Below are 55,549 nucleotides of genomic sequence, written 5' to 3' on the forward strand. Positions count from 1 at the left end.
CCCTCCACGCCGAGCTCGGCCTCGGTCCAGGCGGCGAGCCGCTCGCTCGCCCCCTCGGGCAGGGCGGTCACAGCTCGTCGGCCTCGCTCGGGCGCAGCGTCGCGGTCACGCCGACGCGGGCAGCGGCGGCCCGGATCGCTGTGCTGACGGCCTCGGCATCGGCGGTGGCCGGCAGCGCGATCTCGGCGACCAGCAGGTAGAGCTCGCCGGCGAGCCTCGTGGTCAGGTCGGTGATGTTGCCGCCGGCCCGCGCGACCTCGCCGACGACCTCGGAGACGATGCCGGGACGGTCGCCGCCGTGCACGGTCAGGACGTACGCCGACGCGGCGGCCGCCGCCTCGGGCTCGTCGGTGACCGGGCGGACCGAGACGTCCAAGGACCCTTCGCTCGCCAGGTCGGCCAGCGCGGCCTCGATCTCGGCGGCCCCGACCGACCCGCGGCAGAGCAGCATCATCGCGAAGTGCCCCCGCAGCAGGGTCATCGTCGAGTCCTCGACGTTGAGACCCAGCCCGGCCAGGCCCCCCGTGGTCGCGGCGATGATGCCCGGCCGGTCGTGGCCCAGCACGGTGACGGCGTACAGGTCGGTGCTCACGGGCCCATCCTGTCAGGGGCGCACGGCCAGCTGCAGGTTTCCCAAGGGATGCAGCCGAACCTGCACTCCCCGTGCGTTACAACCATGGGGAGGCGCGGGTTTCCCTGCATCCCTTGGGAAACCTGCACGGCCTCGCTGAGCGTCAGACCATCGACCAGGCGATCCCGTCGAGGATGTCGGTCTCGGCGACGGTGAGGTGCGTCAGCGGCGTACGTCGCAGGATGCGCGAGAGGACCAGCGCCCCCGCGTCGATCACGTCGGCGCGACCCGGGTGCATCCAGCCGAGCGCGAGCCGCTCGGCCACGGTCATCGCGACCAGCTCGTCGACCACGCGCTGGACGTCGGCGATCGGCAGCACGCTGCCGTGGATCGCCGCGCGGTCGTACGCCGGCAGCCCCAGCGCCCCGGCGGCGATGGTGGTGATGGTGCCGGCGACCCCGACGATGCTCGCGGCCGAGGCCGGCGCGACCGGGCACGCGTCGAGGGCGGCGTCGATGTCGCCGATGCACGCCTCGACCTCCGCGGCACCGGGCGGGTCGCCTCCCAGGCGCCGCTCGTGCAGCCGCACCGAGCCGATGTTCATCGAGTGGGCGAGGCGCGGACCTCCCGCGACGGAGCCGAGGATCAGCTCGGTCGAGCCGCCGCCGATGTCGATCACCATCACCGGCTCGGTGACCGTCCCCAGGCCGCGCAGCGCGCCCGCGAACGCCAGCCGCGCCTCCTCCTCGCCGGGGAGCACCTCGGGCTCGATCCCCAGCCGCTCGCGCACCCCGTCGACGAACACCGCCGCGTTGGACGCGTCACGGGTCGCGGACGTCGCGCAGAAGCGGATCCACTCCACGCCGTGGAGCCGGATCAGGTCGGCGTACTCCTCGATCGCGGCGAAGACCCGCGCCAGCGCCTCAGGAGCGAGCTCGCCCGTCGCGTCGACACCCTGGCCGAGGCGCACCATCCGCGACTCGCGGACCGCGACCTCGGGCAGCGTGCCGATGAGCAGCTTGATGGTGTTGGTGCCGCAGTCGATCGCGGCCACCGGACGGCTCACTCCGTCGGGACGCACGGGCCCTTCTTCCACCACTCGCCGAGCAGCTCGACGACCTCGTCGCCGAGCGGGTTGACCCCGGGACCGGCGGCGAGCGAGTGGGCGACGAGGACGTGCAGGCACTTCACGCGGTCAGGCATGCCGCCCGCGGAGATGCCGTCGATCTCGGGGACGTCGTGGCCGTGCGCGGCGCCGACCTCGGCACGGTCGGCGAGGTAGGCCTCGTGCGCGGCGCGGTAGGCGGCCGCGAGCTCGGGGTCGGTGCCGAGCCGGTCCTGCATCTCCTTCATCAGGCCGGAGGCCTCGAGGGTGCCGAGCGCGGAGCTGACCCGCGGGCAGGTCAGGTAGTAGGTCGTCGGGAAGGGCGTGCCGTTGGGCAGCCGCGGCTCGGTCACCACCACATCGGGGTTGCCGCACGGGCAGCGGTGGCCGAGCGCGTGGACGCCGCGCGAGGGGCGCCCGAGCTGGGCCTCCACGGCAGCCGCGTCGTCGGCCGAGAACGGGCCGGCGAAGTCGGTCACTGGGTCTTGCCTCTCTTGGACGGGTCGATCGTGTCGGCCGGCGCCGTCACCTTGGTGGGCGGGTTGCCGGCGATCTGCATCGACTCCCACGCGGTGGCGTACCAGGTGGGGCGAGCAGGGTGCTTGACGCTCGCGGGGTCCGAGAGCCTCGAGCTGCCGTCGAGCGGACGGCCGTTGTCGACCACGACGTACGGCGTCTCGCCGCGCATGACGTAGCCGCGGAGCTTGGCCTGCTGCTCGACGTACGCCGGGTCCTTCCAACGCTCGATCTCGCGCTGCTTCTCGGCGTTGTCGGCGTTGCTGGCCGCGATCTGGCTGGTCAGGTGGTCGATGTCGCCGCGCTGCTGGAGGTAGGCCCGCAGCGAGGAGGCGTACGACATCGCGAGGACGGCCAGGACCGCGACGAGCACCACGGCGCGACTGGTGATGCGGGTGCGCTGCTTCTCGGCGGCCGCCGCCTTGGCGCGGGCCTGGAGCTCGCCACGCTGCCGGACGCGTCGGGCCGCCGCCTCGGCCGACCGCGCCGCCGCCGCAGGGCTGGTGCGTCCCGTGGAGGGGCGTCCCGGCTTGCGGGTGCTGCGGCGCGGGTCGGCCATGGCGTTCGCTCCCGGATCAGCCCTGGTAGCGCGGGAAGGAGGACGCGCCGGCGTACACCGCGGCGTCGCCGAGCTCGTCCTCGATGCGCAGCAGCTGGTTGTACTTCGCCACCCGCTCGGACCGGGCCGGGGCACCGGTCTTGATCTGGCCACAGTTGGTCGCGACCGCGAGGTCGGCGATCGTGGTGTCCTCGGTCTCGCCGGAGCGGTGGCTCATCATGTTGCGCATGCCGCTGCGGTGCGCGAGCTCGACGGCGTCCAGGGTCTCGGTGAGCGAGCCGATCTGGTTGACCTTGACCAGCATCGCGTTGGCCTGGCCACCGGCGATGCCCTTGCGCAGGCGCTCGACGTTGGTGACGAACAGGTCGTCGCCGACCAGCTGGGTCTTGGTGCCGAGCTCGTCGGTGATCTTCTTCCAGCCGTCCCAGTCCTCCTCGTCGAGGGGGTCCTCGATGGAGACGATCGGGTAGCTCGCGACGAGGTCGGCGTAGTAGGCGATCATCTCGTCGGCCGACTTCTGCTGGCCCTCGAAGGTGTAGGAGCCGTTCTCGCAGAACTCGGTGGCGGCGACATCAAGAGCCAGGACGACGTCGGTGCCGAGGCGGTAGCCGGCCTTGGCGATGGCCTCGGAGATGAGGTCGAGCGCGGCGCGGTTGGACTCGAGGTCCGGCGCGAACCCGCCCTCGTCGCCGACGGCCGTGGCCAGGCCCTTCTCCTTCAGCACGCCCTTGAGCGTGTGGTAGACCTCGGCGCCGATGCGCAGGGCCTCGCGGAAGCTCGGAGCGCCGATCGGGGCGATCATGAACTCCTGGATGTCCACGTTGGTGTCGGCGTGCGCGCCACCGTTGAGGATGTTCATCATCGGGACCGGCAGCACGTGGGCGTTCGGGCCGCCGACGTAGCGGTAGAGCGGAAGGTCCGCGGAGTCCGCGGCCGCGCGGGCGACGGCGAGCGAGACGCCGAGGATCGCGTTCGCGCCGACCTTGGCCTTGTTCGGGGTGGCGTCCAGGTCGAGCATCGTCTGGTCGATCAGGCGCTGGTCGGTGGCGTCGAGGCCCTCGAGGGCCGGGCCGAGCGTGGAGATGACGGCCTCGACGGCCTGCTGCACACCCTTGCCGAGGTAGCGGTCGCCGCCGTCGCGCAGCTCGACCGCCTCGAAGGCGCCGGTGGAGGCGCCGCTGGGCACCATCGCCCGGGCGAAGGAACCGTCGTCGAGAAGGACCTCGACCTCAACGGTGGGGTTGCCACGAGAATCAAGGATCTCGCGGGCTCCGACGGCTTCGATCGCTGCCACGTGAACTGCTCCTGAGGGGGACGAGAAGGACTGTCGTCGCTGAGCCTAGACGGCGTGCAGGACCACGCCGGGCAGCACCCACGGAGCGGCGTACGTCGATGTGGGTCAGCCGACACCGACCGCGACACCGAAGACGGCCGCGAAGAGTCGGGCACACCGCTCGCTCATCGCCTCGGCGCTCACGCCGGGGTGGTCCAGCCACCAGGTGACCAGCGAGTCGAAGACGCTGCTCCAGACCCGGACCATCGCCGAGACGTCGTCGGCGTCGTCGTCGCCGGCGAGGTGCATGAGCTCGGAGACGCCGTCGACGGCAAGGGTCTGGACCTTGTCGAGGTACGGCGCCAGCACCTCCCCCGTCGCGCCGGCGGCCGCCAGCGTCGGGTCGTTGACCAGACGCCACATCCACGGCCGGTCGGCGAGGAGCACGAACATGCCGTCGAGCGTCACCAGGGCGCGCGCGAACCCGACCTCGCCGAGCGCGGCGGTGCGCTCGATCTCCTCGACGATCACCTCGGCGGCGTAGGTGAGGGCTGCGGAGAGCAGGCCCTCGCGCGAGCCGAAGTAGTTGTAGATCAGCGGCTTGGAGATGCCGGCACGCTCGGCGATCTCGGCGACCGAGGCGAGCGCGGCACCGCGCTCTGCGAATACCTCGCCGGCGACGAGCAGGATCTGCGCCTCACGATCAGCGCGTGCGACGCCCTTGGTGCCGGTGCGACCGCTCCCCTTCGCCATGCCCATGGAGAAGACCCTACAACCGATATGACTTCGTGGTAACTTACTCGAAAGTCACTTCGCTCGTGAGGACGGCCATGCACGACCTGCTCGACCCCTGGCACAACCCGATCACCTACGCCGTGCCGTTCTTCCTGCTCAGCATCGCGCTCGAGCTCGCGGCGCTGAAGTGGCTCGACCACGACGACAACGCCGTCGGCGCCACCGCGACGGGCTACGAGCGTCGCGACGCCCGCACGAGCATCTCGATGGGCCTGATCTCGCTGGTGTTCACCACGCTGTTCAAGGTCGGCAGCTTCGTGGCCTACGTCTGGGCCTTCGAGCAGCTCGCCCCGTGGCACCTGCCCACCGACGCCTGGTGGTACTGGCCGGCCGTCGTCATCGCACTCGACCTCTGCTTCTACCTCAGCCACCGGTTCGTGCACCGCGTCAACGTCGGCTGGGCGGCGCACCAGGCGCACCACTCGAGCGAGTACATGAACTACGGGACCGCGCTGCGCCAGAAGTGGAACCCCTGGTTCGAGTTCTTCTTCTTCGCCCCGCTCCCCCTGCTCGGGTTCGCACCCTGGACGCTCTACCTCGCGTTCTCCTTCAACCTGATCTACCAGTTCTTCACGCACACCGAGCAGATCCACAAGCTGTGGCGACCGATCGAGCTGATCTTCAACACGCCCTCGCACCACCGCGTCCACCACGGCTCCGACGCGATCTACCTCGACAAGAACTACGCCGGGATCCTGATCATCTGGGACCGCATGTTCGGCACGTTCCAGGAGGAGCTCCAGCGTCCGACGTACGGCCTGACCAAGCCCAAGAACACCTACAACGTCCTCACGCTGCAGTACGGCGACTACGCCCAGATCGTCCGCGACGTGCGCGGCGCGACGAGCTGGCGGGACAAGGCGGGCTACCTGTTCGGTCCTCCGGGATGGGAGCCGAGCCGTCGCAGCGGATACAGTGCTGAGAGCGAGATGCTGCTCGACCGCTGAGTCCCCTCGGGGAACACCTCGGCCGAGCCGCCCGCCGTATGTGCGCGGCTGAGTGTTTCAGCCGCTTCGAACTGGCGTTGCCACCGGCTGACGACACTCACGAGAGCGACAAGACCCTGACTACCGAGACGACCGACACTGCCACCGAGCAGACCACGAGCCCCACCTTCCGCGACCTCGGCGTGATGCCGCAGATCTGCGACGCGCTCGAGCGCAAGGGCATCGTCCACCCCTTCGCCATCCAGGAGATGACCCTCTCGGTCGCCCTCCTCGGCACCGACCTGATCGGCCAGGCCCGCACGGGCACCGGCAAGACCCTGGCCTTCGGCATCCCGGTCATCCAGCGCTCCGTCGCGCCGACCGACCCCGACTACAGCGAGATCCCGCAGGGCAAGCCGCAGGCGCTCATCGTCGCCCCGACCCGCGAGCTCGCGCTCCAGGTCTTCAGCGACATCACCCTCGCCTCGGCCGACCGCGGCCTGCGCACCCTGGCCATCTACGGCGGCGTCGGCTACGAGCCGCAGATCGAGGCCCTCGAGACCGGTGTCGACATCGTCGTCGGTACGCCGGGCCGCCTGATCGACCTGGCCAACCGCAAGGTCCTCGACCTCTCCCACGTGCACGCGCTGGTCCTCGACGAGGCCGACGAGATGCTCGACCTGGGCTTCCTGCCCGACGTCGAGAAGCTGCTTCGGCTCACCCCCGAGACCCGCCAGACGATGCTGTTCTCGGCCACCATGCCGGCCGCCATCGTCGCGCTGGCGCGCATGCACATGCGCCACCCGATGAACATCCGCGCGGAGTCGTCGTACGAGAACGCGACGGTGCCCGCCACCGCCCAGTTCATCTACCTCGCCCACGACCTCGACAAGCCCGAGATCATCGGCCGCATCCTGCAGGCCGAGGACGTCGACAAGATGGTCATCTTCACCCGCACCAAGCGCCAGTCGCAGCGGGTCGCCGACGACCTCACCGAGCGCGGCTTCGACGCCAGCCCGCTGCACGGCGACATGGCCCAGGTGGCGCGCGAGAAGGCGCTGACCCGGTTCCGCGAGGGCAAGGTCCGCGTCCTGGTCGCCACCGACGTCGCCGCCCGCGGCATCGACGTCGCCGGCGTCTCGCACGTCATCAACTACACCTGCCCCGAGGACGACAAGACCTACGTCCACCGGATCGGCCGCACCGGCCGCGCGGGTGCCTCCGGCATCGCCATCACGCTGGTCGACGCGACCGACGTGCACCGCTGGAAGATGATCAACAAGACCCTCGACCTGCCGTTCGACGAGCCGCTCGAGACCTACTCCACCTCCCCGCACCTGTTCCACGACCAGGGCATCCCCGAGGGCACCAAGGGCCGGATCAAGGCTGCGGCCCCGGTCGAGCGCAAGCCTCGTGAGGACCGCGGCGGCTCCCGCTCCGGCGGCGAGCGCTCCGGCGGCGAGCGCACCGCGCCCTCGCGCAACCGCGACCGCAACCGGACCCGGACCCGCAGCGGCCAGTCGACCCAGGGCGACGCCCCGGCGGCCACGGCCTCCTCCACCCCGTCGGAGGGCTCCTCCGAGGGCGGCTCGACCTCCGGCAACCGCCGCCGGCGTCGCCGTCGCTCGGGCGGCTCGGGTGGCGCCAGCGCCACCTCCGCACCCAGCGAGAGCTGACGCTCCCGGCGTACGACGCACTCAGCGGCCCCGTTCGACCTCACGGTCGGGCGGGGCCGCTGGCGTTGGCGTACGCCGGTCAGGCGACGACGACGACCGTGGTGCCGATGGGCGCGAACTTCCACAGGTCGATCGCGTCGACGGTGTCCTGGCGGATGCAGCCGTGCGACTGCGGGGTGCCGAGCTGCGCCTTGGTCTGGAGCGGCTGGCCACCCTTCTGCGGGATGGTGTGGAAGCCGATCGCAGCACCCGTCGGGCCGTGCGTGAAGCGGACGAAGTACTGCATGGTGCCGGAGTCGTCGACGCCGACCGCCCACCGCGAGCGCGAGTAGACCTGGAAGGTGCCCGGCTGCAGGTTGTCGGTGACGCTGCCGGAGACGAAGTAGCTGCGGCGTACGGCGCCGTTGTGGTTGACCAGCCAGACGGTCTGCTCGCCCTGGCTGAAGACGATCCGGCGGCCGGAGCCCGAGTTGGGCGGCAGCGGACCGGGCTTCGACGCCTTCGAGGCGGTCGTCCGGGGCGCCTGCCTGGTCGCGGGAGCGCTCGTCGACGGCGCTGCGGGCGCGGTGGTCGTGGTGCTCGCGGTCGGCTTCGACGTCACGGGGTTGAGCGCATGGTTGGCGGCGGCTGCGGCGGAGCCGGGGTGGCCCTGCGCGTGCAGCCCGAAACCGCCGACGACGGCGATCACGGTCACGACCGCAGCGACCGTGGCCAGGATGATCCGGCCGTAGCGCGGCTTGACCGCCCGGTGGCGACCAGCCGACGATCGAGGGGCCTCGACGCGGTTGCCTGCCTCCGGACGGAGCGCACGCTTGCCCGTCGTCATCGCTTCTTCTTGGCCCGCTTGATCAGGTTGGCAGCGACCTCGCGATAGGCGATCGCGCCCTTGCTGGTGCGGCTCGTCGCGAGGATCGACCGGCCCGCGGCCGGTGCCTCGGCGAACTTGATGGTCTTGGGGATCGGCGGCTCGATCACGTCGAGGTTGTAGGTCTCGCTGATGGTGTCCAGCACCGCGCGGGCATGGTTGGTGCGGCCGTCGTACAGCGTCGGCAGCACGCCCCAGACCTCGAGGTCGCGGTTGGTGAAGCGGCGTACGTCGTGGACCGTGTCGAGCAGCTGGCCGACGCCTCGGTGGCTGAGGGTCTCGCACTGCAGCGGGACGAGCACGCCGGTGGCCGCGGTCAGCGCGGCGACGGTGAGCACGCCGAGCGAGGGCGGGCAGTCGAGCAGGACCCAGTCGTAGTGGGTGCCGGAGGCGGCGAGGTCCTCGATGACACCGCGCAGGACCTGCTCGCGACCGGTGCGCATCAGCAGGTCGGCCTCGGCACGGGCGAGCTCGATCGTGGCGGGCAGCAGGTCGACGCCGTCGTCGGTCGTGAGGATGACGTCGAGCGGGTTCGTGCCCTTGGTCAGCACCTGGTGGACCGAGAGCTCGAGGTCCTCGGGGTCGATGCCGAGGGAGAACGTCAGGCAGGCCTGCGGGTCCAGGTCGACCAGCAGCACCGACTGGCCGGCCTCGGCCAGCGCGGCACCGATCGAGGCGACGCTCGTCGTCTTCGCCACGCCACCCTTCTGGTTGGCGACGGCGAGGACGGTGCAGGGACTGGACATCAGGACACATCATGCCGGACTCACCCCACATCGGCGCGCATCCGCGTGCTTGACTTCGAGCATGTCGACCAGCCTCATCACCGGCGCGACCGCCGGCATCGGCCACGAGTTCGCCGTCCAGCTCGCGAAGCGTGGCGACGACCTCGTCCTCGTGGCCCGCGACGAGGCCCGCCTGGAGGCGGTCGCGGCCGACCTGCGGTCGTCGTACGGCGTCGCGGTGGAGACCCTCGCCGCCGACCTCACCGACCTCGGCGCACTGGGCCGGGTCGAGGCCCGCCTGGCCGATGTGGCGAGGCCGATCGACCTGCTGGTGAACAACGCCGGCTTCGGTCTCAAGGAGCGTTTCCTCGACAACCCGATCGACGTCGAGCAGGCCCAGCAGGACGTGCTGGTCCGCGCGGTGCTGCGGCTCACCCACGCGGCCCTCGGCGGCATGGTCGCCCGCGGCAGCGGCGGCGTCATCAACGTCTCGTCCGTCGCAGCCTTCCTCCCCCGCGGCACCTACTCGGCCGCGAAGGCATGGGTGAACAGCTTCTCGGCCTGGGCGCACGCGGAGTACGCACCGGCCGGCGTCACCGTGATGGCGCTGTGCCCCGGTTTCGTGCGCACGGAGTTCCACGAGCGCCTCGGCGTCGACCGGGACTCCTCAGCGCCCCAGCAGCTGTGGCTCGACGCCGACTTCCTGGTCGCCTCGGCGCTCTCCGACTTCGCCAAGGGCAAGGCGATGTCGATCCCGTCCAAGCGTTACAAGGCGATCGTCGCTGGGTCGCGGGTGGTGCCGCGCTCCGCCCTCCAGCGGTTGCAGGGCCTCGGCCGGAAGTAGCGTTGCGGGTTGCGCGTTCCGGGCCACCTCGACATCGCAACGGACGCCGGCCCGCCGAGGCGGAGCGGCTGATCGCTCTCGGCGCCACGAAGGTAGTCAGACCGTCCCGGGGTCGGTGTCGGCGGCTTGCGCGGAGCCCGGGTCGGTCTGGGCGTCGAGAGGCATCCCCTGTCGTGGCTGGTCGGTGCCTGGGTGGTCGCGCGCCGCAGTGGCGACCTCTGTCGCGGGAGGTCGGTCGGCGTGGTCGCGGTAGGTGGTCCCTGTTGACGGTTCGGCGCCTACGCCGCGGGGGTGCTCCCTGCGGTTGGCGCCGCGGAGTTTTCGAATCAGTCGTCAGACAGTCGTTAGGTGGAATCGGGCACGCATGTGGTGCGTGGCGGACTCCACTTAGGGCCGTCGGTGGAACTTCCAGGCTCCGGTCGGCATGACTTCATGAGCCATCCGCGGGTCGTGGGCGACGTGGTGATGATGGCTGCAGAGCAGGACGCCGTCGGCGAGGTCGGTCTTCCCGCCGCGGGACCAGGGCTCTGAATGATGTGCCTCGCACCAGGTCGCGGGGATCGAGCAGCCCTCCGCGCGGCACTGCTTGTCGCGCAGGCGCACCGCCTTGCGCTGGGCCGAGTTGAACAACCGCTGGGCCCGGCCGAGGTCGAGGATCTCGCTCTTGCCGCCGAGGACGACGGGGATGATCTTGGCGGTGCAGGCGAGTCGCCGGGCCTCGTCGGCGGTGATGCGGAGGTCGCCGTCGAGGGAGCCGATGACGCCGGCGGTGGCGAGGTCGCGTCGCAGGTCGTCGAGGCTGATCGTCACCATGACGGTGGTGGCGTCGCCGCCGTGATCGGGCAACTTCTTCGGGTCAAGGTGCTCGAGCAGAGCGCAGAACGCCCGGCCGAGTCGGTTGCTCCGGGGGAAGCGTTCGCCGGTCGAGACCCTGGGCGAGGAGAACGAGTCGAGGTACGTCTCGAGGCGTGCGGCGACCGCATCGGGAACCTGACCGATGATGCGGGTGAAGCAGCTAGCACCCGGCGATCGGGCTAGCCCTGTCCCTCGACGAACGCCCGCACGGAGTCGGCCACCAGCTGGACAGCGATGGCCGAGAGCAGCAGGCCGGCGATGCGGGTGATCAGCAGGACTCCCCCGTCCCGCAGGACACGGGCGATCGGCAGCGAGAAGCGCATCGCGAGCCAGATCGTCAGGTGCACGCCGACGACGCCGGCCAGCACCGCCGTACCGTCGGCGAAGCCGTGGACCTCGTGGACGAACAGCATGGTGGCGACGATGGCGCCGGGGCCGGCCAGCAGCGGGGTGCCGAGCGGGACCAGGGCGACGTTGACGTCACCGGACTGCTCGGGCGCCTGCTCCTTGCCGGTCAGCAGCTCGAGCGCGACCAGGAGCAGCAGCAGGCCACCGGCACCCTGGAGCGCAGGGAGCGAGATACCGAGGTAGTCGAGGATCTGCTGGCCGAACAGCGCGAACACGCTGATCACCAGGAAGGAGACGGTCACCGCCTGCCAGGCGGCCTTGCGGACCGTCTCGGCCGAGCGGCCCGCGGTCAGCGAGAGGAAGATCGGGACGGTGCCGACGGGGTCCATGATCACGAAGAGCGTCACGAAGACCTCGGTCATCAGCACCACGTCGATCACGCGCAGATCCTACGGCTCAGCACGCTCGCAACCTGCATTCATCCGGCATGATCACCACGGCGGCGGAGGTCCTCCGAACGGCAGCGTGACCAGCTGGGGGCCGCTCGCCGAGATGTCGCGGAGGATCCAGTCGTCGCGCAGCAGCAGGATCGCCGAGGCCGGTCGCAGCACCAACCACAGCCACCGACCCTCCGCCTCGCCCGCCAGCACCGATCGGTCCAGCTCACCGTCGGCGGCGCTGGTCGAGACCGACCACAGGCCGACCGGACGCGCCCCGAGCCGGACCTTGACCAGGGAGGTGCCGACGCCGACCTCCCCGCCGGGGTCGACGGACTCCCACGGCTGCCGGACCAGGCCTGCGGCCCGTGCGCCCAGCCCGGTCCCCGGCTCCTCGCTGACCACCAGCACGTCGACCGGCCCGTCCAGCACGCTCGTGCCGGACACGCAGGTCAACGTCGCCCGCGCGCCGCCGGAACCCGCGACGACCGCGAAGTCCGTCACGGTCCAGCCGGGTCCCAAGGGCCAGGGGAGGTACGTCGGGAACGAGCCCGCGCGCTCGAGGTGCCCCGCGAAGCCGTCGTACGTCGCCGCCGGCGGCCGCCACAACGGGACGACCTCACCGTGCTCGGGGCAGGCCCACTGGTCGGCCTCGATCTCCGCGATCGGCACCGGGCAGCGCGGGCACCCCGCCCGTGCCTCCGAACCGCCCGCCGTCATGGGCCAACCGTGCTGCTCGAGCCCCGAGCCGTCAAGAGAGGTGCTCGGGAGATCCGGCCCCCGCTCACGCGTTCCAGCGGAGCACGACGGCGGTGTCGCGCTCGAACCCGAGCACCGAGACGGTCGCGGTGTCGAGCTTGAGCAGCCGGCCCTCGGAGACGGGCAGGTCGAGCCACCTGGCGGCGAGGGCGCGCAGGCTGTGGCCGTGCGCGAAGACGAGGGTGCGACCCTCGACGGCACGAGCACGTGCGACCACCCGGTCCAGACGCAGGGTCATCGACGCGGCGGTGTCACCGCCCGGGCACGGATGGGTCCACACCGTCCAGCCCGGTGCGGCCTCGCGGATCTGGGGCGTGGTGAGCCCCTCGTAGGCGCCGTACCTCCACTCGACGAGGTCCTCGTCGATCTCCGCGTCGGGAAACCCGGCCAGGAAGGCCGTCCTGCGGGCACGGGCCAACGGGCTGGTCAGCACCTGCGCGAACGCGACGGCGGCGAGCCGCGGCGCGAGTTCGGCGGCCATCGCCTCGCCCTCGGGGAGCAGCGGCAGGTCGGTCGACGAGGTGTGCCGCCCGTTCGAGCTCCACTCGGTCGCGCCGTGCCGCACCAGCCACAGCTCGCGCTCCCCGTCGCCATGATCGTTCCCGCCATCCATGGGTCCAGCGTGTCAGGATCTCCCCATGGGTCACCAGAGGCGTCTCTCCATCGCGGCCATCACCCTCGCGCTGCTCGCCCCGCTCGCCGGGTGCGGCAAGTCCGAGGACGCAGCGAAGGACCCGGCGTCCGACCCGACCTCGAGCGCCACCGCCACGAGCAGCAGCACGTCGGGTACCTACCCGACGCTCGCCGCGACCGACTACAGCTATCGGCTGCAGGTGTTCTGCTACTGCTCGTTGGTGGGGCCGGTGGACGTCACGGTCAGGGCCGGGAAGGTCGTCTCGGCGCGGATCGCGAGCGGTCCGTCGAAGGGCAAGCCCGCGCCGGCGTCGTACACCCACCTCACGATCAACGAGATCATCGCCAAGGCCAACGAGGCCAACAACCACGCCAAGGTGATCTGGCCCCAGGGCGCAACGGTGCCGCAGCGGGTCACCGTCAGTCCGGTCACCCACACCGCCGACGCCCAGATCACCTACGTGATCAAGAGGTACGTCAGCGCGGGATGAGCGCCCAGACGTCGAGGTCGAGCAGCACGCCGGCGGCGTACTTCCCGTCCTCGCCCTTCAGGGTCATCGACTCGTCGCGGCCCTTGGTCGCGACGAGCCTCAACCGCAGCGCGCCGACGGAGTCGGAGATCTCCGCCTTGTCCAGGACCTCGGACCAGGCGTAGACCGTGTCACCGGCGAAGGCCGGGGAGACGTGCGATCCGGCGTTGATCGCCGCGATCAGCTGGGCGTTGGCCAGGCCGTTGAAGGACAGCGCGCGAGCCATCGAGATCACGTGGCCGCCGTAGATCAGGCAGTTGCCGTCCGGACGCGCCTCGGTGTTGAAGTGCACCTTGGCGGTGTTCTGCCACAGGCGGGTGGCCATCTTGTGCTCGGAGTCGCTGAACGTGACGCCGTCGACGTGGTCGATCTTCTCGCCGACCACGTAGTCGTCGTAGCGGTGCGGCTCGCCCGCCGCGGTGAAGTCGTACGCCGAGAAGTCGAGACCGTCCGGGATGACGAGCTCCGTCGCGGCGACCGCCGGGGCGAGCTCGGGCAGGACGGTCTCCGGCGCGTCGAGCGTGGTGTCGCGCTTGTGCACCATCACCCAGCGGCACCAGTCGAGGGCGACCTCACCGCGCTGGTTGGTGGCGGTGGAGCGGACGTAGACGACGCCGCTCTTGCCGTTGGAGTTCTGCTTGAGGCCGATGACCTCGGACCTCGTGGAGAGCGTGTCGCCCGGCACGACCGGCTGGTGGAAGCGGCACTCGGCATAGCCGAGGTTGGCCACCGCGTTGAGCGAGATGTCCGGGACGGTCTTGCCGAAGGCGATGTGGAAGGCGATCAGCTCCTCGACGGGGTGCTGCTCGAGGCCCACCGAGGCGGCGAAGGCCGCGGAGCTCGGAACCGCGAAGCGCGTCGGGTACAGCGAGCCGTACAGCGCGCGGTCACCCTCGGTGACGGTGCGCGGCGTCGCGTGCTCGATCACCTGGCCGACGGTGAAGTCCTCGAAGAAGTTGCCCGGGTTCGTCTTGCTCACGGTCCTGCATTCTGCCGACCGGCGGCGTCCTCGCCGAAACCGGCCGTCGTTGATGAGACGGCGCGGGTCAGCTCTGGTCGAGCTTCTTGCCGAGGTTGGCGAGCGCGGCGCGCAGGCGCTCGTCGTCACGATCGACCGTCGGCACGAGCACCTCGGTGACGACGTCGATGAGGTCGACCAGGCGCTGGTTCAGCTCGCGGTTCTCCTCGACGGCGGCCTCCAGGACGGCGATCCGCCGCTCCAGCGCCGCCTCACCGCCGAATCCCCTGCGTCGCGCTCGCAGCGCAGCGGCCCGCTCCCGGATGCTGCTCCCCCGGTCCTCGAAGTTCGCGTTCATCGGTCCCACCTCACTACCAATCGACAGATCTCAGGGTTCTCATCGCCCAGTCGCGCGAGCCCACGGGAGACGACGCTCTGCACGACGGTGCCGCCGTACGACTCGATCTCCCGGACGGCCCGCGCCGGAGGCACGAACGTACGGCGATGCTTCCCGAAGGCGAACCGGTCGTAGCGCGATGCCGGCGTACGGAACTCGACGTACGTCTCGCCGCCCCGGCGCTGCGCCATCGAGGCGAACCGCCAGAAGTTGGAGCGCGCGTTCGGGTCGAGGGCGTCGAGCAGGCCGCGGGCGTAGATGTCGCAGACCTCCTCGCGGTGGGCGTACGTCGCCCCCGCCAGCAGCATGCCGTGCAGGTCCTCGAGGTTCAGCCGGCGCACGGCGAACCGCTTCGCGCCGCGGGCGAGACGTGCACGCGTCTGCTCCAGCGCCCGCGTGGTGAAGTCGAACGCCTCGACGCGGTGGCCCTGCTCGGCGAAGAAGCGGGCGTCGCGCCCGGTGCCGGCGCCCACGTCGAGCAGGTGCGTCGCACCGCGCGGGGCCAGCCGCTCCTGGACCCACTCAGCGAAGGTGGACGGGCCCTCGGGCACCTCGCGTGAGCGCGGGCTCTTGTAGAAGTCCTCCCAGAGGCGTGCCCGGCGACGTTGTGCCCGGAACCAGGAGCTCATCCGCTGCACGTCGCGCGGGTCGTGGTCGAAGTGGAAGGCGGGGTCCGGCGTACGCCAGCCAGGACCGTAGGTGAAGGCCAGCACGTCCTCCGGGCGTGCGGGAGCGACGATCTCGCGACCCTCGAGCGTCACGGTGCCGAACGGCAGCAGCGCGGCTCGGTCCAGGGGGCCGGTCAGGGAGCCGGTCACGTGGAACCGGTCGCCGACGAAGAACGAGCCGAACACGTCGATGCCGACACGTCGGTCGCCGCCGGTCTCGACCCAGACCTTGAAGTTCGCCCCGGACAGCCGGACCACGCGCCAGCCCAGGGCTCGCATCCGCTTGATCGCGGCGGAACACTCGCGGATGACGTCGAAGGGGTGCTCGTGGCGCGAGAGGTAGGCCAGGTCGGCGTCGGAGTCGTGCCCGATCAGGTGCCCGTCGCGCACCGCTCCCAACAGGCAGCCGTACATCAGGTACGCGTCGAGACCGCACTCCTCGACGAGGTCGTGCAGCACCCGGTGGAGCGCGTCCACGACCTCCTCACGGGCGGAGTCGGCGGTGTTGCTGAAGTCGCGCTGCATCCGGCCGCCCTTGTCGACGGCGAGGGCGTTCCCTGCCTGGTCGACCACGGCCGTCCGCGCAGCGCTGTCGGTGAAGGCGACCTCCTGGCGGTGCAGCACCTCGCCGGTGCTGTGCTCGACCAGGCACACCTCCGCCGTACCGGTGAGGTACGGGACCAGCGCCTTGGGCCACGGCACCTTGATCCCGCGTCCGGCGGGCGTGCCCTCGCGGGCGGGGTTGAACGACCAGACCCGCTGACCGTCCAGCAACACGTCCACCGTGACGGACGTGGCCCCGGCCAGAACCATCCCCGAGGCGCTCACATCGGTTTCGCGCGTCAATCCGTCTCCTCGTGCGTGCTGAGCGCCCAGAGTAGAGCCCACCCGGAGCGCATGCACCAAAAGCCGAACACGGTACCGATGAGGCAGCCGTCACATCGACGCGCGCGATCCTCTCGAGAACACACCAGTTATGGCGGACTCGTTTAATGTGTACAACCGGTGTCGCCGCCAGAGTGCGAGGCCAGAATGTGCCGTGACTGCCCCTGTCGCGGCTGGAGGGACACGGGAGAGGCATGCGTTTCCTGCTGAGAACGTTGATGGTGTTCATCGTCCTTGTGGCGACCTGGTCGGCGGTTCCGCACGCTGATGCCTACGGTGACTTCGCCGCGAGGCCCGACAGCATGGGCAGCAAGCCCGGCGCGACCCACACGGTCAACGTGCTGGCGAACGACACCTGCTCGGGCATCCGGCCGTGTCCGGCCGCCCGCGTGAAGATGAACCTGGTGACGCCGCTCCCGCGGAACATCACCGCGTCCGTCACGTCCGCCAAGCAGATCACCATCAAGGTGGGCTCCCACCGCAAGCTCGGTGCCGTCCGCGTGCGCTACCGCCTGACCCAGAACGGACGTTCCGTCGTCGCGTCGATCTGGGTCCACGTCTGGGCCCCTCGCTGGGCGCCCGCGCACATGAGCACCGGCATCGGCCCCAACTTCAACAACCCGACCGGTGGCCGCACGGCGCGCCGCGCGGTCGTGCGCCACGTCGTCAAGGCGATCGACAGCGTTCCCGGCTACCGCGTCGACTCGCGCGCGCAGTGCCCCAAGGTGCGGGCCCTGTGGCCGAACGAGATCAAGGTCAGCCTCTACTCCCTCGCCGACCGGAACTTCGCCGACGCCCTGATCCGCGCCGACCGTCGCTGCGTCAGCGTCCAGCTGCTGATGAACGACCACCTCAACGCGCACACCTCGAAGTCCTGGGGCAGCCTGCTGCACGCCCTCGGCAACAACCGCAGCGCGCGCAGCTGGACCTACCGCTGCCGCTCCGGCTGCCGTACCGGCCGAGGTGTCGAGCACGCGAAGTTCTACCTGTTCTCGCAGGTCGGCACCACGAAGAACGTCGTGATGGCCGGCTCCTCGAACATGACGAGCAACGCCACCGGCGTCCAGTGGAACGACCTGTTCACCACCCACTCGACCGCGCTCTACAGCGACTTCAGAAGCGTCTTCGAGGAGATGGCTCCGGACAAGAAGGTCTTCCACCCCTTCCGCCTGTTCAACACCGGTCCCTACCAGGCCGCGTTCTGGCCCCAGCCGGGCGCCAAGGCCGACACCGACCAGGTCATGAAGTGGCTGCGGAGCATCTCCTGCAGCGGCGCGACCGGCGGCGCCGGCATCAACGGCCACTCGGTCATCTACATCAACATCCACGCCTGGCACTCCGAGCGGGGCGCGTGGCTGGCGCAGGAGGTCAAGAACCTCTACAACCACGGTTGCTACGTCCGGATCCTCTACAGCTTCATGGGCCACGGCATCTTCAACTACCTGAAGTCCGGCACCGGGTCGCGGATGGTCGTGCGCCGCACGATCTTCCCGCACGACCCGCCGCGCTACGACGCCGACGGCATCGCGATGGCCTCGCTCTACTCGCACATGAAGAACTTCAACGTCTCGGGCAACGTCGCCGGCGACAGCTCGGCCTGGGTCACCTGGACCGGGTCGAACAACTTCACCGGTCTCGGCCTGCACTCCGACGAGGTCGTCCTCCGGATCGCCTCGCGGCGCGTCTACAACGCCTACGTCGCGCACTGGAAGTTCATCTCCCAGACCCGCTCCTCGCCGATCTGGGCTCACTACGACGAGCCGCAGGGCGGCGGTCGTGCCCCGGAGGACCCGGCTCGCATGATGACCCGCAGCCAGCTGCAGAGCCTGACGCCGGTCCAGCGGATGATGCTCGACGACGAGCTGCCGGGCCTCTCCACCGCCGGCCAGGACATGGACTGACCGGGCTACCGGAACCCGCCTGAAGCGCCAGGCCCCGCCGACCAGCTGGTCGGCGGGGCCTGGCGCTTTCTCAAGGCTTGGCGGGGCTCGGCGTACGCCGGTCAGCCGTCGAGCTTGTTGGTCAGCTCACGGACGTCGTGCATCAGGTCGGCGATCAGCGTCGACGCCACCTCGAGCATCTCGGCATCGGTCACCTCGCTGGGAACGCGGCGGCGCACGCGGGGGTCCGCGGGCCGCAGGACGTCCAGGTCGCCCACGACGCGGTAGCCGGCGGACTCGATCAGCTCGACGGCCCGCAGGCTGCGCGCGTCGCACTGGTCGGCAAGGTCGTCGGGCAGCCCGAAGCGGTCGCCCTGCTGCCCGGCGAGGTGCTTCTCGGCCAGGAAGCCGCGGATCCACTCGCCACGGTCGACCGCCCGCCGCTTGAACTCGTCGAGCTTGGGCGTCACCCGGCGCAGCAGCTCGACCTGGGCGGCCCCCAACGAGGCGTTGGCCGTCTGCTCGGAGATCGTGAGGCCGTCACCGGCCCCGATCACCTCGGCGAAGTTGAGCCAGTGCTGCTGCGGCTGCGACCCGGCACGCGGCACGGGAAGGATGTGGACGTTGCTCGCCGGCACCAGGCCCGCCCAGCGCTCCAGCACGCCACCGAGGTCCCAGGTCTGCCAGCTGAACTCGGAGCCCTTCTCCCGGGTCGCGGCCTGCTCGAGCGTGAGCGTCGAGCCGTTCTTGACCAGCTCCTGCCACCCTGCCGCGAGCATCCCGGACGCCTCGCGCGCCGTCACGATCAGCTCGACCTCGGCGGGCGCCAGGCGCTCGATCAACGACCGGGCCTGCTCGTGGGACGCGCCGCAGAAGAACTCGTGGCTGATCAGCGCCGTCGGGCGCGAGTCCCGAGCGATCTCCTCGCACATCCTCGAGAGGGCACCGACGGCGGCGGCGGGCCGCCGCGACATGTCTGCACCCGTGCACTCCAGCGCGGCCCACAGGTGGTCGCGGCGGGTACGTCCCGGCAGCCAGATCCCGCGCCGCTCCAGAGCACGGCGGTTGTCCCACAGGATCCGCTGGAGGTACGTCGTACCGGTCTTGGGCAGACCGATGTGGAGCAGAACGCGTTGAGTCACGTCGGCACCCTCTCAGGGTGATCGGGGCGGATCAGATCTTGTAGTCCTTGAGGAGGCTGCGCCCGATGATCATCTTCTGGATGTCCGAGGTGCCCTCGCCGATGAGCATGAACTTGACCTCGCGCATCAGGCGCTCGATCTCGTACTCCTTGGAGTAGCCGTAGCCACCGTGGATCCGGAAGGAGTCCTCGACGACCTCGTTGGCGTACTCGGAGGCGAGCATCTTGGCCATGCCGGCCTCGACGTCCATGCGCTTGCCGGTGTCCTTGAGGCGGGCCGCGCGGACCATCATCGTGTGGATGGTCTCGACCTTGGTCGCCATCTCGGCGATGCGGAACAGGATCGCCTGGTGCTCGGCGATGACCTTGCCGAAGGTCTTGCGCTGCTGGGCGTAGGCGACACCGAGCTCGAAGCCGCGCCAGGCCAGGCCGCAGGCACGGGCCGCGACGTTGACGCGACCGACCTCGACGCCGTCCATCATCTGGAAGAAGCCCTTGCCGGGCTCGCCGCCGAGGATCTGGTCGGCGGCGATCTTGTGGTCCTCGAGGATGAGCTCGGTCGTCTCGACGCCCTTGTAGCCCATCTTGTCGATCTTGCCGGGGACGGTGACGCCCTGGGCGGTCTCGCCGAAGCCGGCCTCCTTCTCGACGAGGAAGGTGGTCATGTTCTTGTAGACCGAGTCGGCACCCTCGTCGGTCTTGGTCAGCAGGGCGACCAGCGTCGAGGAGGCGCCGTTGGTCAGCCACATCTTCTGGCCGGTGATGGAGTAGGACCCGTCCTCGAGCTTGGTGCCCTTGGTCGAGATCGCCGCGACGTCGGAGCCGAGGCCCGGCTCGGACATCGAGAACGCGCCGCGGACCTCGCCGGTCGCCATCCGCGGGAGGTACTTGGCCTTCTGCTCCTCGGTGCCGTGCTGCATCAGCAGGTAGGCCACGATGAAGTGGGTGTTGATGACGCCGGAGACGCTCATCCAGCCGCGGGCGATCTCCTCGACCACCAGGGCGTAGGTCAGGATCGACTCGCCGAGGCCGCCGAACTCCTCGGGGATGGTCAGGCCGAAGACGCCGAGCTCCTTGAGCCCGTCGACGATCTCCTGCGGGTAGGTGTCGGAGTGCTCGAGCTCTTGCGCGACCGGGATGATCTGCTCGTTCACGAACTGGCGAACGGCCTTGAGGATCTCAGTCTGGTCGTCGGTCAGACCCTCGGTCTGGCAGAGGCGGGGCATTGCGTTCCTTCCGGCGTACGGCATCGTCGGAGCGGATTCTAGCGGCGTACGACGCCCCTTCCCCCCTCGCGGCCCACGGTGGAGACCGAAGGGCAACGCGCCGCGCCGGGGACCGTGATTCGGCGCACGACCACGTACCGTGGGTAGACACGAGACTCATGTGACCAAAGAGAATGGATTGACGATGTCGAGCCAGGTGCAGCCGCCCCGCACCCACCACGCCACCGGAACCCGGGTTGCGATCATCCTGCTCGCGCTGGTCGTGGCCAGCGGAGTGTTCGTCGCGACCCATTGGTCACACCATTCCTCCCCTCGGGGAGGCGCGACGACGAGCGCTGCCGAGAGCACGACCGTCCGGGTCGGCTCGTTCAACATGCTCGGCTACAGCCACACCACGGCCGGCGGGCGCACCCGCTTCGCCGACGGCATCCAGCGCACGGTCTGGGCCACCAAGATCATCGCCAACAACAACCTCCAGGTCATCGGCCTGCAGGAGTTCCAGGCGCCGCAGTACCGCAAGTTCGTGAGCATCGAGGGCTCGACGTTCGGCATCTACCCCGCCATGACCATGGGCAAGGGCCCGGTCCAGAACTCGATCGTGTGGCGCACCGACCAGTGGGAGCTCGTCGAGAAGCACACGATGAAGGTCCCCTACTTCCACGGCAACCTCATGCCGATGCCCTACGTCCTGCTGCGCAACCGCACCACGGGCCAGGAGATGTGGCTCTACAACTCGCACAACCCGGCCGACGTACGCGGTGACGCCACGCAGTACCGCGCGCGAGCCGTCGCGCTCGAGATCGACCTGATGCACCGCCTGCGGACCGCCTACCCGACCATCCCGGTGCTCAACGTCGGCGACAAGAACGACCGCTCGCCGTACATCTGCCCGATGATGGCCAACGCGCAGATGCACCCCTCGTCCGGCGGCGCCATCGTCGACGGCCAGTGCCTCCCCAAGCGTCCGATGTACGCCGACTGGGTGACCGGCAACGACCTGGTCTCCTTCGCCAACCACCACGCGCTCTTCACGCCGCTGGTCCAGAAGACCACCGACCACCACGTCCTGTACGCCGACGCGACGCTCTCGTCCTCGGTGACACCGGACCAGGAGCACGTCGTGCTGATCAACATCGAGGGCCTGCGCGGGCCGGCGATCCACTCACGGATCACCCCGATGCCCACCCTCAAGTCGATGATGCGCGGCGGCGTCGCCACCGGGGACGCCCGCACCGCCTACGAGAGCGTCAACCCGGTCGCGAACACCGTCAGCATGCTCACCGCCCGCACCGCGAGCAAGCGGTACGGCGGGACCGGCGTCGCGACCACCAGCGGAACCGTCGCGAAGGCGGCGGGGACCTACGTGCCGAGCGCCTTCGACGTCGTGCACGACGCCGGCCTGCGCACGGGGTTCTGGACCTCCAACCGCGCCGTGTGGCGCGTGGTCACCGCGAGCTGGAACGGAACGGGCGGGGCCGCGGACACCAACGGCGTCGACAACGGACGCAACAAGATCAGCGCGCAGGCGCTGACGACCACCGACCGCGCCGCGATGAACGGGCTGTCCAACGACCTGAAGAGCCACGGGACCGTGCTCTCGGTGGCGGTCCTGAGCGCACCCGCCAAGGTGGCACGCCGCTTCGGCTACGCCTCGGACGCCTACCGCCGGTCGCTCGTCGCCCTCGACGGGTACCTCGCGCAGCTGCTGCGCACGATCCACGCCGATCCCAGGCTCGACGGGCACACCACGGTCGTGATCACCTCCGACCACGGTGCGACCTCGGCGACCGCGGCCGTCGCCGCCAACCCGCACGCCTACCGCATCCCGATCATCGCCTGGGGCGCATCGGTCGCCGGCGGCAAGAGCCTCTACCCGCTCAACCCACAGCTGGCCGACCCGCACTCGCTGCGCGTCGGCTACGCCCACGGCGGTACGCCGCGCCAGCCGGCCCGCATCGGCTTCCTGGCCAACTACGCGACCGGCCTGCTCGACCTGGGCCCGGTCGGGACGCTGGATGCCCGGCAGTCGCTGCGCACGGCCGGCTGATCGCCGGGTGGTCGTCGGGTGACCCCCCCGCCGCACGGCTGGGTAACAATAGGCGTGACCGATCCCACCTCCAGCGAAAAGAGCGGGCCTGCATGTCCCTGCACCGAGGCAGCGCCGAGCGCTGGAAGCAGGTCGCGACGGCGATCGCCGCGGTCGCCGTGCTCGCCTTCGTGGTGTTCGTCCTGACGCATGCCGGCAGCCTCGGCCAGCGGCGGGTGGACGATCCTGCCGCAGGACCAGCGGCCTCCCCGAGCCACCCGGCACCGGCCACCGTCGTACCGACCTCACAGGACCCCAACATCACCCGCCTGGACCACCAGCGGCTGGAGAAGCTGCGGGTGCTGGCCCAGCAGGCCAACCAACGCCAGCGCCAGCGGCAGGCCCGCAACACCCCGTTCGTGGTCTCCTCGCTCAACGTGCTCGGCGCGAGCCACACCAGCGGCCCCGGCAGCAAGCCGAACTACCGCACCGGCAGCGCGCGGATCCTCGGCCTGGCCCGCGTGCTGCTCCTCAAGCACGTCAGCGTGGTCGGCCTGCAGGAGTTCCAGGCACCGCAGGACCACACCTTCCAGCGGGCCGTCGGTGCGGCGTACGCCGTCTATCCCGGAATGACCATGGGGGCGCGGACGAGCGAGAACTCGATCGCCTGGCGCAAGGCCGACTGGAAGGTCGTCAGCGCCCACACCATCTCGATCCCGTACTTCTACGGCCACGCCCGCCAGATGCCCTACGTGCAGCTGCAGAGCACCTACTCCGGCAAGAAGGTGTGGTTCGCGAACTTCCACAACCCCGCCGACGTCCGCGGCAACGCGGCCCGCTGGCGGCACCGCGCGCTGCAGATCGAGGCCTCCTTGGTGCGCCGGCTCCACGCCGACGGCTCCCCGGTGATCCTCACCGGCGACATGAACGACCGCGAGGCGTTCGCCTGCCCGTTCACCGCCGCGAGCGGGATGCACTCCGCTGACGCCGTCTACAGCGCGGGCGGGCGCTGCTACACCCACCGCGGCATGGACATCGACTGGATCATGGGCACCCCCGACGTCGGCTTCACCGGCTACCTGTCGGACTACGGCCCGCACCGGGCGCGGCTGACCGACCACCCGATGGTCACGGCGACGGTCACGCTCACCGCGTCCTGACCGGCGAGCGGCGGGCCGGCATCGGACGGGCCAGCCTCAGAGGGGGCTGCCGATGTCCTTGCGGTAGCGCGCGATCAGCTCGTCGAGATCGCCGGTGTCACGCTGCGCGATCGGGATCACCAGCTCCATCATGATGTCGCAGAGCTCGGCCAGCCGGAGATTGACCTGGCGGCACTCCTGGACCTCGGCCTCCAGCTCCTCGATCCGCTTGCGGACCTGTGCCATCGGGTTCCAGCTCATCGCGCTCCTCGCTTCCATGAGATCGTCAGTCGGGCGACTGCCTCGACGTCCGGGGTCGCCTCGTCCTGCGGCACCCCGGCCTGGGCCTCGGTGAGTCGCTCGACCTTCTGCACGACACCACCGGCGTCACGCACGGCGGCCTCGATCCGCCCCAGGTGGGCCCGTCCGAGCGCGCGGCTCCGGGAGTACGCCGTCGGCGCCAGCTGGACCTGCAGGTGCAACCGCCCACCGTCGCGGGTGAGCACGCGCGCCAGGCGCAGCAGGCTTGCCAGCGCCGTCTTGTCGATCGTGCCGACCAGGTGGTGCGCGAGGACGACCCGCGGGCCCGGCAGCCGAGCCAGGTCGGCAGCAGCGACGTACACCGAGCGGAGGTCGTCGAGGTTGACCCACTCGAACCGGACGCGCTCGGGGTTCTTGGCCTTCGCCGCAACCCGCTGCGCACGGGAGAGGTCGGGCACGAAGTAGTCCAGGCCGACGGCCCGGTGGCCCTGCCGGCCGAGCCAGTTGACGTCCTGGCCGATGCCGCAGCCGATGTCGATGAAGGTCGACGCGTCGGGCTCAGCGGCCTCGACCGCCCGGACGAACTCGCTCGGACCGCGCCGTGGAGCGGGCTCCTGCCGGGAGCGGCGGCGCTCGTGGCGGGTGTCCAGGCCGACGCGGAGACCGCGGAACCAGCCCTCCAGGCGGCGCGTCGCGGAGCGGGGCGTCTCGAACTTGTACGCCGGGTCGGGGATGCGCCAGGTGGGGCCGTACATCGCCTCGAGCATGCGGGCGGGCTCGGCCGGGACCGGGAACTGCTCCCCCGCCATCGTCGCCACGGACCTCGGGTAGATCCAGTCCAGCTCGAACCGGTGGCCGACCTCGCCCATGAGGTAGAGCCGGCCGTCGCGCATGAAGCCCCCGAAGACGTCCAGGCCACGGCTCGCCCCGTCGCTCTCGGTGACCACGATCTTGAAGGCGATGCCGCTGTAGCGGCGTACGGTCAGGCCCATCGCCTGGAGGCGGCGCTGGATCTCGAAAGACTCGACGACCACCTGCCACGGCTCGGACTTGCGGCTGACGTAGCCGAGGTCGGCGTCGGAGTCGTGGCCGATGAAGTCCTGGTCGCGGACCGCGCCGAGGAGCGTGCCGTAGGCCAGGAAGCCCTCCACCCCGGCGGCGTCGAGGGCGTCGAGCACGATGTGCATGGCGCGCAGGACCGGCGCCGAGTGCTCGGGAGCGCGCTCGCCGAAGAGGCGCGAGAGCCGCATGCTCTTGTCCAGGCCCATCAGCTCGCCGTTGCGGTCGGCGACGACGATGCGCTCGCCCGAGTCGCCGAAGCGTACGTCGGCGCGCGAGATCTCCTCGCCGGTGGCGGGGTCGACCAGGCTCACGGTCGTCTCGCCGACGAGGAAGCGGCGCAGGACCTCGGGCCAGGCGAAGAAGAGCGCCCGGCGGACCGCGGTCGTGTCGCGGCGCAGCCAGAAGGAGAAGATCCGTCGCCCGTCGAAGCAGACGTCGAGCGGGAAGTCGCCCGTGCCGGACAGCGTCAGACCGGTCTCATCGACCTGGAACGAGGTCACCTTCCCGGATGGTCGGGTGGAACTCGGCACGCCGTCACACTAGCCCATCGCGTCGCACCGGACGTGGCGGCGGTGGCGTCCGTGGCGAGCGCGGCGCGACCGCGATCGTGTGCGCAACGCACTAGGCTCGTCGGGTGAGCGTCACCCCGTCCCGCGTCTTCGTCGCACGATTGGTGGGCCTCCCGATCTTCGACCCGCAGGGCGACCAGGTGGGAAAGGTCCGCGACATCGTGGTCACGATGCTCTCCGACAGCTCCCAGCCGCGCGTCCTGGGCATGGTCGCGGAGGTGTTCGGGCGGCGGCGGATCTTCGTCCCGATGACCCGCGTCACCAACGTCGACAGCGGGCAGGTCTACACGACCGGCCTGCTCAACATGCGCCGCTTCGAACAGCGCGCCACCGAGACCCTCGTCATCGGGCAGATGCTCGACCGCAGCGTGACGATCGTGTCCAACGGCGTCACCGGCACGGTGTACGACGTCGCCATGGAGCCCGCCCGCAACCGCGACTGGGTCCTCAGCCGGGTCGCCGTCCAGGAGCCCAGCAAGGGCTTCCGCCGCCGCGGGCAGACCCATGTCGTGGCCTGGAGCGACGTACGCGGGCTGAGCCGGCGCGACGCAGAGCAGGGCGCGACCCACCTCGTGGCCGCGCTCAACGAGATGCGACCGGCCGACGCGGCCAGCGTCCTGCACGACCTGCCGCCGGAGCGTCGTGCGGCGGTCGCGATGGCGCTCGACGACGAGCGGCTGGCCGACGTGCTGGAGGAGCTGCCCGACGAGGACCAGGTCCAGATCGTCCGGCTGCTCGACAGCGAGCGCGCCGCCGACGTCCTCGAGGAGATGTCGCCCGACGACGCGGCCGACCTCGTCGCCGACCTGCCGCTGGCCACCCAGGAGGTGCTGCTCCAGCTGATGGAGCCCGATGAGGCCAAGGACGTACGCCGCCTCATGCAGTACCGCGAGAACACCGCCGGCGCCATGATGACGCCGGAGCCGGTGATCCTCGGGCCGGACGCCACGATCGCCGACGCGCTCGCCCACGTCCGCAACCCCGAGCTGACCCCGTCGCTGGCCGCGATGGTCTACGTCTGCCGCCCGCCCCTGGAGACGCCCACCGGGCGGCTGCTGGGCGTGGCGCACATCCAGCGCCTCCTGCGCGAGCAGCCCTCGACCCTGGCCGCGGCCGCGCTCGACGACTCGCTCGAGCCGCTGAAGCCCGAGGCCAGCATCGACTCGGTCGCCGCGCACCTCGCGACGTACAACATGGTCGCCGCGCCCGTCGTCGACGAGGAGGGCCGCCTGCTCGGCGCCGTCACGGTCGACGACCTCCTCGACCACCTCCTGCCCACCAACTGGCGCGACCACGGTTCCTCGGGCATGCGGAGGATCCGTGGCTGACGCGCGGCGCGGGGAGCGCCTGGACACTCCCCTGGTCCAGCGGCGCGCCCTCGTACGCCGCCCGACGCTCCGCGCCGACGCCTTCGGCGTGTTCGCCGAGAAGTTCGCCCGCTTCATGGGCACCGCACGGTTCCTGATCTGGATGACGGTGTTCGTCGTCGTCTGGGTCGTCTGGAACCTCGCCGCCCCCGGCGACCTGCGCTTCGACGACTACCCGTTCATCTTCCTGACCCTGATCCTCAGCCTGCAGGCGTCGTACGCCGCACCGCTGATCCTGCTGGCCCAGAACCGTCAGGAGTCCCGCGACCGGGTCATCGCCGAGCAGGACCGCCAGGCCGACGCCCGCGCGCACGCCGACATGGAGTTCCTCGCCCGCGAGGTCGCCTCCCTGCGGATGGCCGTCGGCGAGGTCGCCACCCGCGACTTCCTGCGCTCCGAGCTGCGCTCGCTGCTCTCCGAGATCGAGAAGAGCACGGCGCCGGCGGAGGATCCCGCCCACGACTGACGGCGGGGACGAGCGGCCGCGGAGGGCCACCTAGACTGTTGCCTCGTGAGTAGCTCGCAGGTGACCGTCGACCAGGTGATGACCGCTCTTGCGGGCGTCAACGACCCCGAGATCAAGCGTCCGATCACCGAGCTGGGGATGGTGGACGCCGTCGAGATCGACGGCTCGTCGGTCACGGTCAAGGCGCTGCTGACCGTCGCCGGCTGCCCGCTGAAGGACACCATCACCCGCGACGTGACGGCTGCCGTCCAGGCCCTCGACGGCGTCACCGGCGTCTCGGTCGAGCTCGGCGTGATGAGCTCGGAGCAGCGTGGCGAGCTGCACGCGAACCTCCGCGGGGGCCAGGCCGAGCGCGAGATCCCCTTCTCCCAGCCCGGCAACCTCACCAAGGTCTACGCCATCGCCTCCGGCAAGGGCGGGGTCGGCAAGTCCTCGGTCACCGTGAACCTGGCGATCGCCCTGGCCGCGTCCGGCCGCAAGGTCGGCATCGTCGACGCCGACATCTACGGCCACTCCGTCCCGGCCATGCTCGGCGTCGCCGACTCCCGACCCACCCAGGTCGACGACCTGATCATGCCGGTCCCGACGCCGTCCGGCGTCTCGGTGATCTCCATCGGCATGCTCAAGCCCAACCGCGAGCAGGTCGTCGCGTGGCGCGGACCGATGCTCGACCGCGCCCTCGTCCAGATGCTCGCGGACGTCTACTGGGGCGACCTCGACGTGCTCCTGCTCGACCTGCCGCCCGGCACGGGCGACATCGCCATCTCCCTCGGCCAGCACCTGCCCGGAGCCGAGGTGGTGGTGGTCACCACGCCGCAGGAGGCCGCAGCCGAGGTCGCCGAGCGCGCCGGCACGATGGCCTCGATGATGCACCAGCGCGTCGTCGGCGTCGTGGAGAACATGAGCTTCCTGCCGTGCTCGCACTGCGCCGAGGAGGGCAAGGAGCACCGCCTGGAGATCTTCGGGTCGGGCGGTGGCGACCGCGTGGCCGAGACCCTCTCGGCCCGCTTCGGTTACGACGTCCCGCTGCTCGGCCGGATCCCGATCGACACCTCGCTGCGCGAGGGTGGCGACGCCGGCAAGCCGATCGTCGAGGCCGACCCGACCGCGCCCGGCGCGACCGCGCTGCGCGGCATCGCCGACCGTCTGGACGGCCGCGGACGCGGCCTGGCCGGCATGCAGCTCGGTCTCACGCCCAGCAACAAGTTCTGATCCCGGTCGGGCACGGGCATGTTCGGCATCGGCTTCCCCGAGCTGCTGATGATCGCGTTCGTCGCGGTCCTCGTGCTCGGGCCCGACAAGCTGCCGGGCGTGGCCAAGCAGGCCGGTCAGCTGGTCCGGCAGCTCAAGAAGTTCGCCGACAACGCGCGTGACGAGCTCCGCAGCGAGCTCGGCCCGGAGTTCTCCGACCTCGAGCTGCGTGACCTCGACCCGCGGACCATCGTGCGCAAGCACATCGCCGAGGCACTGGCCGAGGACGAGGTCGCCGCGCGGGTGGCCGCCGCGACGCTGCCCGACGGCCAGCTCCCGCCGTACGACGACGAATCGACGTAGTCGCGATCAGCGGCGGGACTGGGCCGCCGCGATCGCGTCGAAGGACACCAGGACCGTACGCCGCTGCTCGCCGGTGACGACCTCGCAGAAGTCGAGGCCGACGCGACGGATCGTGCCGTCGTGCTGAGCGCCATCGACGAGGCGGACCACGCAGCGCTCGCCGGACTCGGCGACCCGGCGCAGGGCCGAGCCGAAGCCGATCCGGGTCAGTGGTGACCAGGCGACCTCCGGGATCGCGCGCACGCTGACGCCCTCGACGGTCTGGACCGCCGGCGTACGGATCAGCCAGTCCTGGTCGCCGGCGGCCAGCAGCACCCAGCCCTCCGAGACGCGCTGCAGCGTGCCGGCGACCGGCCCCACGCCGGTGATGGTCACGGTCAGCTCGCTGTCGAGCGTCGCCATCAGTCGGCCGGCGAGCGAGACCTGCTGGTACTCCGCCCGGCTCCGGTCGGCGACCTCGGCGTCGCGGTCGGCGGCATACAGGGCGCTGGCCTGCTGCTCGAGCTCGTCGAACAGTGCGAAGAGGTCCTCGTCCCAAGACATTCCGCCACCCTCTCAAATATCCACAGGCGGCGGCCAAACGGTTGCCGACTGGTTTGAACACGCTCAGACTGTGACAAACACATGCAAACACAAAGATTCATCCTCGGGAGCTCACCATGTCGACCACGGCCAGCGAGAGCGACGGTCTCCGCCTCACCGTCCCCGTCACAGCCACCCAGGGCACGCTCGCGCTCGCGCTGCTGCCCCGCAGCTCGCCCCCGCAGCCGCGGGGCGAGCGAGGCAGCAGCTCGGCCGTGGTGCTGCCGCTCGACCGCAGGCTGCGGCGCACCATCGACCAGTGGACGCGGCGCTACGTCCAGGCAGTCCTGGAGATCGTCGGCGGTGACCGGCCGGCCACGCAGGTGCTGCGCTGGACGGCCCCGGAGATCTACGACGACATCCGTCGCCGCGCGTGGCTCGTGGGCCAGGCCGGCGACCACCGTCCCGGCCTGGCACGGGTCCAGCCCGTCCGGCCGCGGGTGCAGAGCGTGCATTCCTGCTTCCTCAGCTCCACGACGGTCGAGTGCGGCGTGCACGTGCGCTACGGCGAGCGCAGCCGCGCCGTCGCCGCCCGCTTCGAGCGCGTCGAGGAGCACTGGGTCTGCACGGCGCTCGACTTCGCCTGAGCGCCGCCGCAGCCCGGCCACACCTGCTGGCCAAGGTGTGACGCCCGTCACTAGGGTCGCCTGGATCGGTCCGCACCCGCGGGCCCGGCTCAGGAGGCTCCCCCTTGTCCCCTTGGAACGCGTCACCCTGGAAACGCGCGGTGCGCTGCGCAGCGACCGCGATGGCCCTGGCAGGTGGCCTGACGCTCGCGCCGGTCGGCGCGCCGGCCGCGCACGCCGACGGCCCCGGCACCGGCTCCCCCTGGGTCGTCTCGGTCGGCGACTCCTACATCTCGGGCGAGGCAGGGCGTTGGGCCGGCTCCTCCAACTCCGACAGCACCCGCGCGGACGCGCTCGGCTCGACGGCGTACGACGACAACGCCTCCAACACGGGTGAGCAGATCCCCCGCTGCCACCGCTCCAAGAGCGCCGAGATCTACATCGGTGGCGGCGTGAGCGGCATGAACCTGGCCTGCTCCGGTGCCCAGACGTCCTCCTTCACCGACGGCAGCGGCAACTGGAAGCCGGGCCTCGACTTCGCCACCAGCGGCACCAACCAGGGCCAGGCCGCGATGCTGCAGACCTTCGCCGCTGCCCACAACGTGAAGATGGTGGCCGTCTCCATCGGCGGCAACGACTTCAACTTCGCCTCGGTCGTGCAGTCATGTGTCACCGACTTCCTCGGCTCGCCGAGCTGGTGGAAGGACTACTGCAACGACGACAGCAGCGTGACGGCGAACTTCACCAGCTCCAACGTCGCCACCATCAAGAGCAGGATCGCGACGGCGCTGACCAACGTCCGCACGGCCATGCGCAACGCCGGGTACGCCGACACCGCGTGGTCGATGCTCGTGCAGACCTACCCGTCGCCGATCCCGAACGGCAGCGGGTTCCGCTACAGCGAGAGCGGCTACACCCGGCAGAGCACGGGCGGCTGCGGCTTCTGGAACAACGACGCCACCTGGGCCAACGGCACCGCGCTGCCCACCATCAACAACACCGTGACCGGCGCGATCAGCCAGGCGGGCATCACCAACGCCAAGGTCCTCAACCTGTCCTCCGCACTCAACGGCCGACGCCTCTGCGAGACCGGCGTCGGCCTCTACGAGGAGATGGGCGTTCCGAGCTGGCAGAGCCCCGGTGCGGTCGACAAGACCGAGTGGGTCAACCAGATCCGCACGGCCTCGACCTGCTGCTCGAGCAGCCCCTACTACATCCAGGAGTCGATCCACCCCAACTACTGGGGACAGCTGGCGATCCGCAGCTGCGTGCGCCAGGCCTACAACGGCGGCGCGGTCCGATCCGGCACCTGCGTGCGCAGCGGCAACGGCCTCGTCAACGGCGAGCCGGTGATGGCGCTGCAGTGAGCGAAGGCCGCCTCACGGGCGTACGCCGGGCCGCGGCCCGGCGTACGCCCCGAGGTCGATGCCTCAGCCGTTGACGCGCGTGGTGAGCCCCGTGGGGGCACCCGGCGCGCCGTGGCAGCGCTTGTACTTCTTGCCCGAGCCGCAGGGGCACAGGGAGTTGCGACCGACGTCGGAGTACTCGTCGTCGGCCTGGGCCGCGGCACCCGCGGTGACGGCCTGCTCGCCGGACTCGTCGGGCGCGGAGTAGCTCAGGTTCGGCTGGACCGGCCGGGGGTCGAGGCCCTTGGCGGTGACCTTCGGCAGGGCGGCCCGCGCATCCGCGGCGACCTCGTCGACGTTGATCACGCCGGCACCTGCGTCGATGCCCGTGGGCGGCTCGGCGAAGGCACCCTCGTGCATCGGACCCGCGTGGGCCGAGCCGTCGGCGTGGTAGTGGACCTCCTCCGGCTCCTCCTCGACCTGGACCTCCAGGTTGAACAGGAAACCGACGGTCTCCTCCTTGATGCCGTCCATCATCGCGTTGAACATGTCGAAGCCCTCGCGCTGGTACTCGACCAGCGGGTCACGCTGGGAGTACGCGCGCAGGTAGATGCCCTCGCGCAGGTAGTCCATCTCGTAGAGGTGCTCGCGCCACTTGCGGTCGAGCACGGAGAGCACGACGCGACGCTCGAGCTCGCGCATGATCTCCTCGCCGAGGTCCTCCTCGCGACGGTCGTACGCCGCCTGCGCGTCGGCCGTGAGCGCGGCGATCAGGTCGTCCTTGTGCAGGTTCGACTTGGCGCCGGCCTCCTCCACGAGGTTCTGCCAGCGGATCTCGACCGGCCAGAACTGCTTGAGGTCGGTCCAGAGCTGGTCGAGGTCCCACTCCTCGGCGAAGTCGTCGAGGCTGCCGGTGACGGTGCCGCGGACGACGTCGTCGATGAAGCCACGGATCTGGGTCTCCAGGTCGACGCCCTCGAGGACCTCGCGACGCTCGGCGTAGATGACCTTGCGCTGGCGGTCCATCACGTCGTCGTACTTGAGGACGTTCTTGCGGGACTCGAAGTTCTGGCCCTCGACCTGCGACTGAGCGCTCGCGATGGCGTTGCTGACGCGCTTGTGCTCGATCGGGACGTCGTCGGGGATCTTGAGCATCAGCAGGATGCGGTCGACCCACTCGCCCTTGAACAGGCGCATCAGCTCGTCCTGGAGCGAGAGGTAGAAGCGGGACTCGCCCGGGTCGCCCTGCCGGCCGGAACGACCGCGCAGCTGGTTGTCGATACGGCGCGACTCGTGGCGCTCGGTGCCGACGACGTAGAGGCCGCCGAGCTCCTTGACCTCGTCGTGCTCCTTGGCGACCTGCTCCTTGATCCGCTCGAGCGTGGCGGGCCACTCCGCGTCGTACTGCTCGGCCGTCTCGCCGTGCGGCTCGATGCCCTTGCTGCGCAGCTCCTGGTCGGCGAGGAAGTCGACCGAGCCGCCGAGCATGATGTCGGTACCGCGACCGGCCATGTTGGTGGCGACGGTGACGGCGCCCTTGTGGCCGGCCATCGCGACGATCTTGGCCTCGTCGGCGTGCTGCTTGGCGTTGAGGACGGCGTGCGGGACGCCGCGCTTGGTCAGCTGCTGGTGGAGGTAGTCGGACTTCTCGACCGAGATGGTGCCGATCAGGACCGGCTGGCCGGTCTTGTGGCGCTCGACGATGTCGTCGACGACGGCCTCGTACTTCGCCTCCTCGGTGCGGTAGACGAGGTCGGGCTGGTCCTTGCGGATCATCGGCCGGTTGGTCGGGATCGGGACGACACCGAGCTTGTAGATCTTGTCGAACTCGGAGGCCTCGGTGAGGGCCGTACCGGTCATGCCGCCGAGCTTCTCGTAGAGGCGGAAGTAGTTCTGCAGCGTGACGGTGGCGAGGGTCTGGTACTCCTCGCGGATCTGCACGCCCTCCTTCGCCTCGATCGCCTGGTGCAGGCCGTCGTTGTAGCGACGACCGGCCAGCATGCGGCCGGTGTGCTCGTCGACGATGAGCACCTCGCCCTCCATGACGACGTACTCCTTGTCGTTGCGGAAGAGCTCCTTGGCCTTGATCGAGTTGTGCAGGAAGGAGATCAGCGGGGTGTTCGCCGACTCGTAGAGGTTCTCGATGCCGAGGTGGTCCTCGACGCGGGTGATGCCGTCCTCGAGGACCGAGATGGTGCGCTTCTTCTCGTCGACCTCGTAGTCGACGTCCTTGGTCAGCTTGCTCGCGATCTTGGCGAACTCGGCGTACCACTTGACCTCGTCCTGGGTCGGGCCGCTGATGATGAGCGGGGTCCGCGCCTCGTCGATGAGGATCGAGTCGACCTCGTCGACGATCGCGAAGTAGTGCTCGCGCTGGACGCACTCCTCGAGCGAGTTGGCCATGTTGTCGCGCAGGTAGTCGAAGCCGAGCTCGTTGTTGGTGCCGTAGGTGATGTCGCAGGCGTACGCCGTACGCCGCTCGTCGGGGCTCATGCTCGGCAGGATCACACCGGTGGTCAGGCCCAGCCAGCTGAACAGCCGACCCATCTGCTCGGACTGGTAGGTCGCGAGGTAGTCGTTGACGGTGACGATGTGGACGCCCTTGCCCGCGAGGGCGTTGAGGTACGCCGGCAGCGTGGCGACCAGGGTCTTGCCCTCACCGGTCTTCATCTCGGCGATGTTGCCGAGGTGCAGCGCCGCGCCACCCATGATCTGGACGTCGAAGTGGCGCATGCCGAGCACGCGCTTGCCCGCCTCGCGCACCGTGGCGAACGCCTCGGGGAGCAGGTCGTCGAGCGTCTCGCCCTTGTCGAGCCGCTCACGGAACTGGGCAGTCATGCCCTGGAGCTCCTCGTCGGACATCCGGGTGAAGTCGTCCTCGATGGCGTTGACGACCTTGGCGATGCCCTCGAGGTGACGAAGGATCTTGCCCTCGCCGATACGGAGGAGCTTGTCGATGATCACAGGCACGGCCGCAAGACTACCTACGCCGCGTGACGTACCGAATCGGCGCTACTCCCCTTGTTGCGCGTCGTAGGCCGCGAAAGCCTGCGCGCGCTCCCACTCGATGCGCCGACCGAGGAAGTAGCCACTCCCCCAGAGCAGCGCGAACAGCGCGCCGAGGAACCACATGGTGGGGGTGAGCAGGCCCAAGAGGATCGCTCCGACCTGCAGCGCCCAACCGAGGTGGTAGCCCCACTCCTTGCGGAGCATCCCCGAGACGAGCACGCAGCCGCCGGCCAGGCCGAGGCCCGCACCGAGGGCCAGGCCCTTGGGCACGTCGCCGAGCGTGATCATGATCGGCGTCGAGAGGCCGAGGACGATCGCCTCGAGCACGAGGGTGGCCGCGCACATGGCACGGCGGGGCGACTTCTCGCGCTCCTTCTGGCTGGGCCCGCTCACTTGACGCCTCCCAGGAGCCGACGGGCCTCGCCCACGGTCACGACCGAGCCGGTCACCAGGACCGCTCCCATCGAGAGCGCGTCGTTGCCGTCGCTCTCGGACAGGGTGGCGGCGGCCTCGATGGCGTCGGCCAGACGGGGTACGACGCTGACGCGGTCCTCGCCGAAGATCTCCCGGGCGATGACGGCGAGCGTCTCGGCGGGCATCGCACGGTCGGTGGAGTTCTGGGTGATGACCACGCTGCTCAGCACCGGCTCGAGCACCGACAGCAGGCCGTCGGCGTCCTTGTCGCCCATCACGCTGACCACGCCGACGACGGGATCGAAGCTGAAGGAGTCCTCGAGCGCCGCGGCCAGCGCCTGGGCGCCGTGCGGGTTGTGCGCCGCGTCGAGCACGACGGTCGGGCTGCGACGTACGACCTCGAGGCGGCCCGGCGAGGTCGCCTCGGCGAACGCCTTGGCGACGACGTCCGCGCCGAGCGGCTCGCCGCCACCGATGAACGACTCGACGGCGGCGAGCGCGACGGCGGCGTTCTGCGCCTGGTGGGCGCCGTACAGCGGAAGGAAGAGGTCGTCGTAGCGACCGCGCAGGCCCTGGATGCTGATCATCTGGCCGCCGACTGCCGGCGTGCGGGCCGCGACGCCGAAGTCGACGCCCTCCCGGACCAGCCGGGCGCCGACCTCGCGCGCACGCTCGGCGAGGATCGCCATGACCTCGGGACCCTGCTGGGCCACGACGACGGTCGCACCCTCCTTGATGATCCCGGACTTCTCGCGGGCGATGGCCTCGGTCGTGCCACCGAGGTAGTTGGCGTGATCGAGCGCGATCGGGGTGACCACCGCGACGTCGGCGTCGATCACGTTGGTGGCGTCCCAGGTGCCGCCCATGCCGACCTCGACGACCGCGACGTCGACCGGAGCGTCGGCGAAGGCGGCGTACGCCATCCCGACGACCGTCTCGAAGAAGCTGAGCGGGTGGGCCTCCTGCTCGTCGACGAGGTGGGTGTACGGCGCGATCTCGTTGAACGCCCGCACGAAGGCCTCGTCGTCCAGCGGCTCACCGTCGACGCAGATCCGCTCGCTCATCCTCTCGACGTGCGGGCTGGTGAAGCGCCCGGTGCGCAGGTCGAGGGCCCGGAGCAGGCCGTCGATCATCCGCGACGTGGAGGTCTTGCCGTTGGTGCCGGTGAGGTGGATCGAGCGGTAGTTGCTCTGCGGGTCGCCGAGCAGCTCGGTGAACGCCTGGATGCGGTCCAGGCTCGGCTCCAGGCGGGTCTCGGGCCAGCGCGACAACAGCGCGTCCTCGGCCTCGGCGAAGGTCTCGGCCGCGCGGGCCAGCTCGTCACTCATATCGGCCCGAGTCTAGGGCGCGCCGGGCCCGCGACCTCAGTCGCGGCGGTTGCTGATCGCCAGGCCGACCAGGCGGGAGACGACGAGGGCGACGTAGAACACCCCGGCGACCTCCTCGAGCACGACCACCGCGCGGGCCTGGGCGATGACGGGCGTGAAGTCGCCGAGGCCGACGCTGGTCAGCGTCGTGAAGGAGAGGTAGAGCAGGTCGAACCAGGCGCGCTCCTCGCCGAACGCGCCGGGCCAGAGGACCTGGAGCGCGGCGTAGGCGTAGGCGAAGGCCCAGGCCACCACCGTGAACGCACCCGCCGTCGCGAGCAGCTCGTCGGAGGTCACCCGGTCGTCGTTGAAGACGTAGCGGATCAGCGCATAGCTGACGAAGAGGTAGAAGGGCACGTGCAGCGCAGCGGACGTCAGCACGACCCATCCGGTCTCCGGCGAGACCGATTCCCACACCGCGAACACGGCGGCGGGCACGCCGAAGAGCACCGCCACCCAGTTGAGCGCCGGGGTCCGGCGTACGACGACGACGGCCGCCAGGATGACCAGCAGCTGCCCCACGCCGATCGTCGCCCGGCCCGCGGTCGTGGAGCCGAGGAACGGGTAGCCGAGCAGGATCGCGAACTGGCCGAGCAGCAGCACGCCGTTCGGGTGGTCCGCGATCACGCGTCGTGCCGAGCTCATCGAGCCGTCCTCCGCTCCGCGGCGCGCATCAGCCGAGCCGCTCCAGCTCCTCGTCCACGATCGCGGTGTCGAGCTTGACGAAGACCGGCGTCGGCTTCTCGACCTCGCGGCCGACCTCGATCGGCTGTCGGGCCCACGCCGGGAAGGCGTAGTCGCCGGTGATGATCGGGTAGCCGCGGCTCGCGTCGTCGAGGTCGGTGACCTCCTCGACCTGCGGCATCGGCGCGACCGCGCCCTGCCCGCCCATGGCGACGTCGACGGCGTTGGCCGAGAACGGCAGGAACGGGCTGAGCACCAGGTTGAGGTCGCTGACGCACTGGGCCATCACGTGCAGGACCGTGGCCAGCCGCTCGGCGTTCTCCTCGCCCTTGAGCTTCCAGGGCTCGAGGTCGGAGACGTACTTGTTGACCTCGCCGACCACGCGCATCGCCTCGGCGATGGCCGCCTTCTGGCGGTGCCGGGCGATCAGGTCGCCGACGGTGGTGAAGGCGGCCTCGGTCGCGGCCAGGACGGTCACGTCCTCGGGCTGCAGCGGGCCGGCCGCCGGGATCTCGCCGTAGTTCTTGGCGATCAGGTTCGCGGTCCGGTTGACCAGGTTGCCCCAGCCCGCGACGAGCTCGTCGTTGGTACGGCGTACGAACTCCGCCCAGGTGAAGTCCGCGTCCTGGCTCTCCGGACCGGCGGAGGCGACGAAGTAGCGGAACGCGTCGGGCTGGTAGCGGCTGAGCAGGTCGCGGACGTAGATGACGACCTTCTTGGAGGAGCTGAACTTCTTGCCCTCCATCGTCAGGAACTCGCTGGAGACCACCTCGGTCGGCAGGTTGAGCTCGCCCAGCCCGTGCGGCTCGCCGCCCTTGGCGCCCTTGCCGTTGTAGGCGAGCAGCTCGCCCGGCCAGATCTGGCTGTGGAAGGTGATGTTGTCCTTGCCCATGAAGTAGTAGGACAGCGCCTCCGGGTCGTTCCACCACGCGCGCCACGCCTCGGGGTCGCCCGTACGACGCGCCCACTCGATGCTTGCCGAGAGGTAGCCGATGACCGCGTCGAACCAGACGTAGAGCTTCTTGGTCGGGTTCTCGCGCCAGCCGTCGAGCGGGACGGTGATGCCCCAGTCGATGTCGCGCGTCATCGCACGGGGGCGGATCTCGTCGAGGATGTTCTTGGAGAACTTGATGACGTTGGGGCGCCAGAGACCCGAGGCCTCGCGCTGGTCCAGCCACTCGCCCAGCGCGTCGGCGAGCGCCGGCAGGTCGAGGAAGAAGTGCTGGGTCTCGATGAACTCCGGCGTCTCGCCGTTGATCTTGGAGCGCGGGTTCTTCAGGTCCTGCGGGTCGAGCTGCTTGCCGCAGTTGTCGCACTGGTCGCCACGCGCGCCGTCGTACCCGCAGTTGGGGCAGGTTCCCTCGATGTAGCGGTCGGGCAGCGTGCGGCCGGTGGACGGCGAGATCGCGCCGTACGTCGTCTCCTCGACGAAGTAGCCGTTCGCGTGGACACCGAGGAACATCTCCTGCACGACGGACTCGTGGTTGCGGGTCGTCGTACGGGTGTAGAGGTCGTAGGTGATGCCCAGCGAGACCAGGTCCTCGACGATGAGCCGGTGGTTCTTGTCGGCCAGCTCCTGCGGGGTCAGCCCCGCCTCGTCGGCCGCGATCAGGATCGGCGTGCCGTGCTCGTCGGAGCCCGAGACCATGAGGACGTCGTGGCCGGCCATCCGCGAGTACCGGCTGAAGACGTCCGACGGGACCCCGAAGCCGGCGACGTGGCCGATGTGACGGGGGCCGTTGGCGTAGGGCCAGGCAACGGCGGAGAGCACACGAGTCATGCCGCTCATCCTAGGGATCACCCAGGCGGCGCCTCCCGCCGGTCGAGCCTCAGGCGTGGTGCTCGATCCGGTACGCCGCGCGCTCCCTGATCCGGTCGAGGTGCGCGTAGAGGTGGTCGCCGGGGCAGGCGGTGTCGTTGGTGTCGCGGTGGCCGTCGATGACCGGCAGCACGACGCGTCGGCCGGGCGGGAACTTGTCGCTGCCCTTAGAGGTCACCTGGATCCGGCCCTGCGGGTTGCGGTCCCAGTTGCCCAGCTTCCACGCGGCGACGCGCGCGACGGCGCCGTAGATCTTGTCGTTGGCCTGGCCGGTCTCGAAGTTGCCGAGCACCGCGACGCCGACCGAGCAGTGGTTGAAGCCGAGGGTGTGCGCTCCGCGGGCCATCTTGCCGACGCTGCCCGAGCGGCCGACCCAGATCCGGCCGAAGCGGTCGACCAGGAAGTTGTAGGCGATGTCGGCCCAGCCCAGCGACTGGGTGTGGTACCGGTAGATCGAGCGCAGCATCGCGGGCACCTCGTCCCACGTGTAGTCGTTGGCGTTGTCGGTGTGGTGCACGTGCAGCTGGCGCAGCGAGCTGATCCGCTCGATCGGCCCGTTGCGGAACGCCGGGTTGGGCTTCCACGCGCCGCGGCCGAAGAGCGGCGGCACCGGCAGCCGGGCAGGCGCCGTGCTGCGGCGGCCCACGATCTCGGCGCCGAAGTCGGGCGTCGCCGGGACGGGCGTCTGACCGGGATCGATCAGCGAGAGCACCGGCGCGACCTGGGACCCCTCGACCTCGAGCTGTACGGCGTCGCTGCGGCCGACCCATGCCAGGGAGGTGCCGCGCGGCGTCGCCCGGCCCTCGTCGGTGTCGGCGTCGGGGCGGTCGTGGATCGGGGACAGCGTGCGCCACGGGGTCCAGCCGTTCGACCGACGCGTGCGGACGCGGACGACGCCGTCACCGCTCGCCCAGGTCACACCGAGCGCGGAGAACCCGGTGGTCTCGAGCACGGCGGAGCGCACGGGGCCGAGGGTCGAGGCGCGACCGGACGCACGGGCGATCGGGATGTCGAGCGCCGAGGTCACGTTGTCGGAGTCGGGCGTCAGCACCAACCGGGATCCGGAGGGCGCCGCGAGCGCTCCGCGACCCAGGTCGGGCAGCAGCGCGAGCGAGGGCGCCGCTGCTGCCGCGGCAGCCAGACCGAAGACCTGGCGCCGACCCAGCTGGGGAGCCGACATCGAGGAACGAGGGGAAGGTCGGTCCGAGATGTTCACGGTCAACAATCCTGCGTCATCCGACGGCGCGGACTGCGGACCTCACCGGGTTGCGCGTGTCACTCCAGTCCCAGAAGTCACACCACTCAGGAGAAGTCGAGGTCCCCGGAGCGCGCACGCTTGAGCTCGGAGAAGTCCGGGCAGGAGGCGACCAGCACACAGCCGTCCCACAGCTTCCCGGCGTCCTCACCTCGCGGGATCCGGGTCAGGACGGGGCCGAAGAAGGCCACGCCGTTGACGCTGATCGTCGGCGTGCCGACGTCGTTGCCGACCTGGTCCATGCCGAGGTGGTGCGAGGCCGCCACCGCAGCGTCGTACGAGCTGTCGTCGAGCGCGTCGATCAGCCCGGCCTCGAGCCCGACCTCGGCGAGCGCCTCACTGACCAGCGCCCGGCCACCGTCCGGCTGCTCGTGCAGGCGGCGACCCTCGTGGTGGATCCGTCGGCCCATCGCCTCGTAGAGCGGCAGCAGCACGTCGTCACCGTGCTTCTGCTGCGCCGCGACGAGCACCCGGACCGGACCCCAGGCCGGCGCCAGCATCTCCTTGTAGCCGTCCGGGATGTCCTTGTCCTGGTTGAGGTAGGCCAGCGACATGACGTGCCACTCCACCCGGACCTCGCGGACCTGCTCCACCTCTCGCATCCAGCGCGAGGTGATCCAGGCGAAGGGGCAGAGCGGGTCGAACCAGAATCCAGCGGTGTCCATGGATCAGGAGACTGCCACACCACCGAAGCGGTGCGCCTCGAGCGTGTAGCGGTTGCGCAGGTAGTAGGCGCGCACGGCGTAGTGGCCGGCGTGCAGGTGCGAGAAGACGACCTGCGCCGCACCGTCGTGCAGCAGCACGCGCTGGCGCACGCCGCCTACCCGTACGACGAGCGTGCCGTCGACCGGGCTCACGCCGGTGGCCGCGACCGAGACGTTGATGACGGCCGAGCCGGTGCGCCCCACCGAGCTGAGGTGGACGTGCGCGGCGACCCGCACGGTGTCGGGGTCGCTGGCCGTGGCCTTGGTGCCGACCCAGCCCGGCTGCTCGAGGTCCACCGCGACCGAGAGCTTGTAGCCGATGTCGGCGGCCGTGAGGCGGTACGTCGACCCGGTGGCGCCCGCGATCGGGCGACCCGACCGCATCCACTGGTAGTGCGGGGTCGCGGACTTCGGGGTGAAGTCGCCGCGAACGGTCAGCACCGAGCCCGGCCGGGCCCGACCGGAGATGGCGTAGGGGTGCACGACCGCGATGCGGCCGGCGTACGCCTGCTCGGCCGGGGACGTGCTGCTCCCGGTCGCGTAGCCGGCAGCCTGCGGGTGCGTGGTGACCGCGATGTTCTTGCCGACCAGGGCAGGGGTCAGCTTGAGCGTGTTCGTGGTGGCACCGTCGATCGGCTGGCCGTCCGCGGTCCACGCATAGGTGTACGACGACGGCGCGGGCGACCACTCACCCGTGTGGGCCGTCAACGTCTGGCCCACGATCGTGTCGCCGTCGAACGAGGCCGGGGCGGTGTTCATGAACGTTCCCGGCGCGACCATGTGGGTCACCCTGGCCGGGACCATCTTGGCCGCGCCCTTGGGTGCGTACGCCGTGACGCGTACGCCGATCTTCTTCGTGACCTGAGCGGGCGTCGGCGTGAACGTGGAGGACGTCGCCCCGGGGATCGCGACACCGTTGGCGTACCAGCCGTAGGTGTAGCGCGTCGGACCGCCGGTCCAGGCGCCGACCTTCGCGGCGAGGGTCTGACCGACCTGGGCCGTGCCGACGATGCTCGGGCGCGCCGTGTTGGTGATCGCTGGAGCGGTCGGGCCGTCGTTGATGTGGATGAAGCCGCTCGGCCAGAAGCCGCCGTCCTTGGTGAGGTGCTGCCAGTGGAACGTGCCGCTCCACGAATCCTCGGAGATGATGATGTCGTCGGGCGAGTTGACCTTCTCGACGTACGCGACGTGGCCCGCGGAGCCGACGTGGTGGTAGGCGTCCCACCACGCGACCGCGCCGACGGCCGGGGACTGGTCCACCTTGCTCGCCAGGGCATGGCCCCAGTTGGCGGCGTTGCCGCTGCCGGTCCACGGGCGGGTGTTCGGCATGCCCGACTTCACCATCCGGTAGGCGACGTAGTTGACGCAGTTGTGGCCGGCGTACATGCGCCAGTAGCTGGTCGAGGAGTGCTGGCCGTATCCCGCGTCGGAGTAGCCGGCCGCGTTGCAGCCGTCCCACCCCGAGCAGAAGTAGGTCAGGCTCGACGCCGGACGCAGGAGGACCGACTGGCCCACTCCGAACAGCACGAGCAGGGTCGTGAACAAGGCGCCGACGATCACGGTGGACCGCAGGCGGATGGTCATGGCTCCGCTACGCATGTCGCCCACCATGAGTCACTCGAGTCACAAAACGCAACAAAAACCCCGGGTTTCTCGCGTTTCGTCGGCGTGTCGCATTGACTTTTCAGAATTACATCTTTGTAATTCCGCGCTTGTCATCAGATCGAGACCAACGGCGGCCCTCCCGGCGGTGGTGTCGCCTGGGGGCTGCTGGTTGTATCTGCTCCATGCCTGGAACCAACCTCACGCGCGACGAGGCCACCGCCCGGTCCGCGCTCATCGACGTCACGTCGTACGCCGTCGATCTCGACCTCACCAAGGCCGAGACCGATGGCGTCACCACCTTCGGATCGACGACCACGCTCGTCTTCTCCTGCCGCACCCCTGGCAGCGCGACCTTCGCGGACCTCGTCGACGCGACCATCCACGAGATCACCCTCAACGGCGAGCAGCTCGACCCCGCCGAGGTGTACGCCGACAGCCGCATCGCGCTGTCCGGCCTGGCGGCCGAGAACACCCTCGTCGTCAAGGCCGAATGCACCTACTCCCACACGGGCGAGGGGCTCCACCACTTCGTGGACCCGGCCGACGGTCGCGTCTACCTCTACAGCCAGTTCGAGGTGCCCGACGCCCGACGCGTCTTCACCACCTTCGAGCAGCCCGACCTCAAGGCGCCCTTCACCTTCACCGTCCACGCCCCTGCCTCGTGGACCGTGGTCTCCAACGCCCCCACACCCGAGCCCGTCCCGTCGGACTCGTCCGCCGACCTCGCGACGTGGTCCTTCGAGCCCACCAAGCCGATGTCGACGTACGTCACCGCGATCGTCGCGGGCCCCTACTACGCCGTCCACGACGTCTACGAGGGGGCGCACGGCACGATCCCGCTGGGCCACTACTCGCGCCAGTCGCTCAAGGCCGAGCTCGACCGCGACCGCGCCGAGATCGTCGAGCTCACCCAGCAGGGCTTCGAGTTCTTCGAGGCGCAGTTCGGCTTCCCCTACCCGTTCGGCAAGTACGACCAGCTCTACGTCCCCGAGTTCAACGCGGGCGCGATGGAGAACGCCGGCGCGATCACGCTGCGCGACGAGTACCTCCCCCGCTCGCGCCAGCCGCGCTCGTTCTACGAGTTCCGCGCCTCGGTGATCCTGCACGAGATGGCCCACATGTGGTTCGGCGACCTGGTGACCATGAAGTGGTGGGACGACCTCTGGCTGAACGAGTCGTTCGCCGAGTGGGCCTGCTACCACGCCGAGGCACAGGCGACGTCGTACGCCGACGCCTGGACCGGCTTCACCAATGCCCGCAAGCAGACCGGCTACCGCGCCGACGCGCTGCCGAGCACGCACCCGATCGCCGCCGACATGGTCGACCTGCACGCGGTCGAGGTGAACTTCGACATGATCACCTACGCCAAGGGCGCCTCGGTGCTCAAGCAGCTGGTGGCGTGGGTCGGGCTCGAGCCGTTCCTCAAGGGTCTGGGTCAGTACTTCCAGGACCACGCCTACGGCAACACCACCTTCGACGACCTGCTCGGCGCGCTCGAGGCGGCCTCCGGCCGCGAGCTCAAGGGCTGGGCGACCGAGTGGCTGCAGACGGCCGGCACCAACACCCTCGCCTCCGAGTTCGAGGTCGCCGCCGACGGCACCTACTCCTCCTTCACCGTGGTGCAGACGGCGCCCGAGGCGTACCCGACGCTGCGCCGCCACCGGCTCGGCATCGGCGCCTACGACAAGGACGCCGACGGCCGCCTCGTGCGGACGTCGTACGTCGAGGTCGACGTGGCCGGCGAGCGCACCGAGGTCGCCGACCTCGTCGGCGCCCGGCAGCCCGAGCTGCTGCTGCTCAACGACGGTGACCTGGCCTTCGCCAAGATCCGCCTCGACGAGCGCTCGCTGGCGACCGCGATCGCCGACCTGTCCGCGATCGACGACTCGCTCGCGCGGGCGCTGGTGTGGGGAGCGGCGTGGGACATGACCCGCGACGCCGAGATGGCCGCCTCCGACTTCGTCGCCCTGGTGCTGAGCAACCTCGGCGCCGAGACCGACTCGTGGGGCCTGAGCCGGATCCCGACGTACGCCGCGCAGGCGGTCAGCGTCTACAGCGACCCTGCCAAGCGCGACGCGCTCCGGGCGCGGTGGGAGGCCGGGCTCAAGCAGCTCGCGCTGGCAGCCGAGCCGGGGTCGGACCACCAGCTGACCTTCGTGCAGGGCTACGCGTCGGTCGCCCACAGCGAGACGGCGATCGCCGACCTCGAGGCACTGCTCTCGGGGGACCTGGTGATCGACGGGCTGGCGCTCGACCAGGAGATGCGCTGGCACCTGCTGGCCAACCTGGCCCGGGTCGGCCGCGCCGACGACGCCCGGATCGACGGCGAGCTCGCTCAGGACCAGACGATCACCGGCCAGGAGAAGGCCGCCGCCGCGCGCGCCGCGATCCCGACGGCCGAGGCCAAGGCACGCGCCTGGGAGCAGGGCATGGTCGACGGATCGGTGCCGAACGAGACCGCACGCAGCGTCGCCCTGTCGTTCTGGCGCGAGGGTCAGCAGGAGGTGCTGGCGCCGTACGTCGAGCGCTACCTCGCCGACACCCCGGCGACCTGGGACCGCCTCGGCAGCCACAAGGCCGCCGTCGCGCTGACCGCGCTGTTCCCGCGCCTGGTCGCCACCCAGGAGACCCTCGACGCGGTCGACGCCTGGCTCGCCTCGAGCACCGACGGCGTCAACCCTGGAGCGGTCCGCTACGTGCGCGAGGGACGCGACGACGTGGCGCGCTCCCTGGCCGCCCAGGCACGCGACGCACGATGAGGCACAGGTAACACCTGCCGCCGGTGGGCCGGGTCCCGATTTCGGGACTCGGCCCGCTTCTTTTACGGTCGAAGGGATGATCCGAACGATGGAACACCCCGACCACGACCAGATCCTCGACCTCAACCAGTCCGCGCTGCATGCCGTCGGACCGCTCGACCACGAGGACCTCTCCCTGCTGGTGAAGCAGGCGGAGCAGGCCCTCGTCGCCGACGCCGACGGCGACGTCGCCGGCTTCGTGATCACGTTGCCACCGGACGCGACGTACGACTCCTCGCGGTACCGCTGGTTCCAGGAGCGCTACGACGACTTCGTCTACCTCGACCGCGTCATCGTCTCCCCCGACCACCGCCGTGAGGGCGTGGGCTCGGAGCTCTACGAGCAGCTGCCCAGCGACGTACCGGTCGCTCTGGAGGTCTACGAGACCAACCAGGCCTCGCTGGCGTTCCACGAGTCGATGGGCTTCGAGCCCGTCGGCGAGCTGGAGCACGCCGGCAAGGTCAACGTGATGATGGTCCGGCCTGCGGCCTGACCCGCTCAGGCGGAGGCTTCGCGCCCGATCCGCTGGACGCCGATGACCAGGCCCCCGGCCAGGTCGCCGGCGGCGAACGCGCCGGTCATCTCCTCGACGATGTCGGCAACGGCCTCGTCGGGGAGCTTGGCGCGCACCTGGCCGCCGGTGACGACCTCGATCGCGCGCCGCTGGGGGTCCACCAGGATCACGACGCTGCGCGCGGGCACCACGAGGGTGTTGTGCAGGCTGGTGGCGAAGTCACGCATGGAGCCCTCGGCCTCGCCGAGGTAGACCGAGATCTCCGCACGGCACGCCTGCTCGGCGGTGCGGATCGCGGCGTCGAGCCGCGCCTGGTCCGTCTGGTTCAGAAGCGCCTGTGCCACCGCAGGGTCACCAGGTGCCGCCGGCGCCGCCGGCAGCAGAGTCGGCCGTGTCGGGCTCGGCGAGCTCGCCGGCCGCCTTGCGGGGGCCGCCGATCCACTGGCCCTCGGGCGCGGGCGTGCTGCCCGGGCGGATGGACTCGCCGCGCACGATCGCCGGCGCGAACACCAGCGCGCTGATCACCAGCAGCACCAGCACCGGGATGCCGACGAACAGCAGGTAGGCGTGCGCGTCGTTGACCGGCGGCTTGGCCTCCCAGCCGCCACCGGGGACGGGGGTGTCGGCCGAGGCGGAGCCGCCTGCGGCGACGAAGGCGACGCCGAGGAGGGTCGCGAGCGTGAGGGCGGCAGCGGTGCGGCGTACGGCAGTCCTGATCACGAGGAGAAGAGTATCGGCTGGGGTGGGCTGCGGCCCAGCACCCCGCTTTGGTACGCCGCGCGCGGCCCTGTTCACTTGTCGGATGCAGCTCCCAGCCCTGTCCCTGCCCGCAGTGAGCACCGCGACGCCGGAGTGCAACGGCCACCTGATCTGCGACACGGTGCACGACCTGACCGGCAACGCCGAGCTGGCCCGGTGGTCACAGATCGTCATCGGCAAGCCGCTGGCGATCCTCGGCCTCGTCGTGCTCGCGCTCCTGATCCGGTGGGTGCTCCACCGCATCGTGGAGCGGATCGCCCGCCAGGCCGAGCGCGGCGTCCTCCCCGAGCGCCACGACAGCGTCGTCGCCCTCCGCCGACGTCAGCGCGCCCGCACCATGGCCGGTGTCCTGAACAGCGTCATCAGCGTCGTCCTGATCGCCGTCATCGGGACGATGGTGCTCTCCGTGCTCGGCGTGAACATCGCACCCATCATCGCCAGCGCCGGCATCATCGGCCTGGCCCTGGGCTTCGGAGCCCAGTCGCTGGTCAAGGACTTCCTGGCCGGCATCTTCATCTTCCTCGAGGACCAGTACGGCGTCGGCGACGTGGTCGACGTCGGGTCGGCCAGCGGCACGATCGAGGCGGTCACCCTGCGGATGACCCGTCTGCGCGACGTCGAGGGGACCGTCTGGTACGTCCCGAACGGCGAGGTGCTGCGGGTCGGCAACAAGAGCCAGAACTGGTCCCGGGCCGTCGTCGACATCCAGGTCGGCCCCGGGGAGGACCTCGGCAAGGTGCAGCAGGTGATGCGCGAGGTCGCCCACGACCTGTGGCTCGACCCCGACTTCTCCCACGTGGTCGTCGAGGAGCCGGAGGTCACCGGCGTGGAGACCATGAACATGGACGCCATCACCCTGCGGGTGATGATCAAGACCGCGCCGCTCGAGCAGTGGGCCGTGGCCCGCACCCTGCGCGAGCGGATCAAGGCCCGTTTCGACCACGAGGGCATCGCCCTCCCGCTGCGACGAGGGATGATGGCCCCATGAGCGAGGCCACCTTCTACGACCAGATCGGCGGCGAGGACACCATCCGCCGGATCGTGGCCGCGTTCTACGCCGGTGTGGCGCACGACGAGGTCCTGCGGCCGATGTACCCCGAGGCCGACCTCGGGCCGGCCGAGGAGCGGTTCCGGCTGTTCCTGGCCCAGTACTGGGGCGGACCGACGACGTACTCCGAGCTGCGCGGTCACCCTCGCCTGCGGATGCGGCACGCGCCGTTCGTCGTCGACGAGGCCGCGCGCGACCGCTGGCTGGGTCACTTCCGCGCCGCCCTGGACGAGGTCCAGCTGCCGCCGGAGCAGGACCGCGCCTTCTGGGACTACGTCACCCACGCCGCGAACTTCATGGTCAACACCCCCGGCTGAGACAAGTTCCACCGAAGTCCTGAAAAAACTTCTCCCTCGGCTGTAACAATCTGCCGGGGTCACGACAGGTAACTGTTGAGTACGTCCCCGGCCGGGCCCGACCCCACATCGGGCCCGGCCATCAAACTTTTGAGGAACTGATGGCGATGCAGATGCGGCCCCGAGCGCTGAAGGTCGACGTACCGGCCTTCGAGCCCGACGCCGTCATGCTGGATCGGCTCACCGCGTTGAGCGCCGACTCGACGCCCTCGGCGGGACCTGCTCGATCGGTCGGACTTCGGGTCACCTTCGTGGCAGCTGTGGTCGCGTCTCTCGGGGCAACCACATGGGCCGCAGGAGCCATTCCGGGCGTAGCGACACCCTTCACGCTGAAGGTGATCACCCACGCCCCGTTGCTCCCGACCACGCCTGACAGGAGCACCGGCACCCCACAAGCCGATGGCTCCTCACCCGGCAGCCCCGCGCCGACGGGGCTGCCGGACACTCTTCCCTCCGCCGCCGCCCACGCCGGTGGCAAGCAGGGCACCACCACGATCGTGCTGCCGCAGGGCATCGTCGTCGCCGAGACGGCCACCCACGGGCACTCCGAGCACCCGCCGGCCGCGCCCGCCGCCCCTGCCGCTCACACCGCCCACCAGCACAAGGGCGAGCACGGCAAGGCCCACGACGCGTCCCACGGCCCTGCCGAGCACGCCAAGCCGTCCGGCAAGCCGCACCACAAGACCGCCCCGCGACCGGGCCACCAGCCCGCCGATCACGGCCACCGGCACCTGACCGGCCACTCGTCGTACGACGGCCGTCCGCACGGCGCGCACGCCCCGCACCACGGTCGCTAACCGACCTCCGCGGACCCTGGCCCGCGACGTGCCCCAATTGGGTCCATCCGCTCTCTGCTCCGGCTAGAATCGGCCCGGCCAGATCAGCCCACGGACTCGGGGACAGGAGCGGATCACGCCAGGTGCCTGTCGACGACGCGACGATCTCCGCTGCCAAGGCGGGAGATCCTGATGCCTGGCGTGTGCTCTATCGAGCACACGCCGGTCGGCTGTTGGTCTGGCTCGAGTCGCGCATGGCCTCGAGCAGCGACACTGCCGAGGACATCGCCGCAGCCGCGTGGCTGACGGCGGCCGAGAAGATCGCCGACTTCACCGGCGACAGCGGCGACTTCGCCGGCTGGCTGTTCGGCATCGCCCGGAACTACGGCCTCAACTCGCGCCGGCGCGCGGCCCGGCGCGCGGCCGTGGACGCGACCCAGCGCTTCGAGGAGCCGCGGACGCCGAGTCCGGAGACCTCGCTCGCCGCCAGCGACTGGGTCCGGCGCGTGCTGTCCGGACTCCCCGACCGCGAGCGCGACGTGCTGACCTGCATGGAGGTCCTCGACCTCGACGTCGCCGCGACCTGTGAGGCGCTCGGTATGAGCGCCGTCGCCGTACGGGTCGCGCGGCACCGTGGGCTCAAGCGCCTGCGCGGCAGCTTCGCTCAGCCGGCCTCGACGAGGGCCTCGAGCACCTCGCGATAGCCCGCGGGCGGCTCGGCCGACCGCTGGGTGACCGGGTCGAAGACGACCAGCACCACCCGTGCAGCGGCGTACGCCGTGCCGTCGGTGTCGCGCAGCACCGACTCGATCACCAGCGACTTGTTGCCGACCTTCGCGAGCCGGCTCGCGACGCCGTACGGCGTCCGGCTGGGTGCGATCGGGGCGAGGTAGTCCAGGTCGGTCTGTGCCACCACCCACCGCAGGCCGACGGAGGTGTCGGGGAGCTCCCCGAGCAGTCGCCGGAGGAAGTCGATCCGCGCCTCCTGGAAGTACTCCACGCACGAGACGTCGCTGGCATGGCCGGTGACATCGAGGTCGCCGGCGCGGAGGTGGAGGGCGAAGCTGCGCTCGGGGTCGGCCTGGGCGCTCGGCGGGGTCGGCCTGGTCGGCTCCTCCCCCGGCTCGACGTACGCCGCCAGCGCCGCGAGGCCCGCACCGCTGACGAACGAGCGCGCCCGCAAGAACGTCACCGGTTGCGGCGAGCCGTCGTGCACGGCGTACTCCAGGACCGCGGAGGCGTCCTCGAGGGAGCTCAGCCAGACGTCGACGACGACCGGCTCGGGGCCGTAGTGCAGCGGCGCGAGGAAGGTGAGCTCGTGGCGGCCCACGGCCAGGCCGGCGGGGCCGAGGTCCAGTGCCGCGGCGTGCAGGACGTCGTCGCGGGCAGCGCGGAGGTAGTCGAGGTAGCGCACGTTGTTGACGTGCCCGAGGAGGTCGAGATCGGCCCAGCGCAGCGGGCAGGAGAAGCGGTGTCGCACCCCTGACATGCTTCCAGACGCCGAGACCAACCGGAGAACTGGAACCTGTTCCAGTTCGCGCACTAGGCTCGCACCCATCCCACTCCCCTCTCGACCTCTTTCGACAAGGAAGTTCATCGCATGCCCGAAGCAGTCATCGTCTCCGTCGCACGTACGCCGATCGGTCGGGCCAACAAGGGCTCGTTGACGGACTTCCGGGCCGACGACCTCACCGCGCTGATCACGAAGACGGCGCTGGACAAGATCCCGGCACTCGACCCGAACACGGTCGACGACTTCATCCTCGGCGTGGGCCTGCCGGGCGGCGAGTCCGGCAACAACATGGGCCGCAACATCCCGGTCCTGCTCGGCTACGACAACGTTCCCGGTACGACGATCACGCGGTACTGCTCCTCGTCGGTGCAGACCTCCCGGATGGCGTTCCACGCCATCAAGGCCGGCGAGGGCGACGTGTACATCTCCGCCGGCGTCGAGACGGTCTCCCGCTTCCAGTTCGGCACCTCCGACCACATCCCGAACACCAAGAACCCGCTGTTCAAGGACGCCCAGGGACGCACCGAGGAGTACGCCGCCGGCGGCAAGACGTGGCACGACCCGCGTGAGGACGGCCAGCTGCCAGACGTCTACATCGCCATGGGCCAGACCGCGGAGAACGTCGCCCAGCTCAAGGGCGTCTCGCGTGAGGACCAGGACGAGTTCGCCGTACGGTCGCAGAACCTGACCGAGCAGCGGATCGGCGAGGGCTTCTGGGAGCGCGAGATCACCCCGATCACGCTCGCGGACGGCACCGTGGTGACCAAGGACGACGGCCCCCGCGCCGGCGTGACCTACGAGGCGCTCTCCGGGCTCTCCCCGGTCTTCCGCCCGGACGGCACCGTCACCGCCGGCAACTGCTGCCCGCTCAACGACGGCGCCGCGGCCGTCGTGATCATGTCCGACGCCAAGGCTGCCGAGCTGGGCCTCACGCCCCTCGCGCGGATCGTGTCGACCGGCGTCTCGGGCCTCTCGCCGGAGATCATGGGCCTGGGCCCGGTCGAGGCGTCCAAGCGCGCGCTGAAGTCGGCCGGCATGAGCATCGGCGACATCGACCTGGTCGAGATCAACGAGGCCTTCGCCGCGCAGGTGATCGCCTCCGAGCGCGAGCTGGGCATCGAGCGCGACCGCCTCAACGTCAACGGTGGCGCCATCGCGGTCGGCCACCCGTTCGGCATGACCGGGGCCCGTCTGCAGAACACGCTGCTGAACTCGCTGTCGTGGCACGACAAGTCCACCGGCCTGATCACCATGTGCGTCGGCGGGGGCATGGGCATGGCGATGATCGTGGAGCGCCTGGGCTGATCCACCGCTGCCCCACGGCCCGTCGCGTTCCGCGGCGGGCCGTGGCCGTTTCACGACTAAACTGGTTCCGTGAATCCCCCGCCCTCCGAGACGTCCGTCGAGCCGCGCTGGCTGACCGCCGACGAGCAGGCGAGCTGGCGCTCATATCTCCTGGGCGTGCAGATGCTCGCCGATCGGCTCGACGACGAGCTGCGCGAGCAGAGTGGGCTGTCGATGGTCGAGTACGAGGTGATGGTGCGGCTCTCGGAGTCGCCCGGTCGCCAGATGCGGATGGCCGTGCTCGCCGACTCGCTGGCGCACAGCCGCAGCCGGATCACCCACACCGTCACGCGCATGGAGGTCGACGGCCTGGTCGAGCGCTGCGAGGTCTCCGACGATCGTCGGGGCGTCGTCGCGCGGCTCTCCGACAAGGGATGGGAGCGCCTCCAGTCAGCCGCGCCCGTGCACGTCGCCGGCGTACGCGAGCACTTGGTGGACGTCGCCGGCGCGGACTTCGAGGTCGTCGGCCGGGTGATGCGTGCCGTCGCGGACCACCTCGGCGGGGGTCCCGCGGGCTGCTGACCCGTCGGCATCCCCCTCGCACGCCGCGAGCCCCGCCTCGTGGTCGAGCGCCCGTGTCGCCCCCGGTCAGGTCGCGGCGAGCACGGCGATGCTGAGCAGCAGGAACACGGTGAACATCAGGACGGCCGCGGCCACGACGCCGCACTCGACGACGCAGGCCATGGCCAGGGCCCACAGCAGCCGCGCGATCAGCGCGGCCGCGCGCAGGGTGACCTGCAGCATACGGCGGTAGAGCCGGGCCGGCGTGGCCCAGCGCGACCCGTGACGTGCGCCGGGCGTGCGGTCGGGCAGGAGTGAGGCGGCGGGCGTGCAGGGCTGCCAGCCGAAGGCATCGAGACCCCCGTAGTCCCTGTCGCGGGGGTGGCTTCGCATCATGGCGTTCCGGTACCCCGTCAGGGCCGCCATTGTCCGGCGAGCGCGCCGCGAGGCGACGCACTCGCGCAGAGACCTCAGTCGCGCGTCAGCCTGCGGTGGGTGACCCGGTGGGGACGAGCGGCCTCGATGCCCAGGCGCTCGATCTTGTTCTCCTCGTAGGAGGCGAAGTTCCCCTCGAACCAGAACCACCTGCCGCCGTCCTCGTCGTCGCCCTCCCAGGCGAGGATGTGGGTGGCGATGCGGTCGAGGAACCACCGGTCGTGGGAGGTGACCACCGCGCAGCCCGGGAAGTCGAGGAGGGCGTCCTCGAGAGAGGACAGCGTCTCGACGTCCAGGTCGTTGGTGGGCTCGTCGAGCAGCAGCATGTTGCCGCCCTGCTTGAGGGTCAGCGCCAGGTTGAGGCGGTTGCGCTCACCACCGGAGAGGACACCGGCCTTCTTCTGCTGGTCGGGGCCCTTGAACCCGAACGAGGCGACGTACGCCCGGGAGTTCATCTCGAAGTTGGCGACCTTGATGAAGTCCAGGCCGTCGGAGACGACCTCCCAGACGTTCTTGTTGGGGTCGATGCCGCCACGGCTCTGGTCGACGTAGGAGATCTTGACGGTCGTGCCGACCTTGAGCTCGCCGCTGTCGGGCTGCTCGCCGCCGGTGATCATCCGGAACAGCGTGGTCTTGCCGACGCCGTTGGGGCCGACGACGCCGACGATGCCGGCACGCGGCAGCGTGAAGGAGATGTCGTTCCACAGCGTGCGGCCCTCGAAGGCCTTGGTGAGGTGGTGGCCCTCGAGCACGATGTCGCCCAGGCGCGGGCCGGGCGGGATGTTGATGTCGGCGGTGTCGACCTTGCGGGCCTTGTCAGCCTCGGCCGCGAGCTCCTCGTAGCGGGCCAGACGCGACTTGGACTTGGTCTGGCGGGCCTTGGCGTTCGAGCGGACCCACTCGAGCTCCTTCTCCAGCATCTTGGCGCGCTTGGCGTCCTTCTGGCCCTCGACCTTGAGACGGTCCTTCTTGGTCTCGAGGTAGGTGGAGTAGTTGCCCTCGTAGCCGTGGATCTGGCCACGGTCGACCTCGGCGATCCACTCGGCGACGTTGTCGAGGAAGTACCGGTCGTGGGTGACGGCCAGGACGGCGCCGGGGTAGGACTTCAGGTGTCCCTCGAGCCACTGGACGGACTCGGCGTCGAGGTGGTTGGTGGGCTCGTCGAGCAGCAGCAGGTCAGGCTGCTGGAGAAGCAGCTTGCACAGCGCGACACGGCGGCGCTCGCCACCGGACAGGTTGTCGACCAGCGCGTCGGAGGGCGGGCAGCGCAGCGCGTCCATGGCCTGCTCGAGGCGGCTGTCGATGTCCCACGCGTTGGCGTTGTCGAGCTCGGTCTGGAGGTCGCCGGTCTCGGCCATCAGGGCGTCCTGGTCGGCGTCCGGGTCACCCATCTCCATGTACGCCTCCTCGAGGCGCTTCATCTTCGCCTTGAGGTCGCCGACCGCCTCCTCGACGTTCTCGAGGACGGTCTTGCCCTCGGTCAGCGGCGGCTCCTGCTGGAGCATGCCGACGGTGCCGTCGGGGTCGCGGACGATGTCGCCGTTGTTCGGGTGGTCGAGGCCCGCCATCAGCTTGAGCAGCGAGGACTTACCCATGCCGTTCGGGCCGACCACGCCGATCTTCGCTCCGTGGAGGAACGACAGCGTCACGTTGTCGAGGACGACCTTGTCGCCGTGGGCCTTGCGAACGTTGCGCAGGGAAAGGATGTACTCCGCCATGCGGCAAAGGCTACGGCGCGAGGCCCGGTCGGCCGCAGCCCGGGTGCCCTCCCGGGCCGCGGCCGCAGACGTACGCCGGTCAGGCCGCTGCGCTGCCTCCGGACGGGAGCTCGTCCACCGCCGGCTCGACCTCGGCCCACGGGTCCTCGGGCGCCTCCTCGACCCTGGCGCTCTGGACCTCCTCCTGGAGCGGCTGCTCGCGCTTGGAGGGGGCCTTGAGGAAGTTGTCGATGCCGCGGGTGAGGTCGTGGCCGACGGTGATCGCATCGATCTCGAGCGCGACGGCCTCCTGGCCGGCACGGTTGGTGTAGGTCCGGTGCTCGAGCCGTCCGTGCACGATCACCGGCTCGCCGCCCTTGAGCGATCGGCCGCAGTTGACCGCCAGGTCGCGCCAGGCGGCCACCGAGTACCACTGGGTCCGGCCGTCGACCCACTCCTGCCGGGCCCGGTTGAAGCGCCGCGGCGTGCAGCCGACGCGGAAGTTGGCGACCTGGAAGCCGTTGGCCTCGCGCACCACCGGGTCGGCGGCCAGCCAGCCGCGGATCGTCACCATCGTCTCGTTGCTCATCTGCTCTGTCCTCTCGTTCGGGGACCGCGTCGTGCGGTCACGAGGACGAGTCGACCGGCAGCCTCCGACATCGGGGCCGGTGTCGCCGGGGACCCTGTGCACAACGGCGCAGGACAAGCCACCTGTGGACAGCAAGTGGCCCGTCAGGTGACGGGAGTGAACGTCGAGGCGATCAGCGGCCGGCGGCGTCGATGCCCGCGCGGAACGCGGCGTACCCGCGCAGCTCGGCGGTCGCCGGCGTCACGACGGTGCCACCGAGGACGGAGCGCACGACGCCGCGCAACGCGACGTCCGCCGCCTCGGCGCGACCGCGCGCGGCAGGACCCACCATCGCGCGACCGACGAGCCAGAGCAGCAGACCGCCGACCAGGCCCACGACCAGCAGCAACGCGGGCAGCGGGAGACCGGCGACCTTGGAGACGTCGGAGCCCGTCACGGCCGAGACGATCCACCACGCGGCGCCGGCGAGGGCACCGAGGAACAGCACCCACTGCAGCACCCGGAGCAGAGCGGCCCAGCCGGGGATCCGGTCGGCGCGCAGGTCGACCGAGCGCAGCCCGGTGTCGAGGCTGTCGCCGACCTCGGAGAGGCGGCCGGTCACGGCCGAGTGGACGGCCCGGCGCCAGGCCGGGCCCATCCCGTCGCTGATCTCGTCGCCGAGGTCGCGGATCGTGGTGTGCAGCGCCTCGCGGGAGACCGGCGCGACGGTCGGCGTACCGGAGGAGACGCCCAGCTGACGCTCGAGCTCGCCGCCACCGACCTTGTCGAGCAGCGCGACCGGCGGCCACGCCACGGCGCGGCCGACCTGGGAGGCGACGTGGCGCTCGACGGCGTCGACGACCGTGGGTATGC

56 protein-coding genes and 1 pseudogene (2 of these 57 only partly in view) are annotated in these 55,549 nt (G+C 70.4%); 21 read left to right on the forward strand and 36 right to left on the reverse strand.

Features of this window, described 5'->3' with window-relative positions; genetic code table 11:
• The 7 genes from ACYVJ3_RS13030 to ACYVJ3_RS13060 all read right to left on the reverse strand — a co-directional run.
• Positions 1–71, reverse strand: partial view of a peptide deformylase gene (locus ACYVJ3_RS13030; protein WP_460853449.1) — the 5' portion only. The gene continues 502 nt to the left of window position 1, outside the view; the window shows 71 of its 573 coding nt (coding positions 1–71); the start codon lies at positions 69–71; the stop codon falls past the left edge of the window.
• Entirely contained in the window at positions 68–592 is a 525-nt protein-coding gene (locus ACYVJ3_RS13035) for a glycine cleavage system transcriptional repressor (protein ID WP_460853450.1), read from the reverse strand. Before ACYVJ3_RS13035 ends, ACYVJ3_RS13030 begins: the two co-directional genes overlap by 4 nt.
• A 142-nt stretch (positions 593–734) precedes the next feature.
• Positions 735–1,652, reverse strand: coding sequence for a Ppx/GppA phosphatase family protein (locus ACYVJ3_RS13040; protein WP_460853451.1), 918 nt, complete (start codon positions 1,650–1,652; stop codon positions 735–737).
• The gene (locus ACYVJ3_RS13045; RefSeq protein WP_460853452.1) at positions 1,634–2,155 is read right to left on the reverse strand and encodes a DUF501 domain-containing protein; all 522 of its coding nucleotides are present in this window, start codon (positions 2,153–2,155) and stop codon (positions 1,634–1,636) included. The genes ACYVJ3_RS13040 and ACYVJ3_RS13045 overlap by 19 nt, the downstream gene beginning before the upstream one ends.
• A complete protein-coding gene (locus tag ACYVJ3_RS13050) occupies positions 2,152–2,751 on the reverse strand; it encodes an FtsB family cell division protein (RefSeq protein ID WP_460853453.1) in 600 nt (199 codons plus the stop codon). The genes ACYVJ3_RS13045 and ACYVJ3_RS13050 overlap by 4 nt, the downstream gene beginning before the upstream one ends.
• A gap of 16 nt (positions 2,752–2,767) precedes the next feature.
• Positions 2,768–4,045 (reverse strand): phosphopyruvate hydratase, encoded by a 1,278-nt coding sequence (gene eno, locus ACYVJ3_RS13055; RefSeq protein ID WP_460853454.1) that lies wholly within the window; start codon positions 4,043–4,045, stop codon positions 2,768–2,770.
• 105 nt (positions 4,046–4,150) lie between these two features.
• Positions 4,151–4,783, reverse strand: coding sequence for a TetR/AcrR family transcriptional regulator (locus tag ACYVJ3_RS13060; protein WP_460853455.1), 633 nt, complete (start codon positions 4,781–4,783; stop codon positions 4,151–4,153).
• Positions 4,784–4,842: 59 nt separating this feature from the next.
• Between ACYVJ3_RS13060 and ACYVJ3_RS13065 the strand changes: the two genes are divergently transcribed.
• Together ACYVJ3_RS13065 and ACYVJ3_RS13070 are read left to right on the forward strand one after the other, a co-directional pair.
• Entirely contained in the window at positions 4,843–5,766 is a 924-nt protein-coding gene (locus ACYVJ3_RS13065; protein WP_460853456.1) for a sterol desaturase family protein, read from the forward strand.
• A 185-nt stretch (positions 5,767–5,951) separates the two neighbouring features.
• Positions 5,952–7,421, forward strand: a complete 1,470-nt coding sequence (locus tag ACYVJ3_RS13070; protein ID WP_460853520.1) for a DEAD/DEAH box helicase — start codon at positions 5,952–5,954, stop codon at positions 7,419–7,421.
• A gap of 79 nt (positions 7,422–7,500) precedes the next feature.
• On the opposite strand, the gene ACYVJ3_RS13075 is transcribed toward ACYVJ3_RS13070, so the two are convergent.
• Together ACYVJ3_RS13075 and ACYVJ3_RS13080 are read right to left on the reverse strand one after the other, a co-directional pair.
• A complete protein-coding gene (locus ACYVJ3_RS13075) occupies positions 7,501–8,247 on the reverse strand; it encodes a L,D-transpeptidase (protein WP_460853457.1) in 747 nt (248 codons plus the stop codon).
• Positions 8,244–9,032 carry a ParA family protein gene (locus tag ACYVJ3_RS13080; protein ID WP_460853458.1) on the reverse strand — a complete coding sequence of 263 codons (789 nt, stop codon included), beginning with the start codon at positions 9,030–9,032 and terminating at the stop codon, positions 8,244–8,246. Before ACYVJ3_RS13080 ends, ACYVJ3_RS13075 begins: the two co-directional genes overlap by 4 nt.
• A 61-nt stretch (positions 9,033–9,093) precedes the next feature.
• Between ACYVJ3_RS13080 and ACYVJ3_RS13085 the strand changes: the two genes are divergently transcribed.
• The gene (locus tag ACYVJ3_RS13085) at positions 9,094–9,855 is read left to right on the forward strand and encodes an SDR family NAD(P)-dependent oxidoreductase (RefSeq protein WP_460853459.1); all 762 of its coding nucleotides are present in this window, start codon (positions 9,094–9,096) and stop codon (positions 9,853–9,855) included.
• A gap of 387 nt (positions 9,856–10,242) precedes the next feature.
• Here the strand turns inward: ACYVJ3_RS13085 and ACYVJ3_RS13090 are convergent.
• The 4 genes and pseudogenes from ACYVJ3_RS13090 to ACYVJ3_RS13105 all read right to left on the reverse strand — a co-directional run.
• Positions 10,243–10,956: pseudogene (locus tag ACYVJ3_RS13090) on the reverse strand (HNH endonuclease signature motif containing protein); the annotation flags it as partial.
• Entirely contained in the window at positions 10,890–11,498 is a 609-nt protein-coding gene (locus ACYVJ3_RS13095) for a MarC family protein (protein WP_460853460.1), read from the reverse strand. The pseudogene ACYVJ3_RS13090 and the gene ACYVJ3_RS13095, both read right to left, overlap by 67 nt.
• Positions 11,499–11,549: 51 nt before the next feature.
• Positions 11,550–12,215, reverse strand: a complete 666-nt coding sequence (locus ACYVJ3_RS13100; protein WP_460853461.1) for a DUF6758 family protein — start codon at positions 12,213–12,215, stop codon at positions 11,550–11,552.
• Between the two features lie 64 nt (positions 12,216–12,279).
• A complete protein-coding gene (locus tag ACYVJ3_RS13105; protein WP_460853462.1) occupies positions 12,280–12,867 on the reverse strand; it encodes a histidine phosphatase family protein in 588 nt (195 codons plus the stop codon).
• A gap of 25 nt (positions 12,868–12,892) precedes the next feature.
• On the opposite strand from ACYVJ3_RS13105, the gene ACYVJ3_RS13110 reads away from it, so the two are divergent.
• On the forward strand, positions 12,893–13,378 hold the full coding sequence (locus ACYVJ3_RS13110) for a DUF6174 domain-containing protein (protein WP_460853463.1): 486 nt from the start codon (positions 12,893–12,895) through the stop codon (positions 13,376–13,378).
• Here ACYVJ3_RS13110 and ACYVJ3_RS13115 read toward each other — a convergent pair.
• The 3 genes from ACYVJ3_RS13115 to ACYVJ3_RS13125 form a co-directional block, all read right to left on the reverse strand.
• Positions 13,365–14,396, reverse strand: coding sequence for a MaoC family dehydratase (locus tag ACYVJ3_RS13115; protein ID WP_460853464.1), 1,032 nt, complete (start codon positions 14,394–14,396; stop codon positions 13,365–13,367). The two genes, ACYVJ3_RS13110 and ACYVJ3_RS13115, sit on opposite strands and share 14 nt — an antisense overlap.
• A 67-nt stretch (positions 14,397–14,463) precedes the next feature.
• The gene (locus ACYVJ3_RS13120; RefSeq protein WP_460853465.1) at positions 14,464–14,733 is read right to left on the reverse strand and encodes a DUF6752 domain-containing protein; all 270 of its coding nucleotides are present in this window, start codon (positions 14,731–14,733) and stop codon (positions 14,464–14,466) included.
• Positions 14,730–16,223, reverse strand: a complete 1,494-nt coding sequence (locus tag ACYVJ3_RS13125; RefSeq protein ID WP_460853466.1) for a methyltransferase domain-containing protein — start codon at positions 16,221–16,223, stop codon at positions 14,730–14,732. Before ACYVJ3_RS13125 ends, ACYVJ3_RS13120 begins: the two co-directional genes overlap by 4 nt.
• 404 nt (positions 16,224–16,627) lie before the next feature.
• Between ACYVJ3_RS13125 and ACYVJ3_RS13130 the strand changes: the two genes are divergently transcribed.
• Positions 16,628–18,226, forward strand: a complete 1,599-nt coding sequence (locus ACYVJ3_RS13130; protein ID WP_460853467.1) for a phospholipase D-like domain-containing protein — start codon at positions 16,628–16,630, stop codon at positions 18,224–18,226.
• 101 nt (positions 18,227–18,327) lie between these two features.
• Here the strand turns inward: ACYVJ3_RS13130 and ACYVJ3_RS13135 are convergent, their stop codons facing one another.
• On the reverse strand, positions 18,328–19,347 hold the full coding sequence (locus ACYVJ3_RS13135; protein ID WP_460853469.1) for a hypothetical protein: 1,020 nt from the start codon (positions 19,345–19,347) through the stop codon (positions 18,328–18,330).
• 31 nt (positions 19,348–19,378) lie between these two features.
• Positions 19,379–20,572 carry an acyl-CoA dehydrogenase family protein gene (locus ACYVJ3_RS13140; RefSeq protein ID WP_460853470.1) on the reverse strand — a complete coding sequence of 398 codons (1,194 nt, stop codon included), beginning with the start codon at positions 20,570–20,572 and terminating at the stop codon, positions 19,379–19,381.
• Positions 20,573–20,756: 184 nt separating this feature from the next.
• Between ACYVJ3_RS13140 and ACYVJ3_RS13145 the strand changes: the two genes are divergently transcribed.
• Both ACYVJ3_RS13145 and ACYVJ3_RS13150 read left to right on the forward strand, forming a co-directional pair.
• On the forward strand, positions 20,757–22,619 hold the full coding sequence (locus ACYVJ3_RS13145) for an alkaline phosphatase family protein (protein WP_460853471.1): 1,863 nt from the start codon (positions 20,757–20,759) through the stop codon (positions 22,617–22,619).
• 92 nt (positions 22,620–22,711) lie between these two features.
• Entirely contained in the window at positions 22,712–23,758 is a 1,047-nt protein-coding gene (locus tag ACYVJ3_RS13150) for an endonuclease/exonuclease/phosphatase family protein (RefSeq protein WP_460853472.1), read from the forward strand.
• Between the two features lie 36 nt (positions 23,759–23,794).
• Here the strand turns inward: ACYVJ3_RS13150 and ACYVJ3_RS13155 are convergent, their stop codons facing one another.
• Positions 23,795–23,998 (reverse strand): DUF6752 domain-containing protein, encoded by a 204-nt coding sequence (locus tag ACYVJ3_RS13155; RefSeq protein ID WP_460853473.1) that lies wholly within the window; start codon positions 23,996–23,998, stop codon positions 23,795–23,797.
• On the reverse strand, positions 23,995–25,560 hold the full coding sequence (locus ACYVJ3_RS13160) for a methyltransferase domain-containing protein (RefSeq protein WP_460853474.1): 1,566 nt from the start codon (positions 25,558–25,560) through the stop codon (positions 23,995–23,997). Before ACYVJ3_RS13160 ends, ACYVJ3_RS13155 begins: the two co-directional genes overlap by 4 nt.
• Before the next feature lie 134 nt (positions 25,561–25,694).
• Here ACYVJ3_RS13160 and ACYVJ3_RS13165 point away from each other — a divergent pair, with 134 nt between their 5' ends.
• The 4 genes from ACYVJ3_RS13165 (at position 25,695) to ACYVJ3_RS13180 (ending at position 29,016) form a co-directional block, all read left to right on the forward strand.
• A complete protein-coding gene (locus tag ACYVJ3_RS13165) occupies positions 25,695–26,957 on the forward strand; it encodes a magnesium transporter MgtE N-terminal domain-containing protein (RefSeq protein WP_460853476.1) in 1,263 nt (420 codons plus the stop codon).
• Positions 26,950–27,462 carry a DUF1003 domain-containing protein gene (locus tag ACYVJ3_RS13170; protein WP_460853477.1) on the forward strand — a complete coding sequence of 171 codons (513 nt, stop codon included), beginning with the start codon at positions 26,950–26,952 and terminating at the stop codon, positions 27,460–27,462. The genes ACYVJ3_RS13165 and ACYVJ3_RS13170 overlap by 8 nt, the downstream gene beginning before the upstream one ends.
• 78 nt (positions 27,463–27,540) lie before the next feature.
• A complete protein-coding gene (locus ACYVJ3_RS13175) occupies positions 27,541–28,674 on the forward strand; it encodes an Mrp/NBP35 family ATP-binding protein (RefSeq protein WP_460853521.1) in 1,134 nt (377 codons plus the stop codon).
• Positions 28,675–28,692: 18 nt separating this feature from the next.
• Entirely contained in the window at positions 28,693–29,016 is a 324-nt protein-coding gene (locus ACYVJ3_RS13180; protein WP_460853478.1) for a sec-independent translocase, read from the forward strand.
• A 6-nt stretch (positions 29,017–29,022) separates the two neighbouring features.
• Here the strand turns inward: ACYVJ3_RS13180 and ACYVJ3_RS13185 are convergent, their stop codons facing one another.
• Positions 29,023–29,559 carry a hypothetical protein gene (locus tag ACYVJ3_RS13185; protein ID WP_460853479.1) on the reverse strand — a complete coding sequence of 179 codons (537 nt, stop codon included), beginning with the start codon at positions 29,557–29,559 and terminating at the stop codon, positions 29,023–29,025.
• A 116-nt stretch (positions 29,560–29,675) separates the two neighbouring features.
• Here ACYVJ3_RS13185 and ACYVJ3_RS13190 point away from each other — a divergent pair, with 116 nt between their 5' ends.
• Together ACYVJ3_RS13190 and ACYVJ3_RS13195 are read left to right on the forward strand one after the other, a co-directional pair.
• A complete protein-coding gene (locus tag ACYVJ3_RS13190) occupies positions 29,676–30,185 on the forward strand; it encodes an Rv3235 family protein (RefSeq protein WP_460853480.1) in 510 nt (169 codons plus the stop codon).
• Positions 30,186–30,325: 140 nt separating this feature from the next.
• On the forward strand, positions 30,326–31,531 hold the full coding sequence (locus ACYVJ3_RS13195) for an SGNH/GDSL hydrolase family protein (protein ID WP_460853481.1): 1,206 nt from the start codon (positions 30,326–30,328) through the stop codon (positions 31,529–31,531).
• 63 nt (positions 31,532–31,594) lie between these two features.
• Here ACYVJ3_RS13195 and secA read toward each other — a convergent pair whose 3' ends face one another.
• From secA to ACYVJ3_RS13235, 8 genes are all read right to left on the reverse strand, one after another.
• Positions 31,595–34,480 (reverse strand): preprotein translocase subunit SecA, encoded by a 2,886-nt coding sequence (secA, locus tag ACYVJ3_RS13200; protein ID WP_460853482.1) that lies wholly within the window; start codon positions 34,478–34,480, stop codon positions 31,595–31,597.
• A 42-nt stretch (positions 34,481–34,522) separates the two neighbouring features.
• The gene (locus ACYVJ3_RS13205; protein WP_460853483.1) at positions 34,523–34,912 is read right to left on the reverse strand and encodes a DUF4233 domain-containing protein; all 390 of its coding nucleotides are present in this window, start codon (positions 34,910–34,912) and stop codon (positions 34,523–34,525) included.
• Positions 34,909–36,261, reverse strand: coding sequence for a bifunctional folylpolyglutamate synthase/dihydrofolate synthase (locus ACYVJ3_RS13210; RefSeq protein ID WP_460853484.1), 1,353 nt, complete (start codon positions 36,259–36,261; stop codon positions 34,909–34,911). The genes ACYVJ3_RS13205 and ACYVJ3_RS13210 overlap by 4 nt, the downstream gene beginning before the upstream one ends.
• Before the next feature lie 36 nt (positions 36,262–36,297).
• Positions 36,298–36,945 (reverse strand): potassium channel family protein, encoded by a 648-nt coding sequence (locus ACYVJ3_RS13215; protein ID WP_460853485.1) that lies wholly within the window; start codon positions 36,943–36,945, stop codon positions 36,298–36,300.
• A 28-nt stretch (positions 36,946–36,973) separates the two neighbouring features.
• On the reverse strand, positions 36,974–38,764 hold the full coding sequence (metG, locus tag ACYVJ3_RS13220; RefSeq protein WP_460853486.1) for a methionine--tRNA ligase: 1,791 nt from the start codon (positions 38,762–38,764) through the stop codon (positions 36,974–36,976).
• Between the two features lie 49 nt (positions 38,765–38,813).
• A complete protein-coding gene (locus ACYVJ3_RS13225) occupies positions 38,814–39,983 on the reverse strand; it encodes an N-acetylmuramoyl-L-alanine amidase (RefSeq protein WP_460853487.1) in 1,170 nt (389 codons plus the stop codon).
• A gap of 122 nt (positions 39,984–40,105) precedes the next feature.
• Entirely contained in the window at positions 40,106–40,723 is a 618-nt protein-coding gene (locus ACYVJ3_RS13230) for a mycothiol-dependent nitroreductase Rv2466c family protein (RefSeq protein WP_460853488.1), read from the reverse strand.
• A gap of 3 nt (positions 40,724–40,726) precedes the next feature.
• On the reverse strand, positions 40,727–42,361 hold the full coding sequence (locus tag ACYVJ3_RS13235; RefSeq protein WP_460853489.1) for a CHAP domain-containing protein: 1,635 nt from the start codon (positions 42,359–42,361) through the stop codon (positions 40,727–40,729).
• Positions 42,362–42,549: 188 nt separating this feature from the next.
• Between ACYVJ3_RS13235 and pepN the strand changes: the two genes are divergently transcribed.
• On the forward strand, positions 42,550–45,126 hold the full coding sequence (pepN, locus tag ACYVJ3_RS13240; protein WP_460853490.1) for an aminopeptidase N: 2,577 nt from the start codon (positions 42,550–42,552) through the stop codon (positions 45,124–45,126).
• A gap of 88 nt (positions 45,127–45,214) precedes the next feature.
• Complete coding sequence (locus tag ACYVJ3_RS13245) at positions 45,215–45,658, forward strand: GNAT family N-acetyltransferase (RefSeq protein ID WP_460853491.1); 444 nt, start codon at positions 45,215–45,217, stop codon at positions 45,656–45,658.
• A 5-nt stretch (positions 45,659–45,663) separates the two neighbouring features.
• Here ACYVJ3_RS13245 and ACYVJ3_RS13250 read toward each other — a convergent pair whose 3' ends face one another.
• Both ACYVJ3_RS13250 and ACYVJ3_RS13255 read right to left on the reverse strand, forming a co-directional pair.
• The gene (locus tag ACYVJ3_RS13250; protein WP_460853492.1) at positions 45,664–46,023 is read right to left on the reverse strand and encodes a TPM domain-containing protein; all 360 of its coding nucleotides are present in this window, start codon (positions 46,021–46,023) and stop codon (positions 45,664–45,666) included.
• A 7-nt stretch (positions 46,024–46,030) separates the two neighbouring features.
• Entirely contained in the window at positions 46,031–46,399 is a 369-nt protein-coding gene (locus ACYVJ3_RS13255; protein WP_460853493.1) for a hypothetical protein, read from the reverse strand.
• 82 nt (positions 46,400–46,481) lie between these two features.
• On the opposite strand from ACYVJ3_RS13255, the gene ACYVJ3_RS13260 reads away from it, so the two are divergent.
• The 4 genes from ACYVJ3_RS13260 (at position 46,482) to ACYVJ3_RS13275 (ending at position 49,322) form a co-directional block, all read left to right on the forward strand.
• Positions 46,482–47,426 (forward strand): mechanosensitive ion channel family protein, encoded by a 945-nt coding sequence (locus tag ACYVJ3_RS13260; protein ID WP_460853494.1) that lies wholly within the window; start codon positions 46,482–46,484, stop codon positions 47,424–47,426.
• Complete coding sequence (locus tag ACYVJ3_RS13265) at positions 47,423–47,803, forward strand: globin (RefSeq protein ID WP_460853495.1); 381 nt, start codon at positions 47,423–47,425, stop codon at positions 47,801–47,803. The genes ACYVJ3_RS13260 and ACYVJ3_RS13265 overlap by 4 nt, the downstream gene beginning before the upstream one ends.
• Before the next feature lie 140 nt (positions 47,804–47,943).
• Positions 47,944–48,639 (forward strand): hypothetical protein, encoded by a 696-nt coding sequence (locus tag ACYVJ3_RS13270; protein WP_460853496.1) that lies wholly within the window; start codon positions 47,944–47,946, stop codon positions 48,637–48,639.
• Between the two features lie 122 nt (positions 48,640–48,761).
• Positions 48,762–49,322: an RNA polymerase sigma factor gene (locus tag ACYVJ3_RS13275; RefSeq protein ID WP_460853497.1), complete on the forward strand. Its 561-nt coding sequence runs from the start codon at positions 48,762–48,764 to the stop codon at positions 49,320–49,322.
• Here ACYVJ3_RS13275 and ACYVJ3_RS13280 read toward each other — a convergent pair.
• Positions 49,283–50,098, reverse strand: coding sequence for an acyl-CoA thioesterase (locus ACYVJ3_RS13280; RefSeq protein ID WP_460853498.1), 816 nt, complete (start codon positions 50,096–50,098; stop codon positions 49,283–49,285). The two genes, ACYVJ3_RS13275 and ACYVJ3_RS13280, sit on opposite strands and share 40 nt — an antisense overlap.
• Before the next feature lie 120 nt (positions 50,099–50,218).
• Here ACYVJ3_RS13280 and ACYVJ3_RS13285 point away from each other — a divergent pair, with 120 nt between their 5' ends.
• Positions 50,219–51,436, forward strand: coding sequence for an acetyl-CoA C-acetyltransferase (locus tag ACYVJ3_RS13285; RefSeq protein WP_460853499.1), 1,218 nt, complete (start codon positions 50,219–50,221; stop codon positions 51,434–51,436).
• 69 nt (positions 51,437–51,505) lie between these two features.
• Positions 51,506–51,997 carry a MarR family winged helix-turn-helix transcriptional regulator gene (locus ACYVJ3_RS13290; RefSeq protein ID WP_460853500.1) on the forward strand — a complete coding sequence of 164 codons (492 nt, stop codon included), beginning with the start codon at positions 51,506–51,508 and terminating at the stop codon, positions 51,995–51,997.
• 66 nt (positions 51,998–52,063) lie between these two features.
• Here ACYVJ3_RS13290 and ACYVJ3_RS13295 read toward each other — a convergent pair whose 3' ends face one another.
• The 4 genes from ACYVJ3_RS13295 to ACYVJ3_RS13310 all read right to left on the reverse strand — a co-directional run.
• Positions 52,064–52,372 carry a hypothetical protein gene (locus ACYVJ3_RS13295; protein WP_460853501.1) on the reverse strand — a complete coding sequence of 103 codons (309 nt, stop codon included), beginning with the start codon at positions 52,370–52,372 and terminating at the stop codon, positions 52,064–52,066.
• 74 nt (positions 52,373–52,446) lie between these two features.
• Positions 52,447–54,129, reverse strand: coding sequence for an energy-dependent translational throttle protein EttA (ettA, locus tag ACYVJ3_RS13300; RefSeq protein ID WP_460853502.1), 1,683 nt, complete (start codon positions 54,127–54,129; stop codon positions 52,447–52,449).
• 79 nt (positions 54,130–54,208) lie between these two features.
• Complete coding sequence (locus ACYVJ3_RS13305) at positions 54,209–54,697, reverse strand: single-stranded DNA-binding protein (protein ID WP_460853503.1); 489 nt, start codon at positions 54,695–54,697, stop codon at positions 54,209–54,211.
• 172 nt (positions 54,698–54,869) lie between these two features.
• Positions 54,870–55,549, reverse strand: the final stretch of a protein-coding gene (locus ACYVJ3_RS13310; protein ID WP_460853504.1) for a GTPase. The gene runs 934 nt beyond the window's last position; 680 of the gene's 1,614 nt are visible here — the last part of the coding sequence; the start codon falls outside the window, past its right edge; it ends in the stop codon at positions 54,870–54,872.

Source organism: Nocardioides montaniterrae (genome assembly GCF_054782655.1).

Coding starts and splice junctions, on each gene's coding strand:
- ACYVJ3_RS13110 (WP_460853463.1), top strand. CDS start 12,893: ATGGGTCACCAGAGGCGTCTCTCCATCGCGGCCATCACCCTCGCGCTG.
- ACYVJ3_RS13235 (WP_460853489.1), bottom strand. CDS start 42,361: ATGCGTAGCGGAGCCATGACCATCCGCCTGCGGTCCACCGTGATCGTC.
- ACYVJ3_RS13230 (WP_460853488.1), bottom strand. CDS start 40,723: ATGGACACCGCTGGATTCTGGTTCGACCCGCTCTGCCCCTTCGCCTGG.
- ACYVJ3_RS13070 (WP_460853520.1), top strand. CDS start 5,952: ATGCCGCAGATCTGCGACGCGCTCGAGCGCAAGGGCATCGTCCACCCC.
- ACYVJ3_RS13225 (WP_460853487.1), bottom strand. CDS start 39,983: ATGTCGGCTCCCCAGCTGGGTCGGCGCCAGGTCTTCGGTCTGGCTGCC.
- ACYVJ3_RS13140 (WP_460853470.1), bottom strand. CDS start 20,572: ATGCCCCGCCTCTGCCAGACCGAGGGTCTGACCGACGACCAGACTGAG.
- ACYVJ3_RS13210 (WP_460853484.1), bottom strand. CDS start 36,261: ATGAGTGACGAGCTGGCCCGCGCGGCCGAGACCTTCGCCGAGGCCGAG.
- ACYVJ3_RS13075 (WP_460853457.1), bottom strand. CDS start 8,247: ATGACGACGGGCAAGCGTGCGCTCCGTCCGGAGGCAGGCAACCGCGTC.
- ACYVJ3_RS13085 (WP_460853459.1), top strand. CDS start 9,094: ATGTCGACCAGCCTCATCACCGGCGCGACCGCCGGCATCGGCCACGAG.
- ACYVJ3_RS13260 (WP_460853494.1), top strand. CDS start 46,482: ATGCAGCTCCCAGCCCTGTCCCTGCCCGCAGTGAGCACCGCGACGCCG.
- ACYVJ3_RS13105 (WP_460853462.1), bottom strand. CDS start 12,867: ATGGATGGCGGGAACGATCATGGCGACGGGGAGCGCGAGCTGTGGCTG.
- ACYVJ3_RS13120 (WP_460853465.1), bottom strand. CDS start 14,733: ATGAACGCGAACTTCGAGGACCGGGGGAGCAGCATCCGGGAGCGGGCC.
- ACYVJ3_RS13080 (WP_460853458.1), bottom strand. CDS start 9,032: ATGTCCAGTCCCTGCACCGTCCTCGCCGTCGCCAACCAGAAGGGTGGC.
- ACYVJ3_RS13050 (WP_460853453.1), bottom strand. CDS start 2,751: ATGGCCGACCCGCGCCGCAGCACCCGCAAGCCGGGACGCCCCTCCACG.
- ACYVJ3_RS13150 (WP_460853472.1), top strand. CDS start 22,712: ATGTCCCTGCACCGAGGCAGCGCCGAGCGCTGGAAGCAGGTCGCGACG.
- ACYVJ3_RS13190 (WP_460853480.1), top strand. CDS start 29,676: ATGTCGACCACGGCCAGCGAGAGCGACGGTCTCCGCCTCACCGTCCCC.
- ACYVJ3_RS13145 (WP_460853471.1), top strand. CDS start 20,757: ATGTCGAGCCAGGTGCAGCCGCCCCGCACCCACCACGCCACCGGAACC.
- ACYVJ3_RS13265 (WP_460853495.1), top strand. CDS start 47,423: ATGAGCGAGGCCACCTTCTACGACCAGATCGGCGGCGAGGACACCATC.
- pepN (WP_460853490.1), top strand. CDS start 42,550: ATGCCTGGAACCAACCTCACGCGCGACGAGGCCACCGCCCGGTCCGCG.
- ACYVJ3_RS13100 (WP_460853461.1), bottom strand. CDS start 12,215: ATGACGGCGGGCGGTTCGGAGGCACGGGCGGGGTGCCCGCGCTGCCCG.
- ACYVJ3_RS13155 (WP_460853473.1), bottom strand. CDS start 23,998: ATGAGCTGGAACCCGATGGCACAGGTCCGCAAGCGGATCGAGGAGCTG.
- ACYVJ3_RS13180 (WP_460853478.1), top strand. CDS start 28,693: ATGTTCGGCATCGGCTTCCCCGAGCTGCTGATGATCGCGTTCGTCGCG.
- ACYVJ3_RS13245 (WP_460853491.1), top strand. CDS start 45,215: ATGGAACACCCCGACCACGACCAGATCCTCGACCTCAACCAGTCCGCG.
- metG (WP_460853486.1), bottom strand. CDS start 38,764: ATGACTCGTGTGCTCTCCGCCGTTGCCTGGCCCTACGCCAACGGCCCC.
- ACYVJ3_RS13295 (WP_460853501.1), bottom strand. CDS start 52,372: ATGATGCGAAGCCACCCCCGCGACAGGGACTACGGGGGTCTCGATGCC.
- ACYVJ3_RS13215 (WP_460853485.1), bottom strand. CDS start 36,945: ATGAGCTCGGCACGACGCGTGATCGCGGACCACCCGAACGGCGTGCTG.
- ACYVJ3_RS13175 (WP_460853521.1), top strand. CDS start 27,541: ATGACCGCTCTTGCGGGCGTCAACGACCCCGAGATCAAGCGTCCGATC.
- ACYVJ3_RS13130 (WP_460853467.1), top strand. CDS start 16,628: ATGGGCAGCAAGCCCGGCGCGACCCACACGGTCAACGTGCTGGCGAAC.
- ettA (WP_460853502.1), bottom strand. CDS start 54,129: ATGGCGGAGTACATCCTTTCCCTGCGCAACGTTCGCAAGGCCCACGGC.
- ACYVJ3_RS13285 (WP_460853499.1), top strand. CDS start 50,219: ATGCCCGAAGCAGTCATCGTCTCCGTCGCACGTACGCCGATCGGTCGG.
- ACYVJ3_RS13060 (WP_460853455.1), bottom strand. CDS start 4,783: ATGGGCATGGCGAAGGGGAGCGGTCGCACCGGCACCAAGGGCGTCGCA.
- ACYVJ3_RS13305 (WP_460853503.1), bottom strand. CDS start 54,697: ATGAGCAACGAGACGATGGTGACGATCCGCGGCTGGCTGGCCGCCGAC.
- ACYVJ3_RS13270 (WP_460853496.1), top strand. CDS start 47,944: ATGGCGATGCAGATGCGGCCCCGAGCGCTGAAGGTCGACGTACCGGCC.
- ACYVJ3_RS13185 (WP_460853479.1), bottom strand. CDS start 29,559: ATGTCTTGGGACGAGGACCTCTTCGCACTGTTCGACGAGCTCGAGCAG.